The following is a 57671-nucleotide window of genomic DNA, read 5'->3' on the forward strand; positions in this document are numbered from 1 at the left end:
CATCACCCAGTTACGGACGACACTTGCGGTCGTGCCTAAAGACAAGGCAATCGATTCATAACTCTCAGTTCCTTCTAAATAGCGATGAACCGCTGACAATTTATCGTCTATAGTAAATTTAGCCATAGAAAAACTGCACCTCCAATTGTTATGTGTCTAACAATTGGGGTGCAGTTCATCGGCAGGTGTTTTTTAGTGGGAACGTTATTCGCCATTCATGCAAGCAGTCAAGCGAGCGGAATATAAATTTTCATTCGCATCGCATGCGGATAAATGGAACGCATCACATCCGTCACTTCAAAATCCGGACCATCTGCCCGCTCGTAATTGGCGGCAGGCAGCCACACTCCATAAATGTATCGCCGCGTATTTTGCACGAGCTCCACCGAGCCAATCACGGTAAACACCGCATACGTGCCTGCGGGAAGCTCCATATTGATTAGACCATACCTGAGTGGCTCGACGAACGTTTCTACTTCCTCGCCAACCAGAAAGGAAAAGCGGCCATCATCCTGAAAATCATACGAGATTCCGTACGAGATCGCGGGTGCTTTTTTGTTAGGTATGTGCGAATAGCGTTCGTTTGTGCCGAAATCGTGATAAAACCGGGGAATTTCGGAAAAATACCGCTCATCTGCTAGTGTGGTGTGGTACGGAAAACCGGTAATCAGCATTTTGTCCATACGATGGATCATGGGTTTGTTCATCGTCAATTCGCCTGTCAAACGGTTTTGGAAGGACAGGAAATCCATTTTGCCGGTCAGCTTCAGCGGGGGCGATTCCTTCCGGTACTTTGCTGGCGTCGTGCCGAACCAGCTCTCAAAAGAGCGTGTGAATGCTTCCTGCGAGCCGTATTGAGCACCGAGTGCGATTTCGAGGATACTCGCGTCGGTTTCCTTCAGCTGCAGTGCTGCTTCCGTCAAACGTCTTTGCCGAATATAGGCTTGTACCGAGAAACCGGTGATCGCCTGAAACAAGCGCTGGAAATGAAAAGGAGAGAAGCAAGCCGCTGCTGCGATATCGACAATCCCGCACTCGTCTTGCAGATGGTTTTCGATAAAGTCTATAGCGTTTTGGATGCGTTGATAATAATCCATGGAACAAGCGCCTCCGCAGTCGTTTTTTTCATCATTGTAGCGCAACTTCCTGCTGTTTTTTTGATATTGTGTGCTGATTTTTGTACCGAACGGTAATAAAATTGCACTTTGCTAGGGTCAAACCGTGCATCCGAACATGCTTTTCCGCTTAAAACATGATAAGCTTATAGGTGGCTTTCAAAATGATAGCCAGCAAGCTTATGTAAGAGAGAAAGGAAGCGGGTTTTCTATGAAAAGACCTGAAGAGACGCGCGTCTTTGTCGGGATGTCTGGCGGCGTCGATTCTTCTGTTTCGGCCTTGCTGCTCAAAGAGCAGGGCTATGATGTGATCGGCATCTTTATGAAAAACTGGGATGATACCGATGAGTTTGGTCATTGCACGGCGGAAGAGGATTTCCAAGACGTTCGCCGCGTATGCGACCAAATCGGTATCCCTTACTATACTGTCAACTTTGAAAAAGAGTATATGGATAAGGTATTCCAATACTTTTTGGAAGAGTACAAGGCAGGGCGCACGCCAAATCCGGACGTCATGTGCAACCGTGAGATCAAATTCGGCGAGCTGCTCAACAAAGTGATGAATCTGGGCGCAGATTATATCGCGACCGGCCATTATGCACGTGTCGAGCAAATCGACGGGGAGTACAAGCTTCTGCGCGGCGTGGATCAAAACAAAGACCAGACGTACTTCCTCAATGTGCTGGGGCAAGAGCAGCTGGCCAAAACCATGTTCCCTATCGGACACTTGCCCAAGCAGCAGGTTCGCGAAATTGCGGAGCGGGCTGGGCTTGCGACCGCGAAAAAGAAAGACAGCACCGGAATTTGCTTCATCGGCGAGAAAAATTTCCGCGAATTTTTGAGCAACTATTTGCCTGCAAAGCCGGGTGATATCGTCACCGTGGACGGTGAGGTCATTGGCCGTCATGACGGGTTGATGTACTATACGCTTGGCCAACGCCAAGGGCTTGGGATCGGCGGTGGCTTTGGCGACAACAATCAACCGTGGTTCGTGGTCGACAAAGACTTGCCAACCAACCAGCTGATTGTAGGTCAAGGCTCCGACCATCCGCGCCTTTTCTCAACCAGCTTGATTGCCACCAATATGTCATGGGTGAGCGATCATCCGAAAGAACAAGTTTTCACCTGTACAGCGAAGTTCCGTTATCGCCAGCCTGATCAGGAGGTTACCGTACATCTGCGCGAAGATGCAACATGTGAAGTGATATTTGCCAAACCGCAAAAAGCAGTAACGCCGGGACAGGCTGTCGTCTTCTATCGTGGCGAAGAATGTCTCGGCGGAGGTACGATCGATCAAGTGAAGGGATTGGGATAGTGTGAATGCAACGACCAAATCAAAGATTTTCGTAATCGGTCTGGTAACCTTCGCCGTATTGGTCGGGTACACCGGCTTCATGGCAGTCCGAAACATCGAAGGCGTGCACAAGCAAGAGATCACCCGGGTCATCGGCGAACATGGCGGCGTCGTCAAATTGATTGAAGTCGTAGAAGCGGACACCAGTCCGTTTAAAGAAGCGGGCAAAGGGAATAACGTCTACAAAATCACATATACAAAAAATGGAGGAACCAAGACGGCTTGGTACTGTGCAATCAATCATTCCTCCATCAAGCAAGAACCGGAGGCATGGCAAATCGATGAGTAGCCTGCATGGGGAAGAGAGGGCATACAAATGACTGAGTTTGCAGGTCTAACCGTATTGGGACAATTGATCCACCGTTTCGAGCCGAAAGTGGAAGGTGCTGTATTGACGATTTTGGCGCATGAGAATCGCGAAGAAATCACCAACGCCTTGAAAAAAGGGTTGAATGCGGATGTAAACGTACAATACAGTTCGGGTGAATACACCAATCATCTGGCTGTGCTGAAGGTAGGTAGCCAAAAATATACGTTTGCGCGCGATTACCGTGAAACCTATATCAGCGAGATCGGCTACAGCACGTGCCGGATCACGCCTGGTTCACACGGCGTACTCGTGTATCATACAGACTACCCCGGCGTCATTTCTGATGTATCCCGGATTTTGGCGGCAAGCCAAATCAATATCTCCAAATTGAATGTGTCACGCGAACAAAAAGGGAAAATGGCCCTGCTCATTTCGCTGACGGATGAAGAAATTCCGGCGCCTGTTCTGGCGGAGGTAGAGCGATTGCCGCAAGTCACCCGCGTTGTGTCGTTGCAATAAACATCAAGAGAGGACCGGCGATTGCTGGTCTTTTTTATTGCGCCATGTGTTATCAAAAGGTATGATGATTCCAGAATCTGCAAACGCTTGTTTCACCTTCGATCGTAGTAAGAAAGCGAGGAATTCACGATGAACATGCGCAGCGCATGGTGTGTGATGCTGGTAGCCGCATGGCTGCTGACGGCTTGCACGAACCATGATACAGAGCAACCCAGCACGCCCGCGAGCGGGGCGACACCAGGAATTCCTGCCACATCGACCACGGCTAAGGAAACGAGCGTTCCGGCAAAAGGCATCATCCGTGCGGAACCGGAGCAGCTTTTTACTGGTGAAGAGAAAAAGTACCAGCCTTTCGTCGGATCAATGTCAGGTGGCGTGAAATTCACCTATTCAGGGAACAAAAATACGATTGGCGTGGATGTCGAGCTGTGGGAGAACGGGAAAAAGCAACAAACGCTCGTCTCTACTGAATCACCTTTGGATCGTCCGAGTGAAAAATCGAAAGGCATGTATAACGGGGAGTTCATTGCCGCCGTATCCGGGATTAAGACGGAAGGAGACCAGCAACGCTACGATATCAAATTCACTTTGACAGATGAACAAGGCACAGTGACAAATGAATTTTCAGCAGAAAAGCACCCTTCATTCCAGCTATCAAGCCTGATGGCGCTGCAAGGCCCTGCACAGGCTGGCGAGGACACAGGTCTAGCCGTATGGGGGTTCCAGGCAACGGATGAACATAGCTTAAGCTCGACGGGCTCGATTTTGGAGGATGTTAGAAAAGCAAAATACGCGATCGTCTTTCGGATCGTAGTCAAAGATTGATGAGGGATGGAGAAGAGTTGTGATCAAGGAACTCACCTATGACCAGCTGGAGGAAAAACGCGCTTTCCAGCAGGCAACTTTCACTCTTTTCGTGTATACACCTCTTTGCGGTACGTGTAAAGCAACGGAACGGATGCTTCATGTCGTCTTGCAAATGCTGCCCGGCGCTGCGTTGTTCAAATGCAACATCAATGTGATGCCGCAGCTGGCGTCGCAGTGGCAAATTCAGAGTGTTCCTTGCCTGATGGTATTTCGGCAAGGAGAGTTAATCAAGCAGGAGTATGCAATGAAATCCGTGATTGACTTGATGGCGCTCTTGTCGTGATAGACACCCATCCTCCCCTCGCATCATATACAGGTAGATAGAAGGTGTCGAGGAGGAGGAACATGCAAATCCATGTGGTAGCACAGGGGGAAACCGTCAACAGCATTGCCCAAACATTCGAAATCGATCCGAACCGGATCATCGATGCCAATGAAATTCCAGAGCCGTATCAGTTGGTTGTGGGTGAAGCATTGGTGATTCCGATCGTTGGCGAGTATTACACCGTGAAGGCAGGGGACAGCCTGTATAAGATTTCGCGGCAGTTTGGGATCCCGATGGCAAGAATTGCGGAGGCGAACGGCATGTCGCTCTACCGGCCGCTCAAAGTTGGGCAGCGCCTGCACATTCCGCCAGGGAGAAGACGCAACGCGGATATTTATGCCTATGCAGATACCCATTACGGTAGGGTCAGCAAACTGGTAGAGGAAGAGGCGCGAAAGGCAGCGCCGCAGCTCACCTTTCTCGGTCCGTCTGGGTACGCGATCCAACGCGACGGTACGCTGAAGCCACCGGGATTGGATGAGTTTTTTGCGATTGCAAGGAACAATCATGTCGCGATGTCAATGGTGGTCATCAATCTGGAGCATGACCAATTCAGCACGGAACTGGCACACGTAGTTTTGCATGATGATGCGCTGCAAGACCGCCTGCTTACGCAAATTTTAAAAACGGCGGAAGAACAAAACTTCCGTGATGTTCATTTTGATATCGAGCGTGTTGCACCGGACGATAGGGAAGCGTATAACCGTTTTCTGAGGAAAGCGGCCGATCGGATTCACAATGCAGGCTTGCTTTTTTCCACCGCATTGGCGCCGAAGACGAGTGCTGCACAGGCGGGGGAATGGTATACTGCACACGATTACAAAGTGCATGGGGAAGTCGCTGATTTCGTCATCATCATGACCTATGAGTGGGGCTATAGCGGAGGGCCGCCGCTTCCGGTATCGCCGATCAATTCGGTACGCCGTGTGTTGGAGTATGCCAAGACAGAGATTCCGGCAGAAAAAATCATGATGGGACAAAACTTGTACGGCTATGACTGGACGCTGCCTTTCGTGCGCGGGACAAAAGCGAAAGCGATCAGCCCGCAGGGAGCGATCGCCTTGGCTCGAAAACAGCAGGTAGCCATTTCGTACGATACCAAGGCCCAGGCCCCCAATTTCAACTATACCGATGCTGACGGCAAGGAACATAAGGTCTGGTTCGAGGATGCACGGTCCATTCAGGCCAAGTTTCAATTGGTCAAAGAGCTTGGCATCCGCGGCGTCAGCTATTGGCGGCTCGGCTTTCCGTTTCCGCAAAACTGGCTCTTGATCGAATCTAACTTCCGTGTGACAAAACGAGTGTGAAGAAAAAAGCTTGTTTACGATCGAAATTGACACATTTGGTCTCCGATTCAGTAGGAGACTTTTTTCTTTTTCCTGTACAATAGAGTGAAACTGTATGCAAGAAGTAGAAAGGGGTTTGACGTATGGGAGAATGCCGACTCAACCACAGTCTGCAAGACGTTTCGAGTAAGCTGGAGGAGCAGAAAGCGTATTTGCCTTCCGACATCGTTCTACAGCTACAGGCGTGTTTGCAGCAACCTCTTGAGCAAGAGATTTTGAATCAGCTGTTCCATCTGCTGAAAAAGTACGATTTGGCAGAGGATGCAGTCAGGCTGGAACGCGACGCACAATTCAAGACACTATTACAAGGGCTTACGTCCTGAAAATCCATCATAGAGCCCATGGTAATGCGAGATGCTAGGCTCCCCCTGCTTCCAGCATAAAAGCACTTCAGCTCCATCTATGAGAGCAGGAAAGTCGATCAAACCGATGTCAATATCTTTCACTTGAATGCCTTTGGCATGGATGGCGTCCAAGTGCAACTGGATTTCTAACTGCATGAATTCCATCGAGCACTCCAGCTTAAAGATTGTCTCATCAAGCTGGCTGGTTTTTGCTTGTGGTTGCTGCTTGATGACTTGCAGTTCTTTATAGGCACGAAGAAAATCCGATCGTTTCATTTGCATGAAGCTGAGCTCTCCTTGCATAAAGGGAAGGAGCGAATTTGCCTCGTCCAAGGTAAAATAACGTTTTGCCATTTGTTGCACCTCCTGTCTTGGATTATACTCGAAATAGCGAGTGTTTTACCATGCTTGAACGTGCCTGACGTAAAGGAGACGCTATGACGAAAAAACGATATTATGAAGATGCATATTTGCAAACATTCCAAGCGGGAATCATTAGTCGCGGCAAGGAAGCCGACGGGACAAGCTATGTTGTGCTTGACCAGACGGCGTTCTACCCAACGGGTGGTGGTCAGCCTTCCGATCTGGGCTACATTGCGGACGTCGCGGTTGTCGATGTCGAAGAAGTGGATGGCGAGATACGCCATCGATTGGCAGCGCCTTTGGCAGATGAAATTGTGGAAGTTACCGGGACGATTGATTGGGAACGCCGCTTTGACCATATGCAGCAGCATACAGGCCAACACATTTTGTCTGCGGCATTCGATGAACTGATCGAGGCGCCGACGGTTGCGTTTCACCTTGGGCGCGAAACGGTTACGATCGATATCGCGACAAGCGACCTGTCAGCCGAAAAAGCGCAGGTTGTCGAGCGGCTGGCCAATCAAATCGTGCTGGAGAATCGCGATATTACGGCCCGTTTTGTCGATGAAGCGGAGCTGGCTGCGATGCCGCTGCGCAAACCGCCGACAGTGACGGAAAACATCCGGATCGTCGCGATCGATCGATTTGATTACAACCCATGCGGAGGCACCCACCCCGCACGCACAGGGGAAGTAGGCATGATCAAAATTCTCGGTTGGGAGAAGGCGAAAGGGAACACCCGTGTCGAATTCGTCTGTGGCCTGCGCGCGCTGGCTTCATTCGGTCAAAAGCAAACGGTGATCAAGGAACTGACTCGCCTGTTGGCAGCCCAGGAATTTGAGCTGCCTGCGCAAATTACGCGGCTGCTTGCAGAGCGCAAGGAGCTTGAATACCAGATTGGAGAATTCAAATCCCTGCAGCTGGAACAGGAAGCGCGCGAGCTGTTGAATACCGCGGTGCCGGTGCGCAGCTACTTGGTCGTAAAGCAAGTATTCGCGAACCGTACGATCCAGGAGCTGCAAAAGCTTGCACAGTTGATTTGCACGCAAAACCCGGCGGCAATCGCCCTGTTGGCGGGAACGGGAGCCAAAACGCAGCTGGTATTCTCGCGCGGAACGGACGTGAAGCTGGCGATGAACGCATTATTGAAAGAGACGCTGGTTCTGATCGACGGCAAAGGCGGAGGGTCTCTCACCACTGCCCAAGGGGGCGGAGAAAGCCAAAAGCCTGCGGATGAATTGCTGGTCCATGCAAGTGGATTGATTGAAACAAGTGAGGAGTGAGGGCAGATGATGATGCCGAACATAGGACAATTGGTTGCAGCCCATCATAAGACGGGTGCATACATAGCGGAAGTCGTCGAGATTGCGGGAAGCAAGGCGCTGCTCAAAACGCTTGGCGTCACCAAGCACCCAACACAAGGAGACTTACATAACCCCAACCAGGCCGATGTCGTGTTGTTTCATCAACGGCGGGCGCTTGCCTATTTGGAAAAAGTGTGGGTACCGCTCCAAGCGATCGAGGTGTATGAAGGGAGCATTCCCGACTATCAAGCGACACTGCGCGAAGCGCTCGAAAAAGAGATTGCCCATTGGACCCAAGCACTGCCATCTCGTTTTGCAGAACGCTGTCTGATTGAACTGGAGAACTTGAAAACGGATTATTTCCCGAAGGGATGACTATAGCACGATGGCCATGTATGACAAAAATAAACCATATGTAATCGTCGAGGAACCAGGACTGAAAATGTATTGTGCTTGCGGCTTGACAGAGGAAGCACCGTACTGCGACGGTTCCCATAACGGAAAGGAGACGGGAAAACGCCCGTATCTGGTCAAAATCGAAGAGACCAAAACCGTACGCGTATGCGGTTGCGGCCGTTCCGGGCGCTTGCCCTGGTGTGACGGTGCACATAACAAAGGATGTGAAGAAGAGTGAGCAACCCCAAAAAGGAACAGAACAACCGGAACAATCTCCTGGTCATCTGGGCGTTTCTGGGTACCATTTTGGTCTGTGCGATCGCCATGGTCTTGTTCATGATTTCCTATAAGCCATAGCTGTCCTGCCATTGACGCTCCTCATGGCATACGCTAACAGGGCCCCTTACTTGATTGTAAGGGGCTTTTTGGTGCAGGTGAAAGTGATTCGGTCGTGTATACAGCAAGCTGCTTTTTCCTGTCTTTCATCGTGTAAGGCAACGAGCTATCCAACGTGAAAAACATGGACACGGCCGCCGTCGTCGCACATGCACTACGATTGGATATCCCTACAGATTGGGATGCGAGAATTCCAGAGGGACTGCTTCAAGAAAAAGAGTAATGTGAGGCTGGAAGGCTCCCCAGAAGCAATAAAAGCTATTCTTTATCGGGGATAGCTTTTTTCTTTTCCATATGCAAATAAGACAAACCTGCTTCTTGAGCTTATAGGAAGCGTTTTCTTGCCTTTTTTCTCAAATGTAAGAATGTTTGACAAGGTTAAACGAATGCGACGGGAGCGGCTCAAAAACAAGCAATGCCGCTTTCCTATGGTGCATCTGAACAAAGTACATGCAAGCCAAGGCCCGTATTACGATTCGCTTATGAATTCTCGATTTTGAGAAGCGTTTCTCAAATAAAATGGGAAAAAGCACTTCATAACCGCGAATATCGTGTCTTTTTACCGCGAAATGACCCCAAAACCATTAAAAAGAACGTTGGCACGGAGTTTGCTTGTATAAAAGTGCAGAAACAAAAACTGGTTTTAAGGAAAGGTGAAAAGATGGAAAGAAAATCAAGAGAAGAATCAATCAACCTGGCGAGCGAAATCCTGGGATACATTGAAAGCGAAAAGCTAACTCTTGACGAAAAGAAAAAAATCGTCGCAGACTCGGTGGACAATTTCAGCAACTATGTGACGAAAGCCATTTTAGCACACAGAAAATCGGTATCCAATGATTTCTCCGTTGTTGAATGGGAAGATGAAGCAGCTGTTTTCCGCGACACAATGGGAGACGAATATATTGACTGTCTTGGCGGCTACGGCGTTTATTTGCTCGGTCACCGCCATCCGAAAGTTGTTTCCGCCGTACAGGCCCAATTGAACCGCTACGCGCTGCACAGCCAAGAGATGGTTGACCCGCTGCGCGGCTATCTGTCCAAGCTGCTTGCCTACATTACACCAGGCGATCTCCAGCATTCTTATCTCGTGAATTGCGGGACGGAAGCAAATGAGATGGCGCTCAAACTGGCGCGTCTGGCAACAGGCAAAAAATGCTTCATCTCTACCGAAAAAGGCTTCCACGGAAAAACGATGTTCTCGCTCTCTGCTTCCGGTAAATCGACGTTCCGTGAGCCGTACCACCCGCTCGTACCAGGCTTCCAGCACGTACCGTACGGAGATGCAGACGCCGTCGAGCAAGCGATTCGCATGCTGATTGCGACTGGGGAAACGGTTGCGGGTGTGATCGTTGAGCCCATTCAAGGCGAGGGCGGCATTAATATCCCGCCGGATAACTACTTACCGCGTCTGCGTGAAATTTGCGATAAGTACGAATGCTTGATGATCGTTGATGAAGTGCAAACCGGTATGGGGCGTACAGGGACCATGTTTGGCGTGGACCATTGGGGTGTCGTTCCAGATATCATGACGCTTGGCAAAGCGCTTGGCGGCGGCGTTATGCCGATCGCAGCGATGGTCGCGAAGAAAAAATGGTGGAAAAAGATGGAGGAGAATCCGTTCCTGCTCGGGTCGTCTACTTTCGGCGGCAATCCACTCTGCTGCGCAGGGGCAATCGCCGGGATCAGCGCGATTTTGGAAGAAAACATTCCCCAAATCGCCAAGGAGAAAGGCGATTACTTCATGAAGCATCTGCATGAAATGCAGAAGCGTTACCCGGATGTACTGGTGGATGTGCGCGGGAAGGGTCTTCTGATCGGTATGGAGTTTGCTACGAATGAGCTGGGCTTCACGTTGGCGAAACAGCTGTTTACCAAAAAGATTTTAGTGGGCGGCACCATCAACAACGCGACGGTCATCCGTCTCGAACCGCCAGCGGTGATGACGTATGAGCAGATCGATTACGTGTTGACCTGCATCGAAGAGGGCATCGCACAGCTCTCGAAAGAACGCGCAGTCAGCCATTCTTCCTAAATAAGAAAAGCAGAGGGGATTCATCGCCCTCTGCTTTTTTCATTGCACTTGCATCAAGAGCCAAAATAGGTTCGCCATGCATATGTTGCGGGTATACGAGAGAGCATGAACTCCGTAGACAGTACAAAAACGTTGACAGTAACACCAGGCAGGGTATAATGAAAATGTTGAAAAAGGGAATCATTCTCATTACAGAAATCACAACGCCGATTGGCTTGCCGTATATTGCAGAGTAAAAGAGCACATTGGACGGCGATGGAAAGGATGAACGAGAATGGATGTGCTGGAAGCGATAAAAACCCGACGCAGTATCGGGAAGGTAAAGCAGGACGCAGTTGAAAAGGAAAAGATTGAACAGATTTTGGAGGCGGGAACGTGGGCGCCTAACCATCGTCATACAGAGCCGTGGAAGTTTTTTGTCATGACAGGGGAGGGGCGCAAGCATTTAGCCGAGGCATACGCCGATATCGCGCGGGAAGAGCTCAGAGACCCGGACAGCGAGGAAGCCAAGCAATCGCTGCGTAAACAGTATGAGAAGGCGTTTCGCGCGCCATTGGTCATTGCAGTGGCCGTAACGCCAAACCAAGATCCACAGATCGTTCCGATTGAAGAGATTGGCGCGGTGAATGCGGCGATTCAAAACATGCTGCTGGCTATTCACGCCTTTGGCCTTGGCGCTGTGTGGCGTACGGGCCATCCCACATATCATCCGCGCATGAAGCAGGCGTTTGGTTTACAGGAGAAGGATGAAGTGCTGGGTCTGCTCTATATTGGGTATCCGGATATGCCCGTGCCAAAATCGTCGCGTGCCTCGATTGCTGACAAGACCGTTTGGCTGGATAACTAACCGCCATTAGCAAACCTGGCTACGCCATGCTTTTTGGCGGAGACGCGGTCTGCATGAAAAAAACACCTGAACGCATAGTCAGCGTTGCAGGTGTTTTTTGATGGTCTCGCTACATAGCTTGCTTATTGGGAGCTCTTCACTTCGGACCATACGCGGTCGTATTCTTTTACAGCATCTCCGATGTCTTTGATGCTTTCCACGCGCTTCATTTCTTCAGCAGGTGGGTAGATCGCGATGTTATCCAGTGTCGCTTTATCGATCAGCTTGCGCGCCTCTCTGTTCGGGTTGATGTACGGGAACGATTTGGCGATTTCCGCGCTGATTTCTGGATCAAGCAAGAAATTGATGAACGCTTCTGCGGTCTTTTTGTGCTTTGCACCTTTTGGAATGACAAAGTTGTCAAATGTGATGATCAAGCCTTCTTCCGGCAAGATCGTTTTAATTTGCGGCTTGTCGCGTTGCGCAAGCGCAATTTCAGGGCCCCACGCCAAAGCGGCGGACGCTTCGCCATTGATCAGGAGCGTTTTCGGGCTGTCGCTGTCAAAAGCCTTGATGTTTGGCATCAGCTCTATCATTTTTTTCTTGGCTTCATCCAGATGGGCAGGGTCGGTATCGTTGGCAGAATAACCCAAAGTTTTCAAAACCATGCCCAAAACAAAACGCTGGTCATCGAGCACAACCAATTTGCCTTTCAGTTCAGGCTTCCACAGGTCTTTGTAGCTTTTTATCTCGGTTCCGATCGTATCGGGGTTCACTCCGAGCGACATCGTGTTACCCATATACGGGATCGAGTATTTGTTTCCTGGATCGTAATCCTTGTTGGTATAATCTTCGAGGAGGTTTTTAAAATTCGGCACGTTATTCAAGTCGATTTGCTCAATCATGTCTTGCTTGACCATCGGTTGAACGATATAGTCACTGGCCATCGTCAAGTCATACATGCCGCCGCCAACCGATACTTTGGCGAGCATTTCCTCATTGGAGGAGAAGGTGGTGTAGTTGACTTTTACGCCATACTTGTCCTCGAATTTTTTGATGACTTCTTCTGGCAAATACTCGGACCAGTTAAAGACATTCAATTCTTTGTCCAGACCCGATGCGGTCTGTTCACCAGCGCCCCCCTGCGAGGATGAACCGCAACCAGCTACAGTCAAACTGAGCGTTGCGATGCTTGTAAGTGCCAATGACTTCCATTTTGCTTTCATAACGAAAAACCCCTCCAATGTTTCTATCTCAGCCTTTCTTCATTCGAATGCGCTCTGCCATGATCGCGATGCATAGGGTAACCAGCAGCATGAGGGTAGAGAGCGCGTTGATTTCCGGTGTAACACCGAATTTAACCATTGAGAAAATCTTGAGCGGCAGTGTTGCACTGCCAGGGCCTGCCACGAAAAAGCTGATGATCACGTCATCGATTGACAGGGTGAACGCGAGCAAAGCAGAAGCGATCACGCCTGGTGCGATGACTGGCAGTGTGACCTTGATGAATGTTTGCCATGGCGTTGCCCCCAAGTCCATCGCTGCTTCCTCAATGCTCTTGTCGAAGCCGTCCAGCCTTGCTTTTACAACGACGACGACGAATGGGATCGAGAAGGTGATATGGGCAGCAACCAACGTCCAAAAACCGAGTGGAACTTTGAGCTGGGCAAACAATGCCAGCATGGAAATCCCCATGACGATCTCTGGAATGACAATCGGTAGATACAACATTGCATCCAACGCTGTTTTTCCGCGGAAATGGTAGCGGTACATCCCGACAGCAGCCAGTGTTCCGATCATCGTTGCAAACACCGTGGACACCAGTGCAACCAGCAAGCTGGTATACGTGGCATCGAGCACATCGCTATTGTGCATCAGTTTGACGTACCAGTCAAATGTGAACCCTGTCCAAACAGCGTTCAATTTTGACTTGTTGAACGAATAGATGAATAGAATGGCGATGGGCAAGTAGAGAAACAGATAAATGAGCGATGCATAGACAACGGTAGAAACTTTGCTAAATGTAGAGCGCATGGCTTATCTCAACTCCTTGCCACTTTTGTCGTTGGAAAGGCGCATGTAGACCAAAATCATCAGGAGCGTCAGCACCATCAAAATAATAGAGGATGCAGCACCAAATGGCCAGTCCCGTGCGGTAAGGAATTGATTTTTGATCAAGTTACCAATCAACACGGCTTTGCTACCGCCCATCAGGTCTGGAATGAAGAACAGGCCGAGCGATGGTATGAAAACAAGGATCGCACCAGCGACAATCCCAGGCATCGTAAGCGGCAACGTAATTTTGAGGAACGTGGTTGCCGGTTTGGCGCCCAAATCGGCAGCGGCTTCCAAATATCCTTTATCCAGCTTTTCAATCGATGCATACAGCGGCAAAATCATAAATGGAAGCATGGTATATACAAGTCCAATCACGACAGAAGTCTCATTGTAAAGCATGGAGATTGGTGCGTCAATCAAACCGAGTTTGAGCAAAAACGTATTGATGACACCCTCTGTTCGAAGCAGCACGATCCATGCATATGTCCGGATCAGCGAGTTTGTCCAAAAGGGAACGATAACCAGCATCAATAACAGATTGCGCCAACGTTCCGGCGCGCGTGCCACAATATAGGCAAACGGATAACCAAGAACAAGGCAGCAGACCGTCGTGAAGAAGGCGCTAACGCAGGAGACCCAAAGAATCTTGAGATAGAGCGGGTCGAAAAAGCGGACATAGTTATCAGCAGTAAACGGCGTCTGAATTCCACCAAACGAGCTGCGGCTCATGAAGCTGACGACGAGAATGAGCAGCAGGGGAATAGCGAACAGGACCGTCATCCAGATTGCTACTGGCGAAATCGTCCAGACTACCCCATAGTCTTTGTGCCGTTTCATCGCTTCAACACCACCGCTTGTGCAGGATTCCAGCTGATGTTGACTTCATCACCTTCCACGAGCGAAAGGAGCTGGTCCGTTTTTTCTTGAGCGATGAATTCCTTGCCGTCAGGAAGGGCCATGATCGTTTTGGTGAAACCGCCAGAGTAGATGCGTTCCTGCATCCGGGCCGAAATATTAATATGGCCGTCAACCTTTTCCTTGCTAAGCGCAACGCGCTCAGGGCGAATCGCTAAATTGATCTCGTTGCCAACCGCAAAGTCCGGCTTGTCGGTATGGGCAAACAGCTGCAGCCCGTCGCATTCAAGCGTCAATTGCCCTTGGCTAAGATTGAGTACTTTACCCGCCAGCAGGTTGGTTTCGCCGATGAACTCGGCAACAAATGTGGTCATCGGATGATCGTAAATCTCGCTCGGTGTCCCGACTTGATCCAAATTCCCTTTGTTCATGACTGCGATGCGATCCGACATGGTAAGCGCTTCTTCTTGGTCATGCGTGACGAAAATGAAGGTAACGCCAAGCTGTTTTTGCAAATGCTTCAATTCCACTTGCATCTGCTTCCGCAGCTTTTGGTCGAGCGCGCCGAGCGGCTCGTCGAGGAGCAGCACTTTTGGGTTGTTCACGAGGGCGCGGGCGATAGCGATCCGCTGCTTTTGGCCACCGCTCAATTGATCAGGCCGACGATTCGCAAACGACTCCAGCTGCACTAGCTTGAGCGCCTGCATGACGCGCGATTGGATATCGGCTTTGGATGTTTTTTTCACGCGCAAGCCGAAAGCCACATTTTCAAAGCAATTGAGATGAGGAAAAAGTGCATAGTTTTGGAAAACGGTGTTTACGTTGCGTTCGTATGCTGGCAAATTTTCGACATGCGTGCCATCCAGAATGATTTCTCCGGATGTCGGGTGCTCGAAACCGGCGATCATCCGCAAGGTAGTAGTTTTCCCGCAACCGCTGGGACCAAGTAAGGTGATGAATTCCCCCGACTGAATATCGAGATTGAGATTTGATACGACGGTGTTTTGATCAAATCTCTTCACGATATTGCGTAATTCGACCATGTGCTGAGACAACGAGACCCCTCCCTAAAGTAAAGACTGAATATTTGAAATAAGCAAGAATAGTGCCACAACTCTGTTAGACTTGTTCGAGTTGTGGCATTGCTTTACTGCTGATGCATTCGTGCAAAGGTGGCTCTCGCTCATTCCAACAAAAGAGAAATTACTTCTCGCTTTCGAGAAGTTTAAACCCTTCCAGCTTACGGTAAAGGGTAGCTAGTCCGATGTCGAGTTTTTCCGCGATAAGCCGTTTTGCCTCCAACGAATGACCGTATTTTTGCAGCAGTTCCGTTAGAATCCGCTGTTCATAAATTTTTAGACGGTCTTTTAAAGATATGTCATCATCAACGCCCATGTCAATTTCTTTTGATTGAACAGCGCGGCGTATTCTTGCGGGCACGCTTTCAATGCCGACATAGGGGGTCGTTTCCATGTTAATTGCATACTCAACTGCATTTTCCAGCTCCCGTACATTACCGGGCCATGGATACTGCATAAATAGCTGCTTCACTTCATCGCTGAAGTCGAGCAGGGGAGTGTCGATCATTTGCCGGTATTTCACCAAAAAATGATCGAGCAGGATCGGGATGTCTTCTACACGCTCCCGCAGCGGCGGCATTTGCAAGGGGATGACGTTCAAACGGAAATATAAATCCTCGCGAAACTCTTTGTTTTGCACCATTTCTTCCAAGCTCTTGTTGGTGGCTGAAATGACCCGGATATTAACCTGGGTCACTTGATTGGAACCGACTCGTTCCACTTGCTTGCTTTGTAAAACGTGTAGTAGCTTCACTTGCAAGTGAAGCGGCAAATCGCCGATCTCATCGAGAAAGATGGTTCCGCCGTCCGCGAGCTCGAATTTACCTGCTTTCCCTTCACGCTTGGCTCCCGTGAAGGCGCCGCCTGCATAGCCGAACAGCTCGCTTTCTAGCAATGCTTCCGGAATCGCGCCGCAGTTGACGATGATGAAAGGGCCCTTGTAACGCGTGCTGGAAAAGTGGATTGCCGCAGCCATCATCCCTTTTCCCGTCCCGCTTTCACCGGTGATTAAGATGTTGGAGTTACCTCGTGCCACTTTTTGCGCTTGCTTGAGTGCAACGGAGATGGCCCGGCTTTTGCCTTGAATCTCCGAAAAATTCAAATCCTTCGGCTCAGTGGTCAGCTCATAGGCGAGGCGCCGCATTTCAGCCATCCTGCGGAAGGAAGCAACCACTCCGATGACCTGTTCATTAAGATGAATCGGTCTTGCGGTAACGATGAAGTGCATTTCGTGGTTGTCGAGCACGTAGCGTTCTTCCTGTCCAACATAGCCTTTCCCAGTTGTGAGAACCGATAGCATCGGGGAATTGTCCCAAATGGAAGAGAGCGGCTGCCCGATCAGTTCGTCTTTCGCCCGTTTGATCAATTGCTGGGCGGTAAGATTGCATGTCGTGATCTTACCGTGCTCGTCAATTGCGATGATTCCCTCATGAATCGATTCGATCAGCACTTCCTGCTGGTGCATGGTTTTCAGCCACTTATTCACCGCTTCTTGTTCGGCAATCGTGGTGCTAAGCAGCTCCGACATACGCTGCAGGAAGGTAAGCAGCGCGATTTTGTTGGAGATAAGCGTGCGGTGCTGAGAGTCATTGAAGGCGATCAAGCCGATGACGCCGATAACTTTGCCGTCATGGTGGATCGGGGTACACAGCTCAGCAAGCTCCTCCGCCACTCCCGCGAGCACGGAAGGGTCATAGGAGGGATCGTTTTGCACATCCTCGACGACGAATGGCTGATTCGTTTGCAGGACGCGGCCGTATAAAAAACCGGCTTCAATCTGTCCTCCTTCTTCCTTGGAATTGATTTTTTCGTGATACTTGCCTGTGCCCGCAATAATCGTCATGGAATCGTCGACGATCTCTGTTTCGATTTGCAGGGCGGCGGAGATCGCTTCTGCTACTTGCTGTGCGGTTTGCTGAATCTCCTTGAGAAAACTCATCCATTCACCTCCGAAAATAAAGCTAATCTACTTAACTGTACCATATCCGTTTCAATCCTTGGAACAAATATCCTGAAAATTATAGAAATGAAAGAGGAGGGAGGGGGCATTTTGCAGGACGGCGGGTTTTGCGGTGGGGAGTTTTGAAAGAAAGTTCCGCGCAAGCGGTGACGATGCCCAATGGGGTCGGGGAGAACGGCGCGAGCGCAAAAATGGAAACCGCGCCCCAAAGCCACACGCTGCGCGGCGGGAGTATCTCAGCGGAGTAGATGTGGCGCGAAAGGCGTTTCCATTTTTGCGCTCGCGCCTGGTAGGCATCGTCAAAGCTTGGGCTCCACTTTCTTTCAAAACTCCTGTCACGGCCATCCTGCATAATGATGGGGAGGGAAGATAAAAAGAAAAAGAAAGAGAGTAAGAAAGAAAAAAAAGCCAGTTCCTTGTTGGGAACTGACTTTTTCTTTTATAGAAGAAACGTAGTTTCTTCTTCTTAGCCGTTGAGAACTGGCAATTCTTTTACGTAACGATTTCTTGGATGCTCGCGGCATTCGGTGGAGCAGGAGCGTTGGTGTTCGGTTTCACATTCTTCGCAGCAGATCATTTGATCGTTGCATTCTGGGTTTGCACAGTTGACGTAGCGGTCTTCCTGTTTGCCGCAGAAGCGGCATTTGCCTACGATGATGTCTTCTTCCGTATGGTTGATCGGTACGGAGATGCGCTCGTCGAATACGTAGCATTTACCGTCGTACAGGCGTCCTTGTACTTCAGGGTCTTTGCCGTACGTCACGATCCCGCCGTGCAACTGCCCCACATCCTTGAAGCCTTCGCGAATCAAGAAGCCGGAGAGCTTCTCGCAGCGGATGCCGCCTGTGCAGTACGTCAGAATCTTTTTGTCCTTGTGCTGGCTCAAGTTTTCACGAATCCAGTCAGGGAATTCACGGAACGATTCTACCTCAGGTCGGATCGCGTTGCGGAAGTGGCCGATGTCATACTCGTAGTAATTGCGGCCGTCCAGCACGATGACGTCTTCCTCTTGCAAAGCGTCGTGGAATTCCTTCGGCGATAAGTATTTTCCGGTCAGCTGATTTGGATCGATGTCGTCTTCCAGTCGGAAGGTCACCAATTCTTTTTTCGCGCGAACAAACATTTTTTTGAACGCGTGTTGATCCACTTCATCGATTTTGAAGAAGGTATCGTGAAAGCGAGGGTCTTTTTTCATGTATTCCATATACGCATCAGTCTGTTCGACTGTACCGGAAACTGTACCGTTAATGCCTTCCTCCGCGATGAGAATGCGCCCTTTCAGCTCCAGCTCCTTGCAGAAGGCCAAATGCTCAGCAGCATATTCCTCATACTGATCGATGTGTACGTATTTGTAATATAGTAGCACACGATATGGTTTTTGTTCAGTCATGCTTAAGCCACACCATCCTGTATGATAATTGATTCTTACCCATACCTAATAGAATACCACTATTGCAAACAAAATGCATAACCTTGTTTTGGTCATGAATAAGACTTTTTTCATCTTTGCGAGATTGGGAGGCAGGAGTGGCACTATATTGATGGATTCTATCGAAATGTGATACTGTTAGCAAGGTTGATTGATGCGGCTGACAAAGGCCTGGTGGCACAAGTGGACACATATGTGTCGCAAACAAAGAGAAGCCGGGCGACCTGTAGGAGGGAAACGAAAGATGGATATTCAACACGTTCCAGTGAAAGTAAAAAAATTGCGCGAGGACGCTGTCATTCCGGCATACGCCAAAGCGATGGACGCTGGATTTGATCTGGTTGCGGTAGAGGACATCCTGGTTGGACCGGGAGAAACGGCAAAAGTACAAACCGGACTTGCATTTGCCATCCCGGCCGGTTTTGAGCTGCAAATCCGCCCACGCTCCGGCATCAGCGCAAAGACGAAGCTCCGTCTTCCCAATGCACCGGGGACGATCGATGCCGGCTATCGGGGAGAGGTGTGCGTCCTGATCGAAAACACGCGTCTGGCTAGCGGTGAGAAAGGTAACGAATGTTTCTCGGTCGGAGAGGCAAAAATCAGCACAGCTGAAGCGGTGGATGTTAATGCCTATTTCATTAAAAAGGGCGATCGTGTTGCACAAGGCGTGCTGGGACGGGTTCCGCAAGCAATTTTTGAAGAAGTGGATGAGTTGGACGAGACAGAGCGCGGTGCAGGCGGTTTTGGAAGCAGCGGCGTGCGCGTATTGAAATAAAACGAGCTACTCGAAAAGGCGGTTTTTGCTTTGAAAGCAAAAATCGTCTTTTTTTTAACAATCGGGTCTGCACCATTTAGCTGTCTGCGTTTTTTCTTTGACAGAGAATTGGTAGAAATCATAGAATAGGTAGATGAAGGAAAATTTCTCCGTTACACAGCCCATTTATAAGGAGATAACGTATGCTTTACTTTTCGCTCCTGTCAGTCATCGCTGGATTGACACTCTATCATTTCTATTATCGAGGAAAAACGGAGAAACAACTTGAAGGTTTGAGAAACGAACCATCGGCGACGGCCGAGATGAAAATGGTTATGAAAATCATTGAGGAAAGTCCCTGCATGATCAGCGTAAAAGATTGGGACGGCTACTATACGCTCGCGAACAAGCGTTATGCAGCCGAATACAATCAGACGCCGGAAGCGATGATCGGACGCAATGTGCGAGATTTCAGGCGCCATGATTTCAATGACCAGCTTCAGCTGGAAGAAGACCGGGAAATCATGTCAAGCCAACAAAAAGTCGAGTATGAGGTTGCTTACACGGACAAGAGCGACCAGCAGCGCTGGGTCCGTGTGATCAAAATTCCATTTCTAGAAAACGCCAGCCGCCACGTCCTGAGTATGGCTGTCGACATTACGGAATGTAAGCAGATCGAGGCGATGGTTGATTATCAATCCAGAAACGACTCCCTGACCGGCTTGCCAAACCGGTTGTTTTTCTTCGACCGTGCAGCGGCGGCAATTGACGAATCTAAAAGTGTCCAAAGCACGTTTGCCGTACTCGTTCTCGATCTGGACCGCTTTAAAATCATCAATGACATGCTAGGCCATGGAATCGGCGATCAGCTCTTGCAGTCGGTAGCGGTACGATTGAGCAACCTGTTCGTGAATGCGGGGACGGTGGCGCGTGTCTCGGGTGATACGTTCGCTGTGTTGGTTCCGCACTGCACCGAGCTGGAAGCTGCCGAATGGGCTGAGCGGGTCATCGCATTGTTTGCTGGGCCGTTCCCGTTGGCAAAGCACGAGCTATACATAACCCCAAGCATCGGAATCAGCATGTATCCACAAGATGGCGCGGATGCGGAAACGCTGATCAAGCATGCGGATACCGGCATGTATTTGGCGAAAGAACTCGGAAAGAACACATTCCAGTTTTACCGTGCAGACAAGTCGGCTGCAGCGACCCGCCAATTCATGTTGGAAGGCTACTTACGTAAGGCTTTGGCCAAAAATGAATTTGAACTGTATTATCAGCCGAAGATGAACATCAAGACCGGTGAGCTGATTGGGATGGAGGCGCTCTTACGATGGAATCATCCAGAATTGGGGATGGTTTCGCCGGCTGATTTCATCCCGCTAGCAGAAGAGACCGGATTAATTGTGCCGATCGGGGAATGGGTCATTCAGACGGCATGCCTGCAAAACAAAAAGTGGCAGGACGAGGGCTTTTTGCCGCTCAAAGTATCTGTCAATCTGTCGGCCCGCCAGTTCCAGCACAACCTGGTGGATAAGGTGAGTCTCGCTCTGACGTTTTCTGGCCTTGCTCCGCATTGGCTGGAGCTCGAAATAACGGAAAGCATCCTCATGCAAAACGAGGAGACGATCATTTCCATTTTGGATGACTTGAAACAAATGGGCGTGCTGATTTCCATCGACGATTTTGGCACGGGTTACTGTTCGCTCAGTTATCTAAAGCATTTCCCGCTCGACACGTTGAAAATTGCCCAACCGTTCGTCCGCGACTTGTCGAAAGGCACCGTAGATTCGGCGATCGCCACAGCTTTGATTACACTTGGACACAGTCTCGGTCTGAACGTGATCGCCGAGGGAGTGGAGACCACAGGTCAACTGCGGATTTTGCAAGATCAGCAATGTGATGAAATACAGGGGTACATCCTGAGCAAACCGCTTTCCTCCCACGATTTTGCACGGTGGTTGAATACAGAAGCATCGAAAGGCCCTGAACTGGTTACGTAGAATGTGAGGAAATAGGCTTAATGGAACAGCAATTGACACCATTTGTTACCGATGCTGTGTTGGCATCGACCATCTTTGAACAAACCATAGAGAGTATCATGATAACGGATAAATTTGGGGTCATCAGGCGGGTTAATCCCGCCTTTTCGGCTACTACGGGGTACGCGCCGGCTGAAGTGATCGGACAGACGCCGCGCGTTTTGAACTCGGGCATTCACGATCGCTTGTTTTTTAGCGAGTTTTGGAACTGCATTGGTGAAACCGGCTTTTGGAGCGGAGAGATCTGGAACCGCAAAAAAGATGGGGAGATATATTTGGAAAATTTGCGGATCGCGCCCCTTCGAGAGAAAGGAACGATCTGTGGCTATATCGCAATTTTTTCGGATATAACGGCACACCGTCAGTATGAGCAAAAAATTCAGCACCAGCTCGGACACGACTCGTTGACCGGGCTGGTCAATCGGATGAGGTTTTTGCAGAAAATCGAAGAGGCGATCGCCGATGCGCAGGAACGAGAATGCATGGTCGCTGTCGTCTGCATGGATTTGCACAATTTCAAGAGCGTCAATGAAAGCTTAGGCACGGCGATCGGCGACCTGGTCCTGCAAAATGTGGCAAGCCAGCTACTGAGTATGGCTGGCCCCCAAAATACGGTGGCACGCATCGGAGGAGATGAGTTCGCGATCTTGATGCCGCTTGTCAAAACAGAGGAAGGCGTTCATCAGCTTGTCCAATGCCTGATCGAACAATTGAAACGGACCATCGTCGTGGAAGGCCACGAACTGTTCGTCACGACGAGCGTGGGCGTCAGTCTGTACCCGCAAAGCGGAATGGACCCTGACGAGCTAATTAAGCACGCCGATTCAGCGATGTACCGTGCGATGGAGCTCGGTGGCGGCAGCTATGAGTTTTATACCGAGGAAATGAGCAAAGCAGCGGCAGAGCATGTGCATCTGGGTAGTAGCTTGTCCAAGTCGTTGGAGCGCGAAGAGTTGATCGTCTGTTACCAGCCGCAGCTGGAATTGCCGAGTGGTCGGATCATCGGGATGGAGGCACTGCTTCGCTGGCGCCATCCGGAGCTCGGATTGATCTCGCCCGCAAGCTTCATCCCGCTCGCGGAAGAAACAGGTCTGATCGTTTCAATCGGCGAATGGGTGCTCAGAACCGCATGCCAGCAAACAAAGGAATGGCAGGATCGTGGATTTGCAGACTTGCGAGTGGCCGTCAACCTGTCAGCTCGCCAGTTCCAGCAAGAGGATTTGGTGCTGATGGTTGATCGCGTGTTGGGCAAGACGGGGTTGCCGCCGCAAAGCCTGGAGCTCGAAATCACGGAGAGCATCGCGATGAACGATGAGAACCGCGTCATCACCACGATGCACCAGCTAAAACGGCTTGGCGTCAGGTTGGCGATCGATGATTTCGGCACCGGCTACTCTTCGCTCAGCTATCTCAGCCGCTTCCCGTTGAACAATCTTAAGATCGATCAATCGTTCATCCAAAACGTCGTGAACCAAGATGATGACGCGGCCATCACCAAAGCGATCGTGTCACTGGCAAAAGCGTTGGGGCTGCAGGTTACTGCGGAAGGTGTGGAAACAAAGGAGCAGCTTGCGTTTCTTGAGCAGCTGCAATGCAACAAGATTCAGGGCTACTATGTCAGCAAGCCGCTGTTCGCGGAAGAGTTCGAGCAGTTTTTGCAAAAACGCGAATCGGCGCAATAACCAAACAGCAACACATGCGGGATGATCCAATCCCGCCTTTTTCTGTTCGTTTCAAATATAACTCGAAGTGGCAAATGTTGACGAATCTGCTACATGCCAGCAAAAAAACGCGAATTTTTTGGGGTTTTACGGAAAAAGCAGTATAATCTAGGGAAACTCATCGTTGCGTTAAATCAACTGATTATGTAAAGGTATTGCTGTGTCATCTGCAAGATTGATTTCAAGTCGAATTTTGTAGGGGGATGGGGGATGACGATGAAAGAAGCATTGATTGTGATCGACTATACCTATGATTTCGTGGCGGACGACGGTAAGCTCACCTGTGGCAAACCAGGCCAGGAGATTGAGCAGCGGATTATCGAGCTGACCCAATCGTTCATTGCCGCTGGCAAGTTTGTCGTGATGGCGGTGGATGGTCATCATGAAAACGATCCGTATCACCCTGAATCCAAGCTGTTTCCGCCGCACAATTTGTTTGGCACAAAGGGGAGAGAGCTGTATGGCGGCCTCGCCGATGTGTATCGGAAATCGGCAGACGCGATTTACTGGATGGATAAGACGCGATACAGCGCGTTTGCCGGCACCGATCTCGAGCTGCGCTTGCGGGCGCGCCAGATCGATACGCTGCATCTGGTCGGTGTTTGCACGGATATTTGCGTGCTTCATACGGCTGTCGATGCGTACAACAAAGGATTTTCCATCGTGGTTCACAAAGATGCGGTCCAGAGCTTCAATCCGGCTGGTCATGAATGGGCGTTGGGACACTTTGCTGGAAGCCTGGGAGCTGCCGTGGTGGAAAAAGAAATCGAGGGATAACACATGGCGACTGACCAACTTAGCTTGCTAACCGATAAATATCAAATCAACATGATGTACGCTCATTGGAAAAACGGTACGCACAACAAGAAACGGGTGTTTGAGGCGTATTTCCGCCGCTTGCCATTCGGCAATGGTTTCGCTGTGTTTGCCGGGCTGGAGCGGATCGTGCGCTACATTAACCAGCTGTCGTTTTCTGAGGAAGAAATCGCATATCTTGCCACACAGGAAGAGCAGTATGATTCAGGTTTTTTGGATGAGTTGCGGAAGCTGAGCTTTACCGGAACGCTTCGTGCTGTGCCGGAAGGAACGCTGGTGTTTCCGAACGAACCTTTGATCCAGGTGGAGGCGCGTGTGTTCGAAGCACAGCTCATTGAAACAGCGCTACTCACGTTCATGAATTATCAGACGCTGATCGCGACGAAGGCAGCCCGCATCCGCAAGATCGCACCCAACGACATATTGCTCGAATTCGGCACACGCCGCGCTCAAGAAGCGGATGCAGCGATTTGGGGAGCGCGCGCTGCGTATTTGGCGGGCTTCGATGCCACGTCCAACATGAAGGCGGGCATGATGTTTGGCATACCGACAAAAGGCACGCATGCGCATTCATGGGTGCAGGACCATGCAAGCGAAGAGGAGGCGTTCCGCCGCTTTGCCGAGGCGCTGCCGAACCAGGTGACACTGCTGGTCGATACTTATGATACGCTGAAAAGCGGGATTCCAAATGCGATCAAGGTCGGCTTGGAGCTGCAGAAAAAAGGGATTACGGTCAAAGGCATCCGCATCGACAGCGGAGATTTGGCGTATTTGTCCATCCATGCGAGACAAATGCTGGATGACGCTGGGTTGAAGCATGTGCAGATCGTTGCATCGAACGATTTGGACGAAAATTTGATCTTGAATCTGAAGGCCCAAGGGGCGCGGATCGATTCATGGGGGATCGGTACGAAATTGATCACCGCAGCGGATGATCCTTCACTGGGCGGCGTCTACAAAGTGGTTGCCAAAGAGGAAGATGGCATATACATCCCGACCATCAAAATATCGGGCAATCCGGAAAAGATTTCGACACCGGGGAAAAAGAAACTGTGGCGCATTATCAGCAAGCGAACTGCAAAAGCAGAAGGAGATTACTTGGCGCTTGCAGAAGAAATTGTACATGGCAAAACCTATTTAAAATTGTTCGATCCGGTACATACCTACATGCACAAAATCGTGTCCGATTACGAAGCGCACGAAGTACTGCACACCATTTTTGAGGACGGGCGCCAAGTCTATCAATTGCCTGGTCTCGATGCGATTCGCGCCTATCATCGTTCCCAGCTAGGACTCTTTTGGGACGAGTACCTCCGCAAGCTGAATCCAGAAAAATACTACGTGAACTTGAGCCAGCAAGTCTGGGATATCAAGATGAAGTTGATCCAGGAGCATCTTACGACAAAGCGCCAAGACGAGGGGAGAAACGATACCGTATGACTACCTTACGAGAGCAAATCATCGAGGAATTGTGTGTGAAACCAACGATCGACCCGCTTCAGGAAATCGCGGATCGCGTTCGTTTTTTAAAAGATTACTTGCTGGCTACCCATGCCAAAGGGTATGTACTAGGCATTTCCGGCGGTCAAGACTCTTCCTTGGCAGGCAGACTGGCTCAGCTCGCAGTTGAGGAATTGCGTGCGGAGACGGGCAAACTTTATGAATTCATTGCGGTCCGCCTGCCATATGGAACGCAGCAGGATGAAGAAGATGCGCAACGCGCTTTGGCTTTCATCCGTGCGGACAAGGCGGTTGCCGTCAATATCAAGCCTGCTGTAGATGCAGCGGAAGAAGAATGGCAACGCGTATTCGGCAAGCCGATTTCCGACTTTGCCAAGGGCAACCGAAAAGCACGCGAGCGCATGAAAGTGCAATACGACATTGGGGCCGATCAAGGACTGCTTGTCATCGGCACCGATCATGCGGCAGAAGCGGTCACCGGCTTCTTTACCAAATTCGGTGATGGCGGCTGCGATTTGACACCGCTGACCGGCTTGACAAAGCGCCAAGGAAAACAGCTGTTGCAAGCGCTCGGCGCGGAAGAAGCGCTTTACTTGAAAGTGCCGACGGCTGACCTCGAGGACAACAAGCCGCTTCTGCCTGATGAAGCGGCGCTGGGCGTCTCGTATGAAGAGATCGACGATTTTCTGGAAGGAAAAGACGTTAGCCCGGAGGTGCAGAGCAAGCTGGAAGCGAAATTCATGATGACCCGTCATAAACGCCATTTGCCTGTCACGCCTTACGACACATGGTGGAAGACGGTTTAATCAAATAGAGGAGGGGTTTACCATGTTCCAAACCATTCAAGCATTCGAACACGAGTGGGGCCACGAAGCGGCCGGTACACAAAAAATTCTCGATGTGCTGACAGATGCGTCCTTACAGCAAGAAGTAACCCCTGGGGACCGTACGCTCGGCAGACTTGCCTGGCATATCGTGACCACACTGCATGAGATGATGAGCCGGACCGGACTTGAGTTCGATGCGCCTCACCATGATGCCGCATTGCCGACGTCCGCCAAGGAGATTGCCGATGCATACCGTTCTGCAAGCGCGGCTTTGCTTGATGCGGTTAAAAGCCAATGGACCGATGCAACACTCGTAGAAGAGTGTGAAATGTACGGCATGAAGTGGCCAAATGGCGTCACGCTCTCCATCCTCATTTCGCATCAGATTCACCATCGCGGACAAATGACGATTTTGATGCGGCAGGCAGGTTTGCCAGTACCTGGTGTTTACGGGCCTAGCAAAGAAGAATGGGCTCAAATGGGTATGGAACCGCCAGCCATCTAGGCGAGAAGCAAAGAACCGTCTAAGTTGCACATGCAGCTGGGACGGTTCTTTTTGTTTGCAAAAGGAGCGTATCAAGCGCTTAAACCTACTCTCAAGCGATAACGGCAGGCTCCGGCTCGGGCGGAAGCAGCTGCTTATAGAGTAGTTTGTAGTGGTGGGCCGTTTTGTCCCAACTGAAGGCGAGGCGCACGGTTATCGATGCTCGGTCAACCAATTCATCGCGAAACGCAGGGGATGAAATCAGCAGATCAATGGCATGGGCGAACCGACGAGGGGAATCCGCCTCGTTGATCAAGATGCCATTTTCACTGTGAATGATTTCCGGAATGCCACCTCGATTGGAGGCGATAACCGGTAGCTCGCACGCCATTGCCTCCACATTCACGAGGCCAAACGCTTCCTGGAACTGGGTTGGACAGACGAGGCAATCGCCTAGCCAGTATGCACGGTGCACGAACTTGGGAGACATATTGCGAATGAATGTCAGACGTACCCCTTTTTCTTCTGCTTCTTTTTCTAGTTCCTTTCGATAGCTAGGCGTGCATTCACCGACGATAACCAGCCTTGTATTCTCATGCATCCGTTGGACAATCTCGGCGGCAGCAATCAGGATGTGAATGCCTTTCATCGGAATCACGCGACCGACATACAAAATATTGTACGTGTTCTCCACTTGGTGGCGTGCACGTTCTTTATGCTTGCGCAACGGCTGCGGCGGCCGGAACTGATCCAGATCGACCCCCAAATAAATGCAGGTAAGCTTGTTACGGTGTTGAGGGAATCGCTGCTGATAATAGTGAGTAATAAACTGCGAATTGCAGACGACGGCGCTGGCTAGCTGCAAAATTTCCTCTTGCTGCGACTCTTCCAACCGGTCCATAAAGGTAAGTGAATGCAAGCTTAAGATGAGCGGCGTTTCGGGAAGTGTCTTGCGCAATTCAGGAATATAGTTCGGTCGGTTGTCAATTTGAATACAGTCAAATTTGTTTTTTTTCACATAACGGATCACATTGCTCAAGTAGTTTCCTTGTGCGGGAATACGTACGATCGTCAACTTGCCCTCGCGAGAACGCTTCGGAAGTTTGGGAGAGGAGCGACAGAGCACGGTGACCTGGTACTTTTTCGCTAATCGTTTGGCAATTTGGTAGATAGAAATTTCCACAGATCCTCCTGTTTCCGCAGAGACAGGTTTGGCACCGGGTGCAATAAACAATAGCTTCATCGGGAACTCACCTCACGTAACCTGCGATTTTTAAACGCGGTAACGATTGCTACCATTCAGAGTTTGTTATGCGTGGCGGTTTTTTCTGCTCGAACAGCTCCGCCATGTTTTCTCCCTTTCCATACCATATGAGCATCGTGTCCACAAGGTATAGACAAGTGTAATAGTAGATTGCGGATAGGGAAATGAAGACGGGTATTTGACCGGGTCAATTTGTCCGTTTCGTTTTTCGCAAGAATTGCATTCTCTATTACTAGCTGGATCGTTGCGATATAGATGACGAAAAAGAGGTGAGGCACAGTGAATGCACAACAAAAAATGGTCGTGCGCCTGGCCCGACACTTCCATTTGAAGGTAGCAACAAGTGAGCAAGTGAAGGCTGGTGTGTACCGAGTCACGGCGCAAAATGGAAAGACATACTGCATCAAGCGTTTGAATTATGAAGCCGACGAGGTTACTTGGATCGATCGGCTGCTTCGTAAGCTGAAACGAAAAGGCTACGATAACATTTGCTGGCGTGATCCGAAAGAGGCGCACCAGAAGCTGATTCAAACGAGCAGCACAGGAGCAGACGAGTATTATGTAATAACCCCTTGGATCGACGGGCGAACTCCCGATCCCAGGGACCATGAAGATATGAGGAAATGTGCGCGCGAACTGGCTGCTTTTCATCAGGCCGCCCGCGGCATTTCGTTGACGGCTTGCGAGGCCCGAGAATGGCTGGGGAAATGGCCCGAGCAATTTTTGCTGTACCGCCAAATGATCACGAAATACGTGAAGAAAGCGGAGAGAGGTAGCCTTTCCGAAAGATTGACCAATTTTCTCCAGGAGCACGGAAAAAACATCATGCATGATGCGGATGTGGCGATCGAGATGCTTGCCAAAAGCCGCTACGCCGATCTGTGCGAGCAAGCGAAAGAAGTCAAAACATACTGCCATGCCGATTGTGGCCCCAAAAATATGGTCATTTCCAAAAAGGGTACGATCCTGATCGATTTCGAAACGATTCGGATGGATCTGCGGATCTATGATATTTACCGATTGATTCGTTTGGCAAACAAGAGCAATGATTGGGATTTTTCCATCGCACAAACGATACTGGAAGGCTATGAGAGCGTTGACAGAATTGCGAAGGAAGAATATGCCCTTTTGGCAGCCTGGTTGTTGTTTCCGCATAAAACGTATCGGATCTTGCGAAAATACAACACCCGTACGGATGAAGGGAAGCGAGAGCTGGAGCACGCGCTTCAGAAGGAACAGCGGGCAAGAGCAAACATGATAGGCTTTTTGCAAAATTTGCATGCGTATATGAAGCGGGGTGGATGAGGTGGAGATATGGGTAATGTCCAATGAATTCGAAACCTCACGCATCATCGGCGGACTCGGCATCGTCGCTTCCGAGTTAACCAATTGCTTTGTTCAGTACGGAGCAAGGGTGACGCTGATCACGCATCATTCGGAATCGGAACTCCAGGTCAAGGATTGCGGACCGCTGCAAATCATTCATTTGCCAGATCGGGAGCCATTTTACTCTGCGGCGAAGAAGAAAAACCAATACGAACCGACAGTGGTATGGCTGCGGCGAAATCAGTGGCCACTGCCAGATGTCATTCACATACACAGCGTCTGCTTCGCCAATTTGGCCCATTATTATCGGAAAGTGCACGGGATTCCGATCGTCTATACCTGTCATTCGCTTGTAAAGCAAGAGGCGAGAACGGCTGGACGTGGCATTGTGTCCGATCGGCAAGAGCGGTTGTGCACTCTGGCAGATCGGATCGTGGTTCCGAGCAATTGGCTAAAAAACGTCTTGCAAACGAATTATCCGGAGTGTAAGCGCAAAATCGATGTCATCGAAAACGGCATCAGACGAACAGCGCCCCATGATAAGAAGCAACGTACAAGCTTACTTTTTGTCGGGAGGCTCACCAGGCAAAAAGGCATCGAAGAGCTCCTAGCAGCAGTGGCCATGTTGGCAAAGCGCGCGCCATATGTCAAATTGACGATCATCGGCCGCGCAAGCACCGCTGCCTATCAGGCGCGTCTTATTACTCTAGTGAAAAAATGGAAGCTGGAACCATATGTGAAATGGCTTGGCTTCTTGCCGCCTCAACAGGTCGCAAAACAATATGCCAAGCACGGAGTGGTAATCGTGCCAAGCAAGCAGGAATCGTTCGGATTGGTCGCCCTTGAGGCTTTGGCCAATGGGATCGCGCTCGCCTCGACGCGCTCAGGCGGTCTGTCCCAATTCGTCTCGAGCAAAGTAGCCGAGGTTATTCCCGCAGTGACGAGCAGGGCGATTGCGGGCAGCGTAATCAATATTTGGCGCGACGGCTCGCGTACAGAAGAGCGGATACGCGCAGGCTTTAAGCGAACGGAGATGTACGATTGGCGAAAAATTGCGGCACGGTATATGGCGTTATTTGAGCGGTTGCCGAAACACCCGATCGAGTCAACCACAGCCGTTCAGCTGGAGGATGGCCGACATGATTGAGCGCTGGCGGTTGCAGGAAGAGATGGTGCAAAAACGGCAAGGGGTCGTTTGGAAAGTTGGATCGAATGTAGGACGAAGCGGTTATTTCAAATTCGCTACAAAAGAGCAGGCGTATTATTCGGGGCCGCTGATCGCCAATGAATGGATCGCGGCGAAGCTCGCTACAAGGCTCGGGCTGCCATCAGCCGAGCTGCAGCTTGCGACCGTAGTGGGACCCGATGGCATCGCCCACACTGGAGTGGTTTCGGTTAGCGTTCAGGCGAATGAAGTCGTGTTGTGGCGGCAATTGCCGGAAGAAATTCGGCTGCACGCCAAGCGGCATATCAAACATGTGGATTTGCTGCGGATGGTAGTGGTTTTTGATGCATGGATTACGAATATCGATCGCGCTGCAGGAAAAAACATGATTTTGTACCGGAACAGTCCTGATGAAGCGTATGACTGGTATCTCATCGATCACGGACTTACCTTGCACGGTTCTCCGCATAAATGGGAGCGGCACAAGTGGGATGAACCGTATTGGCAAAAGCTATGGCAATTTTATCATGTGTCAGAAGGTATGGCACGCCTCACTCGGCGGTCCTCCTATTTAGAGCCGATGATCGCGAAAATCGAGGCGCTTGGCGATGAAGAGTTGGCCCATCTGGTCAATGATGTTCCGCACATTGTATGCAGCGAAGCGGAGCGAGCGTTCATCCTCCGCCTGCTCACCGAACGAAAAGGCCAAATCCGTTCCATCATGCGCAAGTGGCTGGCGTACAAGGGCGAAAAAGAATACAAGCGAAAGTAAAAACAGGGGGAAGAGAAGAGCGAGATGCTCTTGCTATTCTCCCTGTTGCTTTGATTTGGTTTCTTCTTTGGATAGTGTGTTGGAAGCCCGGGTTTGTGAGGGATTTTCTTTCTTTCCCATTTCATTTTTGACTCCGTTTTGTTTGGACATGCCTGCTGCCTCCTGTGTATGGAAATCATGACTATATCGTTAGATTCCCCCGCTTTACTGGTTTTATGCGGTTTTTATTAAGAAAAGGGTAGTCTAATCCTCACAAACTATTCATACTCTTTTTACACAAATTGCAAAGCCAATTAACATCTGTTCCCTAGACTAGAAGAAGTCAAACAAATGAAAAAAACCACAAAAAACAAGAGGAGTGAACGGAAATGGCAACAAGCAGCACATGGAACAAATGGCTTGGCGGCGCGTTGGCGGGAACGATGGTTGTCGCCTTGGCTGCCTGCTCGACGACCACGACAAACGGTTCAGGGACCAGCCAAGGGGGGAACAGTGCCGCACCCGCCGAGGAAAAGCCATTGACAAAAGAAGAAGTCGAAGCAAAAGCAAAGCAAGAAGGCGAGGTCATCAGTGTCGGCATGCCGGATTCATGGGCGAACTGGAAGGACACGTGGAATGACATCGGCACAAAATATGGTTTGAAGCACACGGACACCGACATGTCGAGTGCGGAGGAGATTGCTAAATTCGACGCCGAGAAAAATAACCCGACTGCAGACATCGGCGACGTAGGAATCGCCTTTGGCCCGGTTGCCGTTGAGAAAGGCGTCACACAGCCATATAAAACTTCCTATTTTGATGAGATTCCTGACTGGGCCAAAGACAAGGACGGCAACTGGATCGTCGGGTACCAAGGCACGATCTCGATCATCTCGAATAAAGAACTGGTCAAAAATCCGCCGAAATCATGGGCTGATCTGAAAAACGGCACCTACAAGGTTGCGATCGGCGACGTGCAAAAGGCTGCGCAGGCGCAGATGGTTGTCTTGGCGGCCGCGATGGCATTCGGCGGCGACGAGAAAAACATTCAGCCAGGCATCGATTTCTTTGCCGATCTGGCAAAGCAAGGACGTCTCTCCAGTGCGGAAGTAAAGACAGCCAACTTTGAGAAAGGTGAAGTTGAAGTAGGTCTCTTGTGGGATTTCAACTCGCTCGGCTATCGCGACCAAATCGATCCGAAGCGTTTTGAAGTAGCGATTCCGCAAGAAGGCAGCGTCGTAAGCGGCTATGCGACCATCATCAACAAATACGCACCTCATCCGAACGCAGCGAAGCTTACGCGTGAATACATTTTGAGCGATGCGGGTCAAATCAACTTGGCGAAAGGCTTTGCCCGTCCGATCCGCGACAGTGTGAAGCTGCCTGACGATGTATCGAGCAAACTGATTCCAAAAGAACAGTACACGAATGCGAAGCCAATCAAGAATTACAAAGATTGGGAAGAAACAGCGAAAAAACTGCCGCAGCTGTGGCAAGAACAAGTGCTGGTAAATGTCAAATAAGCAAGCGGCAAGGAGGCTTACATGATGCAGAAAGTGATACTGGTCGTAATCGACGGACTGCAGTACGAAACGGCGCTGACGCAGATGGGCTTTCTCAACCATTTGGTCGAAAAAGGAAAGGCCGCGCATCTGAAGGTCATCTCGGAATTGCCCAGCATGTCTAGACCGCTGTACGAAGTACTGCTCACAGGTACGCCAAGCTCGGTCAATGGCATCACCTCCAATCAAGCGGTACGGCTCTCCAAGGAGCAAAGCTTGTTTCACCTCACGCGCGAGGCTGGTCTCCGCAATGGCGCAGCCGCCTATTATTGGGTAAGCGAATTGTACAACAGAGCGCCGTTTCATTTTGTCGAGGACCGTCAGCAATACGATGAAAGCAAACCGATCCAATGCGGCAGCTTTTACTTCGAAGACGCGTACCCCGACTCGCATCTCATCCTCGATGCCGAAATTATTCGCCGCAAACAAGACCCGCACTTTCTTTATATTCATCCAATGGGATTGGACCATGCTGGACACGTATATGGCTCCAATTCCAAGCAATACCGCGGCAGGGCGATCGAGATGGATGTTATTTTGGCGAATCTGCTGCCCGAATGGATGGACGCCGGCTATCAAATCATGATTACCGCTGATCATGGAATGAATGAGGATGGCCAGCATGGCGGCACAGGAGACGCAGAGCGTCACGTTCCGTTCTATGCGATCGGCTCGGCGTTTCAGCCGGGGTCCTATTCAGAATCGATGCCGCAGCTGGCTGTAGCTCCGCTCGTGTGCAAGCTTTTGGGCATCAATCCATCAGAGGCAATGATTACACATTCCTATCCGTTTTTGGTCGGATAATGAACGGATGCATTAGCGGATTCCCCCTGCAACAGCGGGGGGGACATCTGCTACAAAGGGGAGACTTACGATGCGTTGGAAGACTCGCAATCAAATGTTGTATTTGTTTTTGCTTCCTTTTCTTTTCGTTACGGTCGCTTTCATGCTGCTGCCGCTTATCGCGATGGTAATCAGCAGCTTCACCGCAGACGGCGGTGGGGCGTGGACCCTTTCTCAATACGCGACGGCATTAACCAACAAATTTTATTTAGTCGCTTTGAAAAACAGCATCTTCATCTCGTTTTTCTCCAGTATCGCCGGGATTCTCATAGCACTCTTTGCCGCTTATTCCATCACCCGATTTTCCGCAAAAAGTCGCGAGTTCATCCTGATGCTATCCAACATGACATCCAACTTTGCCGGGGTGCCGCTTGCGTTTGCCTATATGATTTTGCTCGGAAGTAACGGGCTGTTTACACTTCTGTTTAAGCAGTGGGGCTGGGATGTGTTCGCCTCATTTGATTTGTACAGCTGGACGGGACTTGCCTTTGTCTACTTCTACTTTCAGCTACCACTCGCGATTCTCATGCTGTACCCGACCTATTTCGGGATCCATCAGCAGTGGCGGGAATCTGCCACATTGCTTGGGGCGTCCACTTTTCAGTTTTGGCGTTCTATCGGCATTCCCGTCGTGCTTCCAGGGATCGCCGGAACATTCAGCATTTTGTTTGCCAACGCGATGGGCGCTTATGCGACTGCCTATGCATTAGTAGGCAGCAATTATAATCTGTTGGCGATCCGGATCGGGACGATGGTTTCCGGCGATATTTACGTGAAGCCGGAGCTCGCAGGAGCGCTCGCCGTCATTTTGGCGATCATTATGGTGGTCGCGATTTGGTTTAATGAGACGATGATGCGGCGGGTGAGGAGGGATTTGCAATGAAAGAGCGCAAGTGGTTCCATACCTCGACGATCACCGTCGTGCTGGTCTATCTCTTTCTGCCGCTCTTGGCGACGTTTCTGTATTCAATCGCCACTGACTGGTATCGGACGGTACTTCCGGAAGGCTATACCTTTCAATGGTATGCGGATCTGTATGCCGATCCACGCTTCATGGATGCGATCGGACGGACGTTGTTTGTCTGCGGCGTAACTATCGTGGCCAGCCTCGTGACGATGGTTCCATCGATCTTCATTGTTACGGTTTACCTGCCTCGATGGGAGCGATGGTTTCAGGCTTTGGTGACCATGCCATATGCCATTCCACCCGTCGTGCTCGCCGTCGGCTTGATCAAAATTTACTCAAGCGGTCCATTCGAGCTGTCCGGCACGGTGTGGATCGTCATCGGCGCCTATTTTATTAGCATTCTGCCTTATATGTACCAGGGCATTCGCAACAGCATGCGGACGGTGGACGCCGTGCGACTGGTCGATGCGGCAGAGCTTTTGGGAGCTAGCAAAATGCAAGCGTTTTGGCGTGTCATTTTCCCTAATATATTGCCGGGGATCATGGTTTCGACCTTATTGTCGTTCTCGATCTTGTTCGGCGAGTTCGTTTTGGCGAATCTGTTAATCGGCGGCCATTACGAGATGATCCAAATCTACCTAAAACGCAGGATGGATGAAAACGGCCATTTGTCCAGTGCGATTGTCGTATCGTACTTTGTGTTGATATTCCTATTATCCTGGGTGATTTTGCGGCTCGGTCGCATGCAGAAGGAGGGCAGAAAATGAGTTACGTTCGGATTGATAATGTGACAAAGCACTTTCAGGATGCACAGGTGCTCAAAAATGTTTCGCTCACGATTGAGAAAGGGGAGCTGGTCACGCTGCTCGGGCCGAGCGGCTGCGGGAAAAGCACGCTCTTGCGCTGCATCGCCGGTCTGCATGAGATCGATGCCGGTGGACGGATGTACATCGGGGATACGGATATCACCCAGCTAGCTCCGAAAGAGCGCAGCGTCGGGATGGTGTTTCAATCCTACGCGCTGTTTCCCAATATGAATGTATATGAAAACATAAGCTTCGGCTTGAAAATGAAGGGGATGAGCCCTGCCGATTATCGGGGAAAAGTCGAAAAGATGATCCAGCTGGTCGATTTGACGGGCAGAGAAAAGTCGTACCCGCACCAGCTGTCAGGCGGACAGCAGCAACGGGTGGCTCTCGCTCGCTCCCTGGTGGTCGAGCCTAAGGTGCTCCTGCTCGATGAGCCGTTGTCAGCCCTGGATGCAAAAATCCGGAAAAGCTTGCAAATCGAGCTGAAAAAAATCCAACAGGAACTGTCCATTACCACGATTTTCGTCACCCATGACCAAGAGGAAGCGCTAACGGTTTCGGATCGGGTGTTTATCATGAACAAAGGCGAATTGGTGCAATACGGTTCACCAGCCGACATTTACGCTGCGCCAACGAGTGAATTCGTCGCCCGCTTCATCGGCAGCTATAACGTGTTTACGGCTCGGGAGCTAGGCGCCCTAACAGGTGTGAACTACCCGACGGAGCGCAGCTATGCGATTCGACCTGAGGTTATCTCCCTCTCCCCTGGTGATCAGTTTGGCAACTTAGATGCGACAGCCGGGTGGGAAGTGCCAGGAACCGTCCGCAGCGTCACATTGAAAGGGAATGTAATCCGCTATCAAGTAGATGTGCACGAAGTACAGCTTTCTGTCGATGTGCTGAATTCGGGCGCACTGGAGTGGTGCCAGGTCAACACTCCTGTTACCTTGACGATCCCCAGACGAGAGTGCATCCCGCTGAGACAAGGAGGGTAGTCCATTGTCGCTCTTATCCGAGGAACGAAAAAGCATCATAGTAGATGAATTGAATCGCAATAACAAAGTAAAGGTCGTCGCATTAGCGGAACGTCTGCAAGTATCGAGCGAGACGATCCGACGCGATATGGATGTGTTAGAGAAACTCGGGCTTCTCACACGGGTCTATGGCGGTGCCGTAAAACGCGGCTATCAGGCGGGCGAGCCTCCCTATGAGAACCGGCAGGACCTCAACCGTGAAGCCAAGCAGCGAATCGGGCAAAAAGCAGCTTCACTTTTGCAAGACGGCGATACGATTCTCATGGATACGGGCACGACTGTGCTTGAGTTGGCACGCTCGATCCGCGACCGCAAACGGCTGACGATCTTGACGAATTCCGTTCCGGTTGCATCCCTCCTGATCAACGCGATACACAATCATGTGTTCAGCGGCAAAGTCATCATGCTAGGCGGCGAGCTCAATCCGGAGCAGCAGTCGAGCGGCGGCGCGCTGTGCGAAAGCTTCTTGTCCGCTTTCCATGTGGACCGCGCCTTCATTTCCGTCGGCGGAGTTTCGCTCGTGACCGGCATCAGCGATTATGATTTGAGCGAATCGATGGTCACACGCAAAATGATCAGTGTGGCTAAAGAAGTTATCGTGCTCGCGGATTCCAGCAAAATCGGCATACAGGCTTTTTGCCAAATCGCACCGTTGGAAGCTGTCGACCTCCTGATCTCCGATCTGCCAAACCCGTCCTCGTGGGCAGCGGAATTGGAGCAAAAAGGGATTGCATGGTTAGAGGCATCAGAAGTAGAATAGGAAGACAACGTAAGACGTGGCGCCGCCAAAAGCTTGGCGGGCTGCGTTTTTCACATACAAGAATGAGGAGGCCACACGCATGGCAAAAAGCAAAGCACAAAAGCAGCGCGACAAGCTGGTTCGGGAAGGCAGACGGAATCCAGCGGACAATCGAAGCCTCTTCGCATTGGTTGATATGCGATCGCGACGGACGAAAACAAAAGCAGAACAATGGAATCAAGTGAAACACAAAGGACGATCTTTCCAGGAGAGTGGAGATGATCGTCCTTGTTTTTTGTCCGTGGCATGCTGCATGGGATTTTGATGAATGGAGATCATATTGGAGAATGCTTGCAAAGGAGGAAACACCATGGAAAACGAACAGAAGCCACACGTCGTGGCAGTGCGGAAAAATGGAGATGGGGACATCATTCAGCTGCGCCTGTCCAATGGCAATGAAGTGGATTATCTCGTCGCACAGCGATTGGCAGCGCAGGGTGAGATCGAAAACGTCCAACTTTTCAAAGGGCGGGATGGAGATCAGCATTTGCGCAGCATCCCTGATGGGGATAAATCGAATAATTTGGACAACCTGCCGCTTTTTTAAGGGAAAAGGCAAGCAAAAAGCTCGATTCTTGGAATCGGGCTTTTTTGTATTGGTATGGGAGTTAATTGGGGACGCAACGGAAAAAAACCACTAGCAGGGAATGCAGACCCAGGATAAGTCGATGATCTATGCCTTTGTTTCTAAAAGCAACTAGTAAATACGAACCATTTTTAGTTGTTTTTGGATTCTTAACGTTGGATTTACATGTGTTTAACGTTGTTTGTCTACTATTTAGGGGTAACAAACAATGAAAACAACATCAAACAAGGCGAGGAGAGAGATTCGTAATGAAAAAAAAGCTTGTAGGTATCACTGCTTCTGCCATCCTGTTGGGGGGAGTCTTGCCAAGCGTTGACTTCGCTCATGCTAAAGACGAAGTTTCTGCGAAAAAGGCAACGATGACATTTGACGTAATCAGTGATATTCAAGGGGACCTTGAAGATTTTGGTCATGTTTTGCAAGACATCAGCAAGGGCAATCCAAAATCGGAAGCACTGATTGTCAATGGTGATATTACCCCACGCGGCTACGATTCTGAATATCAAGCCGTACAGGATGTACTCGATCAGAATCCTCATCCCAAAAACGTGTGGTACAGCATCGGAAATCATGAGTTTTATGTGCCAAAGTGGAAAGATCCCCAAACGCTTGCTCAAAATACGTGGCCAAATGGTACAACGGAAGAAGAGTTGTTTGAAAATTTCTACCAATTCAGCGGGGAAGAGAGCGTTTATCATAAAAAAGAAATCAAAGGATATCCGTTTCTCTTCCTTGGCACAGAGAAATACATGAAATACCACGATTCGAAAATGTGGGATGAAGTCTTCATGAGCGATGAACAGCTGGAGTGGTTAAAAGAAAACCTGGAGCACTACAAGCAAAAGGATAAGGACAAGCCGATCTTTGTATTCTCCCATCATGTTCTCCCAGACAGTATCTCAGGTTCCAGGCAAGATCCTTATCTAAACGATTATTTGAATGTGGAGAAGCTCCTTGATATTCTGAAAGATTATCCGCAGGTCGTTTTCTTTACGAGCCATACGCATTGGGATCTGAACCTGCCAGACTGGGCAGGCAAAAAGAAAGTGGAAGGTGGAGACAAGCACGGATTTACCGTCGTAAACACAGGTGCCATACAAACGGGCTGGATGTCTGCAGGGCCAAATGGCGGCGAAATCGTCGCGCCGGATGGGGCAGCTTTCAAGCAAGGTCTTCGTTTGGAGGTAAATGGTGACGATGTCGTCATTCAGGCCTATGACTATCAACATGACAAAGTAATCAAGAAGCTCAGTATCCATAATGGCAAAATTGAACAACTGGCGCCGGATGTAACGGCAGATGACAAGAAAAACGTGATTGTCGGTGCGACTTCCTATATGGAGTATGCCGTCGGCCAACAAAAGAACTGGCAGGATTACGATCCGGCAAATCCGCCGACATTTCCAGGAAACCAGGTCGTGTATGTCCGCCATAAAGGGGAAATGAATCTGGAAGACGGTAAGTCTAAGCTGCTCAAATTCAAGAAGTAATTAAGGTTACAAGACTCACATGCTTCCACGGCTCTTTCATGCAGGCAACGACTCATGCATGGTACAATAGAAAGATAAAGTAAAGAGTGATAGGTGGAAGCTGACATGATTGTAAATGAAAAAATCAAAGCAGCAGAAGTGCTGTTGACTGGTGTGAATGGCGAGGATTTGGGGATCGTCTCCACGAAAGAAGCGTTGAAAATGGCTAAAGAATTGAAGGTCGACCTCGTCTGTCTATCGCTCAGTTCAAGCCCGCCGCCGTGCAAGCTAGTTGACCAGACTTCTCATAAAAAACAGCTGAACCAAGAGAAGCAAAAGGAGCGAAAGACGGAAAAAGGCATGAAAACAAAAGAGATTCGTCTGAGCGCTTATATCGAAGAGCACGATTACGACACGAAAAAGCGTCAGGCGGAGCGTATTTTGACGTCAGGGGATGCGGTTGAGCTGGTGGTGCGTCTCGAGAAGAAGGAGAGCCAAGCGGCAAAAGAGCTGATCGAGCAGCTTGTCCGTGACCTCAAGCATTGTGGCATGCAGGATAAAGGCATACAGGTGAGCGGCAAGCAGGTGGTCGCTATCGTCAAGCCGTTGTAAAAAAACGGAGAATCCTACGATCAAGGATTCTCCGTTTTTTTCGCGGACATATGCGTATCTTCGTGTGGTACCCCAACTAGTCTTGACCCCTTTTGTTTTACCACAATTGCACGCAAGTAACGTCTTTCAACTGGCTCCGTTTTATTCCAGCCCCTGTCATGCATCAGGTAATGCTTGTTCTCGTACGGATTGGCTTGCCGGAAGAAAGCAGATCAGCGTCACAATGAGAGCAGACGTTATAAATAACACTGATCCCAAAATGGAGCTCGATATCGCATGAGCGAAATGCATCTGAGAATGTTCATCCGTACGATTCGCTGCATCAAATACGGATATGAGAATAGCCAGTCCCAACGAGGAACCGCTTTGATGCGCGACATTGATGAGACCCGAAGCTGCACCGGTATCGTGAGGATCTACACCAGAGAGCCCCAATGCAGTGAGCGGTTGGAAAACCATTCCGGCGCCAATGCCCATGATCATCAAGAGGATGAACATTTCCGGAAAGAACTGGGCTTGCACGGCAACGATCCAGCTTATCCAGAGGGTACCTATGATGGCTAGTAGCAAACCGGCCATCAGGACGTTCCTATTTCCAAAACGATGCACCATCCCTGGAATCAAATACATAATCCCGAACTGGGCACCTGTAAATGGCAGGAAGGCTGAACCTGCCTCCAGTGAGCTGAAACCGAGCACGTTTTGCAAATACTGAGGGATAAAGAAGAAGAGTGAAAAATTCCCACACACCATGAGGAACCTTCCAAGATAAGCCCCGGACCGTTGGCGGTTCGCAAACAATCGGAGCGGGATGATCGGCTCCGTTGCCCGGGCTTCAATAAGAACGAATGCCGCTAACAAAATAATCCCGGCAGCAAGCGAAATCCATGTTTCAGGTTTCCCCCAACCGCTCTCGGCAGCCTGAACAAAGCCGTATACCAACGCGGTCATCCCGATGACGGAGACAATCGCACCCCAAAAATCAAAACGTCCGGTCCTCGTACCTGTTTTCTGTATATACCTCTGTACCAAATACATCAAAGCAATCCCAATGGGTACATTGATGAACATCCCGACACGCCAAGACATAAAATCGGTGAAAAATCCGCCAAGAAGGAGACCGATACTGCCGCCCCCAGCTGAAACCGCGCTGTACATCGCAATTGCTTTGGAACGTTCCTTAGCCTCGACAAAGCTCGCAGACAGTAATGCTAGTGCAGCAGGCGTTGCTAAAGCAGCTGCAAAGCCTTGGAATGCACGGGAAACCAGCAAAAATTCGGCAGTCGGCGCCAAACCAGCCAGCATGGAGGCAAGCGAAAATAATCCAATGCCTACACCAAGCATTCTTCTGCGTCCCAGAAGGTCACCTGCCCGGGCACCAAGCAACAGGAAACCGCCGAACGGCAAAATGTAGCTATTTTGGACCCAGGTCAAGCTGGTCGCCGTCATATGCAGCGAACGGCCGATTTCAGGGAGTGCCGTTACCATAATGGAGGCATCAAGCACAACAATCAGTTGACAAGCGATGATAATGGTTAAAATTATCCATTTTGACTGATGCATAATCATGTTCCTTTCCTTTTCCGTAATTTCGTGTTCCTGAAAAATATTATGAACGGAATCGGGGGAAGGAAGTAGACCGTTACTGCATGAAACTTGCCTAAAACTGCAAAGTGTTGTAGTTTGAAAAAGGAATGGGGGATGGAATTCATGCCGGAACAAAGAGTGGATAACCAAGCGAACATTGGAAAGAGTGTTTCTATTCATAAAAAAGCATTGGATCCGCTCATTGCAATGGCGGATCGGATTACCCTGTCGGAGGGACGGACGCCAACGATAGTTCCATTTCTTACGATCGTCAGGAGCAGTCGTGAAACGCCGAAAAATCAGGGAGTGTTGACGCCTTCCTTTTGCCTGATCCTTCAAGGGGCTAAGAAGCTTTACCTTGGTCAAGATATCTTTCATTACTCGGCGGGCGATTATTTGGCGTCACTCATCGATTTGCCGGTTGCCGCCCAAGTCATCGACGCTACGGAAGAATCGCCGTATATTGGTTTACGAGTCGATTTTACGACTCAAGAAATAGCTTCTGTGGTCATGGAGGCGGAAATCAGCACGGAGCCAAAGGAGAAAAATCGGGTGGCAGGTGCCTTCATCGGAAAATCAGATGCCGCTCTGCTGGACATATTTTTCCGGTTGCTGAAGCTTGTTGATAAGCCGAAAGAAGTTCGATTTCTGTCAGAGTTGATCAAAAGGGAAATGATTTTTACCTTGCTATCAGGAGATTTTGGGCACTTATTTTTGCAAAAGGCGCTCTTTGACCAAAGAGCGGACGGAGTCGGAAAGGCCATTCAATGGATCAAAGAAAACTACGCACGCTCTTTCACCATTGAGGAACTCGCCCAATCCTGTAACATGAGTATCTCTGGGCTGCATCATAAATTCAAAGCCGTCACGACAATGGGGCCTTTGCAGTACCAGAAGCAGCTTCGCCTTCTTGAAGCGAGGCGACTCATGCTTGGTGGTCCCATGGGGGCAACGGCAGCTGGCTTGACAGTTGGCTATGAAAGTCCGTCACAGTTCAATCGGGAGTATCGGAGGCTATTTGGGCTACCTCCTCTCCAGGATATGAAATCGTTGCGTAGCACTTCATATGCCGGGCGATTTGAGGAAAGTTAAGTGGTGTCGGCCAGTTTCTTTATTCCTTGATGGATACAAATTTGAAATGTGAATTTGGTTGTGCTACAATGCGAATAATTAATCTAGGGGAGATGATGAGAATAATGTAATATTTCTTGCCTATCTACGAACGATAAAACAAAATTTGTTTTATTCTTTGTTAAGCAAGAAAGTTACTTATTCTTTTCACTCAAATAAAATAACAAAATCTAATCCATTAATTGGGTTCGATTTTCGTATTTGTTTGTTTGAGCTACAAGAAAGGTAACTTTCTTGTAGCTCATTATTTTTGCTTATTGATAGTAGGAGGTTGAAATAAATGTTTGAAATTGTAAATGTTCAAGTGAACCGTTCATTGTCCGTTGGTACGGTTCACGATCAAACGAAACGGATGCCGGAGCATTATCCATCTATCGATAGATGTACGTAGCGGCTGGAGCTGCAAGTATCGTTAGGTTTTAATATAGTTGGTTAATGTAGATGCCAAACACCCAATATTGGTGTGTAAGGCATTTTCTCCGGCTCAAGAGGAGAAAAAACATGAAATCGACTTCGAAATACGAAAAGATTCAACACATATTGAAAGAATTGAAACAACCCGCATATCGGTTCCAACAAATTGCGGATGCAATCTTCAGGCAAAGAATAGGTGAATATGACAGAATGACCGTACTGCCTAAGGGGATAAGAAACGAATTAATGAAAAACCTTGGCGAACACGTTTTGAACGTAACCCCTGTCATGCAAAAGACATCCAGACAAGTGAATAAGGTGCTTTTTTCCATTGAGGGCGGTGAACACATAGAAGCAGTTCAACTAAGCTATGAGCGCGGCTGGAAATCATACTGCATTTCCAGCCAGTGCGGATGCGGATATGGTTGTCGCTTCTGCGCTACAGGTACAATCGGACTGAAACGAAATCTAACCGCTGATGAAATTACCGATCAACTGTTATACTTTCATTTAAATGGTCAAGCCTTGGATAGTGTTTCGTTTATGGGCATGGGAGAGGCGCTAGCCAATCCTAATATCTTTGAAACGCTTATGATTCTAACAGATCCACGAACCTTTGGCCTGGGGCATCGACGAATAACAGTTTCCACCATCGGAATTTTGCCGGGTATCGAACGTCTGGCAAAAGAATTTCCACAGGTTAACCTGACCTTTTCACTGCATTCTCCGTTCGACGAGCAGCGGAGCGAGCTAATGCCCATAAACAATCGTTTTCCGCTTTCTGATGTGTTGAACAAGTTGGATCAGCATATTCGTGATACAGGTAGAAAAGTATATATTGCGTATATATTACTTCGAGGAGAAAACGATTCAAATGAGCATGCGGAAGCCATTGCTGCTTTGTTAAAGCACAGAGGTCCTAGGGAACATTTATATCACGTCAATTTGATCCCCTACAATACAACCGACGTAACGCCTGAAAGCTTTCATCAATCAGACAAAGATCGGGTACAAAGATTTGTCAGTATCTTAAAGTCAAAGGGAATCAATGTCACTGTGCGCACTCAATTCGGAACGGACATTGATGCAGCATGCGGTCAGCTATACGGACACAACTAGAGGAGAATGCATTTTGTCTCAGGAGAATATTGCAATTACCCATGTTCAATTCCATGCAAAGACAGATATTTGGTGATATTTGCATGGAATAACATCATCACCAATCATGCTGGCTTTGCTACTTGAGGTATTTCATTTATTCAAGGAGTGAGTCTACATGAGATATATCAACGCTAATGAAATTCTCCCAATAGAATTGGTTGAAAAATTGCAAGATTATGTGCGAGGCGAATACATCTACATTCCCGCAATAAAAGATCAACATAAAAATTGGGGAGAACAATCCGGTTTACGTGAAGAGATAGATAAGCGAAATAGTGAAATAATACAAGCATATACTTCTGGTAAGTCGATTCAAGAGCTTGCTGAATCCTACCACCTTTCTGTTTATGCGATTAGAAAAATAATTTATAACAAAAAAATCGCTGAACTGTAATCAGAAGATGATCCCTGTACGCACACGGGATCATCTTTTTTCATGTCCCCTGATGTAGAAAGGACTTATCTGAAAGGTTATACCAATCATTACAGAACCGTTTTGTATATAGTTTATGTTATTTCTATCAGTTAGCTTTATATCTATAGGTTCTTCTGAAATGTAGTGTACGCGTAATGAAAGGCATCAAATGATGTAACAAATAGTGAATCAACTTGACCATTTTGAGGAGATATGAAAAACATGAGAACAGATTTTATTTTCGACAGTTTGAAGAATCGTCACAATCAATTGGTAGAGCTAACTGCGCAATGTCCAGAGGACAAGCGTAGTCTCGTGCCGGAAGGCTTCAAGAACAACATTCATTGGCATATTGGTCATGTGCTTACTGTGACAGATTTCCACGTATTCGGCCTTTCGGAATTCGAATTGAATAAGAAGCTTCCTGCAACCTACCAGGACTTTTTCGCCTATGGAACGAAGCCGGGTGCCATGCTGAAGGCATTGAAATAATCTTACGGTTCTGATCCATGTCAGCAGTTCAACGGATACTTTGGACTGCTGTTTTTGATCATCCGTTTTTATACGGGTACACGATATGCTGCATTCAGGGCAGGGTCTAATAGGGGCTTTTACGGGAGGACAATCATGAAAACATATACAAAACCAAATACAAGACCAAATACAAGACCAAATACAAGACCAAATACAAGACAATGGCGGTTCACCATTCGGAATAAATTGCTGGTCATCTCGCTAGCGATCCTGATCATACCGGCATTGTTGGTAGGAAGCATGAGCATCTGGGTATCAGCCCGTGAAAGCGACGTGCAGATGGAGACCAATCTCCGAAATACGGTTCAGATGGCTTCACAGCTTATCGTTTCGTTCGAGGATGCCGTCAAGAACGGCGCATTACGCAAGGAAGAGGCTCAGGAGAAGATGAAGCAGCTGATTCTTGGGCAAAAGCTGCCGGACGGTACGCGGACAATCAATACAAAAATCGATATTGGCGAACACGGGTATTTTTTTGTTCTAAACGACCAGGGTGATCTGGTTGCCCACCCGACACAGGAAGGGGAGAAATTTTGGGACAAGCACACAAGTGACGGCTTTTATCATATTCGGGACATGCTCCAGAAGGGGCAGCAGCAAGGCGGCGGAGTTACGATATACAGGTGGCCGCTGCCAAACTCGGAAGCAGATGCTATGAAAATTGCCTATTCGCTAAGGGATCCAAACTGGGGATGGACGATTGTAGCCGGCTCCTATATCAAGGATTATAATGCGGGACAGCAACGTATTGTGAAGTACACTGTGTATACACTGCTGGGCTGTATTGCAGTCGGCGGGACTATCGTTATCCTGCTTGCGATGCGTCTTACTAGGCCGCTTGTCCAGTTGACACAGCAAGCCAAACAGGTTGCAGCGGGCGACTTGTCACAAAGACCTCTTGCCATACATAGCTTGGATGAAATTGGCGACCTGTACGCCTCCTTCCAGACCATGCACAACCGATTAAGAGAGCTGACGCAAGGGCTGCTGTCCCACGCTGATGCCCTGTCATCGGCCTCCCGCGGCTTGTCCGTCACCTTCGGGGAAACGACAGCGGCCACAGACCGAATATCCGTTTCCGCACAAGAAGTGGCCATGAGCAATAAAACGCAAAAAAGAAGCCTACAGGAGAGCACCTATGTTATGGAGGAGCTATCAGCCAGTGCACAGCGCATCGCATCCACCTCATCGACAGCCTTTGAGGCGTCACAGGCTACCTTAAGCCATGCTGAACATGGAAACGGTCTGATCACACAGTCAGCGGAGAAAATGCTTGCCGTATCCGCGACGGTGGGCGACCTCTCGCTGATCGTCAATCAGCTGAACGAGCGGTCGCATCAGATTGGCGAGATCATTGATGCGATGACGACCATTTCGTCCCAAACGAATCTGCTAGCGCTGAATGCAGCGATCGAGTCTGCACGAGCTGGCGAGGAGGGCAAAGGATTTGCAGTTGTTGCGGATGAGATCAGAAAATTGGCTGAGCGCTCCAGGACATCGGCAATGGAAGTCACTGAGCTGATTCAGGCAATTCTCGCCGATATAAATAAAGCGGCCACTGCTATGGATCAAGGGGAGCAAGCGGTGCAGGCTGGTGTTAATTCCATCCGGCACTCGGGGGAGGCGTTCCAAAGAATTCTGGTCGCAACACGCAGCGCCGTTTATCACGTACAGGAGACCTCTGCTGCGGCTGAACAAATATCCGCTAGCTCACAGGAGTTCAATGCTTCCTTGCAGGAGATCGATCACATGGCGGTTCGGTCCAACGATCTGGCACAGATGATTTCCACCGCCACGGTCGGACAGCTCGCAGCCATGGAAGAAATCTCCGCATCGGCGGACTCAATGAGCCGGATTTCCGAAGAAATGCTTCTGCTCGTGAAGCAGTTCAAGCTTTAGATCCGGCAACTGTGAGGAAGCCAAAAGATGATCTCTTGTGCCTCTTTGCTCCATCACGACAAAAAAATGCCGACACTCATTGTGTCGGCTGCTGAAAGGGGCCGTTAGGGCCCCGTTTTTATTTGTTTAGCTAATTCTACATAATATCAAACGGTCACGAAGTGGCTAAGCGATATGATCAAGTCCTTACAAGCGGTGATGAAACGAAATAAGGTGCACGCGTAGCCAGTTTCGGATGGCGCGCGTATTTTCGCTTCGAAACTGATTCACTTTTGTCATCAATCGCATTAACAAACTGAACAAAAGTGCTGCGAAATCGAATCAACCGAACCACTTTCGAACCAAATGGGGTCACGGAATAGGAAAAACAACCGGTTTCAAGTGATATTTTTTCGAATATTCACGCATAAAAGCGCTTTTTTATCGGCACGCAAATTGCTAGATAGTCTTACGAACAGCTAATACTTACAGACAGTATTCCATTGAAAAGGAGGAGAAAGGGGAGAACTAGCCGATTCGTGATGGTTACAAACAAAGGAGGTTTGCTATGAAGCTCATTCACATTCTTGGAGTTCTGCCGTTTATTGGCATGTTAGGCTTGCTGCCGCTGATCAATCAGGTTACACCATTCATGTTAGGGATGCCGTTCATTCTATTCTGGTTTGTGCTGTGGGTCGTTCTAACATCCGTGATCTTGGCGATTATTTTTCGCATTGATCCAGCGAATCAGGAGGGTGATCAGTCATGAATATTGCGCTGCTTGTGATCTTTGGATTTTTGCTCTTGTCGATTTATTTAGGGATTCGAGCAAAAAAGGGGAAGAAAATGGATTTGGAGCAATGGACGGTTGGCGGTAGGGGTTTTGGCGCCTTGTTCGTCTTCCTTCTCATGGCAGGGGAGATTTATACAACTTTCACGTTCCTCGGTGGGAGCGCGTGGGCCTACGGGAAAGGAGGACCCGCTTACTATATCCTTGCTTACATTTCGCTGTCATGTGTTATCGGGTATTGGTTGCTTCCTGCCATTTGGCGATATGCAAACAAACACAAGCTGATGTCGCTATCCGATTTTTATGAAAAGAAATACGACAGTCCATTTTTGGGAGTGCTCGTCGCGATTGTTGGCATCATTTCGATTATTCCTTACCTTGTCCTTCAACTGAAAGGATTAGGGATCATCGTTTCACAAGCTTCGTATGGTTCCATTTCACCGACCCTCGCCATCTGGATCGGAGCCATAGCCGTTACCGTTTATGTGATGGTGTCCGGGTTACACGGCTCAGCATGGACGGCTGTTATCAAGGATATCATGATTTTTGGCATCGTTGTCTTTTTAGGATTCTACATTCCCTTTCATTACTACGGTGGAATTTCGTCGATGTTTTCCAGCATCGAGGAGGCAGCACCCGGATTTTTGGCAATTCCGGAAAAAGGGCTTAGCATCTCGTGGTTTATCTCAAGTGTACTGCTGACCGTTCTCGGCTTCTATATGTGGCCGCATGGGTTTGGTGGCATTTTTGCCGCGAAAAGTGAACGGGCGCTCCGTAAAAATACCATAATCAGTCCATTGTATACGCTCATGCTCCTGTTCGTGTTCTTTGTCGGGTTTGCGGCTATAGGCCAAGTGCCCGGTTTGAAAGGGCCTGATGCGGATCTGGCTTTATTGAAAATTTCCATTCAAACGTTTGATCCATGGTTTGTTGGGTTGATCGGAGCTGTAGGGCTCTTGACCGCATTGGTACCCGGCTCCATGCTGCTGTTATCAGGCGCAACGCTTCTGGCAAAGAACGTCTATAAAACATTTGTTCCGCAAGCCTCAGATGTACAAGTCATGAAATTGGCGCGATATTTGGTCCCTGTTATTACGCTGGTTTCCGTCTTCTTTACGCTAAATGGCGGCAATACCATCGTAACGCTGCTCTTGATGGCATACAGTTTTGTGACGCAATTGTTTCCAGCTTTGATTTTTAGCTTCACCAAGAATCGCTTCGTCACAAAGCAGGGGGGAGCGGCTGGAATCATTGTCGGTGTGGGCATCGTTTCGTATACCACGATTACGAAAATGACGATCATCTCGCTGGTTCCATTTTTTCCACAATGGGTGCTTGATTTGAATGTGGGGATCATCGCGCTTGTCGCCAACGTGCTCGTCACCATCGTTGTCAGCATGCTGACCAAAGGGCTCGGGCATCAACTGCCATCAAATGAATATGCAAAAAGCAAGGTAGTGTAAAAAATTCAATGAGGTGATCAAATGGTTGCAGATCTGGTTTTTGTGAATGGGCAAGTGATTACAGTTGATGAAAAAAATCGTTTCGCCGAAGCGGTAGCAGTAAAAGAAAGTCGTATCGTTGCGGTGGGCTCAAATCAAGAGATTGAAAGCTGGATTGGGGAACAGACCCAAAAAATCGACTTGCATGGGAAAAGCTTGTTGCCAGGATTTATTGATTCCCATTTGCATCTTACCGCGTATGGAACCGTCAAGCTCGGCCTGGATTGCAAAGCGCCCCATATCAAATCGCTGCAGCATCTGTTTGCCGAACTGAAAGCGCTTGCGGGGCAAACCCCGAAAGGAGAATGGCTGCGTGCGTCAGGGTTCAACGAGACGAAAATAGAAGAACAGCGATATCCCTCCCGCTGGGAATTGGATGCGATCTCGACCGAGCATCCGATTCAGATCACCCGTACATGCTCTCATATTTCAGTCGTAAACAGCAAGGCGCTGGAATTGGGCAGTATCACCGAGGAAACGCCTAACCCGGATGGAGGAAGAATCGATCGCGATGAGGAGGGCATTCCGACTGGGTTGCTCATTGAAACCGCTCACTCAAGCTTGATGCAAATAGCGGTTTATACGGAGGACGAGATTCGGAGAGCGATGGCGATGGCATCCGCTGATTTTATTGCGGCAGGAATCACGAGTATCCATGATGCGGGTGGATTCGGCCCAGAGAATTTGCGCATGCTCCAACAAGCTGTAAAAGCGGATGATATCAAGGTGAGAGTGTACGCTATGATCGGCTCCTTGAATCGCTCTGAGGACTTCGTTAAGAAGATGGTTGAGGCAGGCGTCATTACAGGATTGGGGGATGAACGCTTTCGAATCGGGCCGGCGAAGATCTTTACCGATGGCAGCAGCAGCGGTCCCACGATCGCGACGAGAGAACCTTACACAAGCGATCCTGAAAATTACGGAATCTTGTATTTCACGCAAGAAAAAATAAACGAGATTCTCGGAGAGGCTCACAGAAAAGGGTTCCAGATTACCGCGCATGCGCAAGGGGATCGTGCGATTGAAATGGTTTTAAACTGCATTGAGGAGTCGTTGGAAAAATATCCACGTAACGATCATCGCCATCGGATTGAACATGCGGGTATTACCACGCCAGATTTGCTAGATCGGATGAAAAAGCTCGGGGTTGTGCCTGTTCCGAATCCGCCGTTCTTTTACGAATTTGGCGATGGCTACGTCAAAAACTACGGCGAGAGGGTGAATCACATGTATCCCGCGCGTGATTTTATCGACAACGGAATCATTGCGGCGGGAAGCTCTGATTGTCCTGTTACCCACTACAATCCGCTGCTCGGCATCCATGTTGCCGTGAATCGAAAAAGCGGGTCAGGTCAAGCGGTCGGAGCCAATCAGCAGATTACCGTCCTAGAAGCAATCAAGCTGTATACCTGGAACGGAGCTTATGCAAGCTTCGAAGAAAACATCAAGGGCAGTATCGAGGTTGGGAAGCTGGCGGATTTCGTCGTGTTAAGCGAACCGATTCTCGATGTTGCAGAAGATCGCATTAAAGAGATTCAGGTGGATATGACGCTCATTGGCGGCAAAATGGAATATGTAAGAGATGCAGTATCCAGTTGCTAGAAAAGACAAACAGGTCACGCAAGGAGCGTTCCACTTGCTTGTGACCTGTTTTTTCGTCATGATCTTGATACGTCCATATTGTATTTGGCCATCCTTCTAATCAGTGACGATTGGGTAATACCAAGTGCTTTTGCTGTTTTTCGCGTCGTTTTGTGTTCCTGATACGATTGAAGAATAATCTCTCTTTCAATGTCATGCAGAGTTGTTTTTAAGCATGCGGTTTGCGAGACGGAGAAGCTGTGAACTTCCTTGTCTGTTTGTTCAAGGTAGCGTTTGGGAAGATCGGGGAGCGTGATTTCGTCTTTCTTGGCCATGATCACGAGCTGCTCCAGCACATTTTCCAGCTCGCGAATGTTCCCGGGCCAACGATATTGCTGTAGGGCATGAATCGCTTCATTGGAAAGCTTTCGATTCCGATTATATTTGCTATTGAATTTTTGTAAATAAAAACAGAGCAGCGGAAAAATATCGTCCTGACGCTCACGCAGAGGCGGGATATGGATCGGCAGCACATTCAGCCGATAAAACAAATCAGCACGAAACCTCCCTTGCTCCACGAGCATTTCCAGATCTTGATTGGTTGCAGCGATGATGCGGACATTCGCTTTTACGGTCTCGGAAGAGCCAATGGGCAAATAGGTTTTATTCTGCAGAAGCTGCAAAAGCTTTGACTGAAGGGGGAGGGGCAATTCGCTGACTTCATCTAAAAATAGCGTCCCTTTCTCCGCCATTTTCACCAAGCCCAACTTCCCGCTGTTATTTGCGCCCGTAAACGCTCCTTTTTGGTAACCGAATAATTCGGATTCCAGAAGCGCCTCAGGAATGGCTGCGCAATTAATATGGATGAATGGATGCTCCTGACGTTCGCTCAGCTGATGAATGTGCTCTGCAACAACATTTTTGCCCACTCCTGTTTCTCCAGCAATCAGGACGGTCGTCTCCACATCTGCTACTTTCTCAATGAACTCCGTCAACGTGTCAAACGCTTTGCTTTTTCCGATAAAGGCATGCTCTTCCTTACCGTTATAGCTTTGCTTTACATTTGATCTCCGTAATTCCCGAATGTAGCGCTCCAATAGAAGCCGTATTTCATCGACTTCTGCTGGCGAGCCCTCCAGAAGGACTTTGTTAAAATCCGGTCCGTACGCGATCACATACTGCGGTTCATTCTTCTGATTATAGAGAATATGGGCTGAAACCATATATTTTTTCCCGTTTTGCATGCGCTGGACCAATGTGCTCTTTTTCTTCTGTTCAAGCGCTGTCCGAATGACGGAAGGGGAGAACATCCCATTTTGTTCTTGCTGGGACACGTTTATACCAATCAGATCTTCCCGTTTTATTCCTATCATTTTTTCAACGGTTTTATTGATCCATAGCGTATTTCCTTGAAAATCGGCGATATGCACGCCACTATCAATCGTATCCAGGATTTGCAGAAAGTAGTCGGATTCCAACTCGAAACGGTGTGTATCCAAAAGAAAACCTCCTCGATACAGAAGTGGAAAGAGTCGTATTATTTCGAATCTATTACCAGTATAACATAGTGAAAATGATTGGACCTCGCTAGAAAGTTGCGAGTGACAGAGACAGTATGCTGATCGCTTTAATTGTTAACATAATAAATATTATGGAAACAAAGCGGGTGCAAATTTACGAAATGCTGCCTGCAAAATCAGCACTTGCGGCTTTAACACCCGATTCTCTATTCTGTTTACACAACATGACATAACAAAAATTATGTAAACAAAAACCATTTTTCTTTGACAAGACTGACTCTTATCTGTAACAATGGAGATATTTGATTCAAAGAGGCATGGAGTTGATACATTGAATCTGTTGACTGTAGAACAACTTTCGAAAAGCTATGGGGAAAAGGTGTTGTTTGACGACATTTCCTTTCATATAGCAGAATCGCAGCGAATCGGGCTCATTGGAATCAACGGTACAGGGAAATCATCGCTTTTGCAGATCATCGCCGGACTGGAATCGGCTGATTCTGGCAAAATCGTTCATGCCAACCGTTTTCAAAGTGTCTACCTGCCGCAAAATCCTGAATTCGACCAGCAGAGGACCGTGTTGGAGCAGGTCTTTTACGGCGATTCGCCATTGATGCAAGTCCTGCGCGACTATGAGCTGGCATTATCCGTGCTCGAATCAGCACCGGATGACGAACGCAAGCAGCAGCAGCTGTTCGCAGTCCAGCAGCGGATGGATGCGCTCAATGCATGGGACGCCGGAACAAATGCCAAAACCGTTCTGACCAAGCTTGGCATCACCAACTTCCAGCAGCCGATCACACAGTTGTCCGGTGGGCAGAAAAAGCGGGTTGCGATGGCGCGAGCATTGATCCAACCGGCTGACTTGTTGATTCTCGACGAGCCGACCAACCATATTGACAACGAAACGGTTGAATGGTTGGAAGAGTATTTGGCTCGATACAAGGGCGCGCTTTTGATGGTGACGCATGACCGCTATTTCCTCGACCGCGTCACGAACCACACGTTCGAGTTGGACCGTGGTAAGCTGTACAGCTACGAGGGCAACTACGCCTCTTTTCTGGAAAAGAAAGCAGAGCGTGAAGAGCGCGAGCAGGCGATGGAAGACAAGCGGCAAAATTTGCTGAGGCGTGAGCTCGCCTGGTTGCGGCGTGGTGCGAAAGCTCGCACGACCAAGCAAAAAGCACGGGTGCAGCGGGCAGAGTCACTACGCGACCAGAAAGTCGATGGACCCGCGGAAAATTTGGATATGGCGCTGGGTGCAAGCCGACTGGGCAAAAAAGTGTTGGAACTCGAACATGTCTCCAAACAGTTTGGGGACCGCACCCTGATCCACGACTTGAACTATATCGTGCTGCCGGACGATCGTTTGGGCATCATCGGCCCGAATGGCAGCGGTAAATCGACGCTGCTTAACATGATGGCAGGGCGTATCGAACCGGATTCAGGTGAAATCGTCACAGGGAGCACGGTGAAGCTCGCCTACTATACGCAAGAAAATGTGGAGATGAACGAAAAGCTTCGCGTCATCGACTATATTAAGGAAGTGGCAGAGGTCATCCGCACTGCTGACGGCGAAATGATTACGGCGTCGCAAATGCTGGAACGCTTCCTCTTTCCGCCACATCTGCAATATACGTGGATCAGCCGGCTGTCCGGTGGAGAACGCCGCAGGCTCTATCTATTGCGGACACTGATGGGTGAACCGAACGTACTGTTCCTCGATGAGCCGACGAACGATCTGGACATTCAGACGCTCTCGATTCTGGAAGATTACTTGGAGCAGTTCCCGGGTGCCGTCATCACCGTCTCCCATGACCGCTACTTCCTCGATCGGACGGTGGATCATCTGTTCGCTTTCGAAGGAGAAGGCTCGATCCGCCGCTTCAATGGCAACTACAGCGAGTACCTTGATATGTGCAAAGAAGAGCAAGCGCTTCAGGCGGAGCAGTCGAAAACCCAGGCTACTGCCAAAGCAGCCGAAAGCAAAACCGACAGTGCGGCGTCGCGCACCGCGAATCGGACCCGCAAGCTCTCCTATAAAGAGCAGAAGGAATGGGACGAGATCGAGGACAAAATCGCGGCGATGGAAGAAAGGATCACACAGATCCAAACTGAGATCGCCAAGGCGGGCAGCGATATCGAGAAAGTGCAAAAGCTGTACGCAGAGGAACAGCAGCTGTCACAGCAACTTGAGCAGACGCTGGAGCGCTGGACGGAGCTGTCTGAATTAGTGGAAGAGATTCAACAGCAAAACAAAAAAGCGTAACACGACTTTACAACTGATAGAAAGCAGGTAAACACGAATGATTAGTACACAAGGCGTAACACTGCGGTACGGAAAACGGCCGCTTTTCGAAGACGTAAACATCAAATTCACACCGGGCAACTGCTATGGCCTGATCGGGGCGAACGGTGCCGGCAAATCCACTTTCTTGAAAATCCTGTCCGGCGAGATCGAGCCAAACAGCGGCCATGTCAGCCTAACTCCAGGCGAGCGCATTGCCGTGCTGAAGCAAAACCATTACGAGTTCGATGATGTAGAAGTGTTGAAAACAGTCATCATGGGGCACAACCGTCTCTTCGCGATCATGGAAGAGAAAAACGCGCTATACTCCAAAGCTGATTTCACCGAAGAAGACGGGATCAAAGCATCCGAACTCGAAGGTGAATTCGAAGAATTGAACGGATGGCAAGCGGAATCCGACGCAGCTTCCTTGCTGATCGGTCTCGGCATTTCGGCAGATGTGCATGATAAATACATGAGAGACTTGGACGGCAGCCAAAAAGTCCGCGTTCTCTTGGCGCAAGCGCTGTTCGGGAACCCGCACATTCTGCTTCTGGATGAGCCGACCAACCACTTGGACCTCGATTCAGTCATGTGGTTGGAAAACTTCCTGCTCGACTATGAAAACACTGTGATCGTCGTATCCCATGACCGTCACTTCCTGAACAAAGTCTGCACGCACATCGCAGATATCGACTACGGCAAAATCCAGATGTATGTCGGTAACTACGATTTCTGGTACGAATCCAGCCAGCTGGCATTGCAGTTGATGCGCGATGCGAACAAAAAGAAAGAAGAGAAAATCAAGGAATTGGAAAGCTTTATCGCACGATTCAGCGCGAACGCATCCAAATCCAAGCAAGCGACTTCCCGTAAAAAATTGCTGGATAAAATCACGTTGGATGACATCAGACCATCCAGCCGTAAATATCCATTTATTAACTTCAAGCCAGAGCGCGAAGCAGGCAAAAATCTGCTCGTCATGGAAGGCCTCACCAAAACGGTTGAGGGCGAAAAAGTGCTCGATAATTTCACGATCACGATTAACAAAGGGGACAAAATCGCGTTTGTCGGACCGAACGGATTGCCGAAAACAACGCTGTTCCAAATTCTCATGGGCGAGATCGAAGCGGATAGCGGCAATTTCGAGTGGGGCGTTACCACATCCCGTGCGTACTTCCCAAAAGACAACTCGGAATACTTCACATCCGATCTCAACCTGGTAGAATGGCTGCGTCAATACTCAAAAGATCCGGATGAGACTTTCGTTCGCGGCTTCCTTGGCCGCATGCTGTTCTCCGGTGAAGAAGCACTGAAAAAATGCAACGTTCTCTCTGGGGGCGAAAAAGTGCGCTGCATGCTGTCCCGCATGATGCTGACAGGCGGAAACGTGCTACTTCTCGATGAGCCAACGAACCACTTGGACTTGGAATCGATCACGGCACTCAATAACGGTTTGATCGATTTCGATGGCACGATCTTGTTCGTCTCCCATGACCACCAGTTCGTCCAAACGATCGCAAACCGCATCATCGAAATCACGCCAAAAGGCGTCATCGACAAAATGATGACATTCGACGAATACATTGCCAGCGACGAAATCCGCAAGCTGCAACAGCAAATGTATTCGTAATTACTCGCAAAACAGAAAGGCTGATTGATTAATGTGCATGTATCCAGGAAACGGCTTCTCGCTGATCTGTCCCTTCTAGGGATTGCAATCAGCTGGGGCTATACATTCATCCTAGCAAAAGACCTGCTTGCTGAAATGACGCCACTCTTTTTTACCGGCTCCCGCTTTTTGGTAGCCGCCCTGATCCTCGCCATTTGGCAATGGAAACGGATCAAAGAAATGACGCCGTTTTATTGGAAGGCAGGTATCTTCTCCGGTTTCTTGCTTTGTCTGGCGTACACGGCCCAGATTTATGGGATCGATTTGACGACTCCGGGCAAAGCAGGCATGATTACCGGTACGGCTGTGGTCATGGTCCCATTTCTTTACTTTCTGTGGTCACGTAAACCGATCCAGAAAGGGCCAATTCTCGGCAGTCTTTGCGCATTTCTCGGATTATGCCTGTTTTCGTGGGATGGCAGCTTTGAAGGGATGAACAGCGGCGATTTGCTCGTCCTGTTGTGCGCCCTCTGCTTCGCCACCCATACCGTATATGTCGACCGCACGTACGAAAAGGAAGAACCCGTCAATCCACTGCTTTTTGCCATGGTGCAGCTAGCTGTTGTCGGGGTCGTCGACACGGTTTTGGCCCTGATCCTTGAGCCGGCGCCGAAACAGCTTTCCGCGTACGGCTGGTACGCCTACTTGTTCGAGCTGGTGATCGGAACTTTGATCGCTTACATCGTCCAGCTTCGGGCACAGTCGATCACGACACCGATTCGGGTCAGTCTGCTGTTGTCTCTGGAATCGGTATTCGCTTTCGGCTTTTCGTGGATGCTGTGGGGAGAGCCGGTCACGATGACCATCCTGTTCGGTGGAATCATCCTGTTGGCAGGCATTTACATTACAGAAATTTACAACAAGCCGTATCCAAACGATGACGGCCACGTTAAGAAAAATCCGATTGAAACATAAAGAAGGTCAAGAAAAGCAACGCACATCTGGTAAAGGTGTCGCGTTGCTTTTTTGTTGTACGCAACGAGCACATCGAGAACACATTGAAACCTTGACAAATTTGGAAGTGTTCAATTATTTGTCGCAAATTTCCCGTGATCGGCCAAAAAAGAAGGGAATTTCCGGTATATAATAGAT

Annotated in this window: 56 protein-coding genes; 45 read left to right on the forward strand and 11 right to left on the reverse strand. The window is 49.3% G+C overall.

The features are described 5' to 3' along the window. Positions 1-227 precede the first annotated feature (227 nt). Positions 228-1097 (reverse strand): AraC family transcriptional regulator, encoded by an 870-nt coding sequence (locus EDM56_RS20145; RefSeq protein ID WP_122919717.1) that lies wholly within the window; start codon positions 1095-1097, stop codon positions 228-230. Positions 1098-1326: 229 nt separating this feature from the next. Here EDM56_RS20145 and mnmA point away from each other — a divergent pair, with 229 nt between their 5' ends. The 7 genes from mnmA (at position 1327) to EDM56_RS20180 (ending at position 6159) form a co-directional block, all read left to right on the forward strand. After that, positions 1327-2430: a tRNA 2-thiouridine(34) synthase MnmA gene (gene mnmA, locus EDM56_RS20150; protein ID WP_122919718.1), complete on the forward strand. Its 1104-nt coding sequence runs from the start codon at positions 1327-1329 to the stop codon at positions 2428-2430. 1 nt (position 2431) lies between these two features. Further along, positions 2432-2758, forward strand: coding sequence for a hypothetical protein (locus EDM56_RS20155; protein WP_122919719.1), 327 nt, complete (start codon positions 2432-2434; stop codon positions 2756-2758). A 27-nt stretch (positions 2759-2785) separates the two neighbouring features. Next, a complete protein-coding gene (locus EDM56_RS20160) occupies positions 2786-3298 on the forward strand; it encodes an ACT domain-containing protein (RefSeq protein WP_122919720.1) in 513 nt (170 codons plus the stop codon). A 129-nt stretch (positions 3299-3427) separates the two neighbouring features. Next, the gene (locus tag EDM56_RS20165) at positions 3428-4123 is read left to right on the forward strand and encodes a hypothetical protein (RefSeq protein WP_122919721.1); all 696 of its coding nucleotides are present in this window, start codon (positions 3428-3430) and stop codon (positions 4121-4123) included. 19 nt (positions 4124-4142) lie between these two features. Further along, a complete protein-coding gene (locus tag EDM56_RS20170; protein ID WP_246009463.1) occupies positions 4143-4448 on the forward strand; it encodes a thioredoxin family protein in 306 nt (101 codons plus the stop codon). Between the two features lie 62 nt (positions 4449-4510). Beyond that, positions 4511-5797 (forward strand): glycoside hydrolase family 18 protein, encoded by a 1287-nt coding sequence (locus EDM56_RS20175; RefSeq protein WP_122919722.1) that lies wholly within the window; start codon positions 4511-4513, stop codon positions 5795-5797. Positions 5798-5919: 122 nt separating this feature from the next. Next, the gene (locus EDM56_RS20180) at positions 5920-6159 is read left to right on the forward strand and encodes a group-specific protein (RefSeq protein WP_122919723.1); all 240 of its coding nucleotides are present in this window, start codon (positions 5920-5922) and stop codon (positions 6157-6159) included. Here EDM56_RS20180 and EDM56_RS20185 read toward each other — a convergent pair. Then, positions 6139-6534, reverse strand: coding sequence for a DUF2203 domain-containing protein (locus EDM56_RS20185; RefSeq protein ID WP_122919724.1), 396 nt, complete (start codon positions 6532-6534; stop codon positions 6139-6141). The two genes, EDM56_RS20180 and EDM56_RS20185, sit on opposite strands and share 21 nt — an antisense overlap. 83 nt (positions 6535-6617) lie before the next feature. On the opposite strand from EDM56_RS20185, the gene EDM56_RS20190 reads away from it, so the two are divergent. The 6 genes from EDM56_RS20190 (at position 6618) to EDM56_RS20210 (ending at position 11518) form a co-directional block, all read left to right on the forward strand. Further along, positions 6618-7826: an alanyl-tRNA editing protein gene (locus EDM56_RS20190; RefSeq protein ID WP_122919725.1), complete on the forward strand. Its 1209-nt coding sequence runs from the start codon at positions 6618-6620 to the stop codon at positions 7824-7826. Between the two features lie 6 nt (positions 7827-7832). Continuing rightward, on the forward strand, positions 7833-8222 hold the full coding sequence (gene kapB, locus EDM56_RS20195) for a kinase-associated lipoprotein KapB (protein ID WP_246009464.1): 390 nt from the start codon (positions 7833-7835) through the stop codon (positions 8220-8222). 10 nt (positions 8223-8232) lie between these two features. After that, positions 8233-8481 carry a CDGSH iron-sulfur domain-containing protein gene (locus EDM56_RS20200; RefSeq protein ID WP_122919726.1) on the forward strand — a complete coding sequence of 83 codons (249 nt, stop codon included), beginning with the start codon at positions 8233-8235 and terminating at the stop codon, positions 8479-8481. Then, positions 8478-8600, forward strand: a complete 123-nt coding sequence (locus EDM56_RS32100) for a hypothetical protein (protein ID WP_281274971.1) — start codon at positions 8478-8480, stop codon at positions 8598-8600. The genes EDM56_RS20200 and EDM56_RS32100 overlap by 4 nt, the downstream gene beginning before the upstream one ends. A gap of 700 nt (positions 8601-9300) precedes the next feature. Next, positions 9301-10671, forward strand: coding sequence for a putrescine aminotransferase (locus EDM56_RS20205; protein ID WP_122919727.1), 1371 nt, complete (start codon positions 9301-9303; stop codon positions 10669-10671). A 274-nt stretch (positions 10672-10945) separates the two neighbouring features. Next, entirely contained in the window at positions 10946-11518 is a 573-nt protein-coding gene (locus EDM56_RS20210) for a nitroreductase family protein (RefSeq protein WP_122919728.1), read from the forward strand. A 122-nt stretch (positions 11519-11640) separates the two neighbouring features. Here EDM56_RS20210 and EDM56_RS31225 read toward each other — a convergent pair whose 3' ends face one another. From EDM56_RS31225 to EDM56_RS20230, 5 genes are all read right to left on the reverse strand, one after another. After that, positions 11641-12723, reverse strand: coding sequence for a polyamine ABC transporter substrate-binding protein (locus tag EDM56_RS31225; RefSeq protein WP_148040406.1), 1083 nt, complete (start codon positions 12721-12723; stop codon positions 11641-11643). Positions 12724-12751: 28 nt separating this feature from the next. Next, a complete protein-coding gene (locus EDM56_RS31230; protein ID WP_148040407.1) occupies positions 12752-13531 on the reverse strand; it encodes an ABC transporter permease in 780 nt (259 codons plus the stop codon). Positions 13532-13534: 3 nt separating this feature from the next. Next, on the reverse strand, positions 13535-14392 hold the full coding sequence (gene potB, locus EDM56_RS20220; RefSeq protein ID WP_122919729.1) for a spermidine/putrescine ABC transporter permease PotB: 858 nt from the start codon (positions 14390-14392) through the stop codon (positions 13535-13537). Then, the gene (locus EDM56_RS20225) at positions 14389-15465 is read right to left on the reverse strand and encodes an ABC transporter ATP-binding protein (protein WP_281274972.1); all 1077 of its coding nucleotides are present in this window, start codon (positions 15463-15465) and stop codon (positions 14389-14391) included. Before EDM56_RS20225 ends, potB begins: the two co-directional genes overlap by 4 nt. A gap of 148 nt (positions 15466-15613) precedes the next feature. After that, a complete protein-coding gene (locus EDM56_RS20230) occupies positions 15614-17428 on the reverse strand; it encodes a sigma 54-interacting transcriptional regulator (RefSeq protein WP_122919730.1) in 1815 nt (604 codons plus the stop codon). A gap of 143 nt (positions 17429-17571) precedes the next feature. Here EDM56_RS20230 and EDM56_RS32105 point away from each other — a divergent pair, with 143 nt between their 5' ends. Further along, positions 17572-17697 (forward strand): hypothetical protein, encoded by a 126-nt coding sequence (locus tag EDM56_RS32105; protein WP_281274973.1) that lies wholly within the window; start codon positions 17572-17574, stop codon positions 17695-17697. Between the two features lie 218 nt (positions 17698-17915). On the opposite strand, the gene trhO is transcribed toward EDM56_RS32105, so the two are convergent. Next, on the reverse strand, positions 17916-18839 hold the full coding sequence (gene trhO, locus EDM56_RS20240) for an oxygen-dependent tRNA uridine(34) hydroxylase TrhO (protein ID WP_122919732.1): 924 nt from the start codon (positions 18837-18839) through the stop codon (positions 17916-17918). A 283-nt stretch (positions 18840-19122) separates the two neighbouring features. Between trhO and EDM56_RS20245 the strand changes: the two genes are divergently transcribed. From EDM56_RS20245 to EDM56_RS20275, 7 genes are all read left to right on the forward strand, one after another. Beyond that, positions 19123-19653 (forward strand): dUTP diphosphatase, encoded by a 531-nt coding sequence (locus tag EDM56_RS20245; RefSeq protein WP_122919733.1) that lies wholly within the window; start codon positions 19123-19125, stop codon positions 19651-19653. 182 nt (positions 19654-19835) lie between these two features. Next, positions 19836-21632 (forward strand): putative bifunctional diguanylate cyclase/phosphodiesterase, encoded by a 1797-nt coding sequence (locus tag EDM56_RS20250; protein WP_122919734.1) that lies wholly within the window; start codon positions 19836-19838, stop codon positions 21630-21632. A gap of 20 nt (positions 21633-21652) precedes the next feature. Beyond that, on the forward strand, positions 21653-23353 hold the full coding sequence (locus tag EDM56_RS20255; RefSeq protein ID WP_122919735.1) for a putative bifunctional diguanylate cyclase/phosphodiesterase: 1701 nt from the start codon (positions 21653-21655) through the stop codon (positions 23351-23353). A gap of 249 nt (positions 23354-23602) precedes the next feature. Next, positions 23603-24169 carry a cysteine hydrolase family protein gene (locus EDM56_RS20260; RefSeq protein WP_122919736.1) on the forward strand — a complete coding sequence of 189 codons (567 nt, stop codon included), beginning with the start codon at positions 23603-23605 and terminating at the stop codon, positions 24167-24169. Between the two features lie 3 nt (positions 24170-24172). After that, entirely contained in the window at positions 24173-25648 is a 1476-nt protein-coding gene (locus EDM56_RS20265; RefSeq protein WP_122919737.1) for a nicotinate phosphoribosyltransferase, read from the forward strand. Further along, positions 25645-26475 (forward strand): ammonia-dependent NAD(+) synthetase, encoded by an 831-nt coding sequence (gene nadE / locus EDM56_RS20270; RefSeq protein WP_122919738.1) that lies wholly within the window; start codon positions 25645-25647, stop codon positions 26473-26475. Before EDM56_RS20265 ends, nadE begins: the two co-directional genes overlap by 4 nt. Positions 26476-26497: 22 nt before the next feature. After that, on the forward strand, positions 26498-27001 hold the full coding sequence (locus tag EDM56_RS20275) for a DinB family protein (RefSeq protein WP_122919739.1): 504 nt from the start codon (positions 26498-26500) through the stop codon (positions 26999-27001). A 91-nt stretch (positions 27002-27092) separates the two neighbouring features. Here EDM56_RS20275 and EDM56_RS20280 read toward each other — a convergent pair whose 3' ends face one another. After that, positions 27093-28223: a glycosyltransferase family 4 protein gene (locus EDM56_RS20280; RefSeq protein ID WP_122919740.1), complete on the reverse strand. Its 1131-nt coding sequence runs from the start codon at positions 28221-28223 to the stop codon at positions 27093-27095. A 300-nt stretch (positions 28224-28523) separates the two neighbouring features. Here EDM56_RS20280 and EDM56_RS20285 point away from each other — a divergent pair, with 300 nt between their 5' ends. The 13 genes from EDM56_RS20285 to infC all read left to right on the forward strand — a co-directional run bounded on the left by EDM56_RS20285 (position 28524) and on the right by infC (position 40107). Next, complete coding sequence (locus EDM56_RS20285) at positions 28524-29549, forward strand: CotS family spore coat protein (protein ID WP_122919741.1); 1026 nt, start codon at positions 28524-28526, stop codon at positions 29547-29549. Between the two features lie 16 nt (positions 29550-29565). Continuing rightward, entirely contained in the window at positions 29566-30717 is a 1152-nt protein-coding gene (locus tag EDM56_RS20290) for a glycosyltransferase family 4 protein (RefSeq protein WP_122919742.1), read from the forward strand. Next, positions 30710-31507 (forward strand): HipA family kinase, encoded by a 798-nt coding sequence (locus tag EDM56_RS20295; protein ID WP_122919743.1) that lies wholly within the window; start codon positions 30710-30712, stop codon positions 31505-31507. The genes EDM56_RS20290 and EDM56_RS20295 overlap by 8 nt, the downstream gene beginning before the upstream one ends. A gap of 368 nt (positions 31508-31875) precedes the next feature. Then, entirely contained in the window at positions 31876-33009 is a 1134-nt protein-coding gene (locus EDM56_RS20300) for an ABC transporter substrate-binding protein (RefSeq protein WP_122919744.1), read from the forward strand. Between the two features lie 21 nt (positions 33010-33030). After that, complete coding sequence (locus EDM56_RS20305; protein ID WP_183192534.1) at positions 33031-33852, forward strand: alkaline phosphatase family protein; 822 nt, start codon at positions 33031-33033, stop codon at positions 33850-33852. A gap of 70 nt (positions 33853-33922) precedes the next feature. Next, a complete protein-coding gene (locus EDM56_RS20310) occupies positions 33923-34774 on the forward strand; it encodes an ABC transporter permease (protein ID WP_122919746.1) in 852 nt (283 codons plus the stop codon). Continuing rightward, on the forward strand, positions 34771-35565 hold the full coding sequence (locus EDM56_RS20315) for an ABC transporter permease (protein WP_122919747.1): 795 nt from the start codon (positions 34771-34773) through the stop codon (positions 35563-35565). Before EDM56_RS20310 ends, EDM56_RS20315 begins: the two co-directional genes overlap by 4 nt. Continuing rightward, positions 35562-36602: an ABC transporter ATP-binding protein gene (locus EDM56_RS20320; RefSeq protein ID WP_122919748.1), complete on the forward strand. Its 1041-nt coding sequence runs from the start codon at positions 35562-35564 to the stop codon at positions 36600-36602. Before EDM56_RS20315 ends, EDM56_RS20320 begins: the two co-directional genes overlap by 4 nt. Before the next feature lie 4 nt (positions 36603-36606). After that, positions 36607-37401, forward strand: coding sequence for a DeoR/GlpR family DNA-binding transcription regulator (locus EDM56_RS20325; RefSeq protein ID WP_122919749.1), 795 nt, complete (start codon positions 36607-36609; stop codon positions 37399-37401). 79 nt (positions 37402-37480) lie between these two features. After that, a complete protein-coding gene (locus EDM56_RS20330) occupies positions 37481-37705 on the forward strand; it encodes a hypothetical protein (RefSeq protein ID WP_122919750.1) in 225 nt (74 codons plus the stop codon). A gap of 45 nt (positions 37706-37750) precedes the next feature. Beyond that, on the forward strand, positions 37751-37987 hold the full coding sequence (locus EDM56_RS20335; RefSeq protein ID WP_122919751.1) for a DUF3892 domain-containing protein: 237 nt from the start codon (positions 37751-37753) through the stop codon (positions 37985-37987). 287 nt (positions 37988-38274) lie between these two features. After that, positions 38275-39516, forward strand: a complete 1242-nt coding sequence (locus EDM56_RS20340) for a DUF4073 domain-containing protein (protein WP_122919752.1) — start codon at positions 38275-38277, stop codon at positions 39514-39516. A gap of 105 nt (positions 39517-39621) precedes the next feature. After that, positions 39622-40107 carry a translation initiation factor IF-3 gene (infC, locus tag EDM56_RS20345; protein WP_122919753.1) on the forward strand — a complete coding sequence of 162 codons (486 nt, stop codon included), beginning with the start codon at positions 39622-39624 and terminating at the stop codon, positions 40105-40107. Positions 40108-40263: 156 nt separating this feature from the next. Here infC and EDM56_RS20350 read toward each other — a convergent pair whose 3' ends face one another. Beyond that, positions 40264-41676: an MFS transporter gene (locus tag EDM56_RS20350; protein WP_246009465.1), complete on the reverse strand. Its 1413-nt coding sequence runs from the start codon at positions 41674-41676 to the stop codon at positions 40264-40266. Positions 41677-41763: 87 nt separating this feature from the next. On the opposite strand from EDM56_RS20350, the gene EDM56_RS20355 reads away from it, so the two are divergent. From EDM56_RS20355 to EDM56_RS20390, 8 genes are all read left to right on the forward strand, one after another. Continuing rightward, complete coding sequence (locus EDM56_RS20355; RefSeq protein ID WP_246009466.1) at positions 41764-42786, forward strand: AraC family transcriptional regulator; 1023 nt, start codon at positions 41764-41766, stop codon at positions 42784-42786. 540 nt (positions 42787-43326) lie between these two features. Further along, on the forward strand, positions 43327-44358 hold the full coding sequence (locus EDM56_RS20360) for a Cfr family 23S rRNA (adenine(2503)-C(8))-methyltransferase (protein ID WP_122919755.1): 1032 nt from the start codon (positions 43327-43329) through the stop codon (positions 44356-44358). 157 nt (positions 44359-44515) lie between these two features. Further along, positions 44516-44794 (forward strand): CD3324 family protein, encoded by a 279-nt coding sequence (locus EDM56_RS20365; protein ID WP_122919756.1) that lies wholly within the window; start codon positions 44516-44518, stop codon positions 44792-44794. A 243-nt stretch (positions 44795-45037) separates the two neighbouring features. After that, on the forward strand, positions 45038-45307 hold the full coding sequence (locus EDM56_RS20370) for a DinB family protein (protein WP_183192535.1): 270 nt from the start codon (positions 45038-45040) through the stop codon (positions 45305-45307). Between the two features lie 135 nt (positions 45308-45442). Then, positions 45443-47248: a methyl-accepting chemotaxis protein gene (locus EDM56_RS20375; protein ID WP_122919758.1), complete on the forward strand. Its 1806-nt coding sequence runs from the start codon at positions 45443-45445 to the stop codon at positions 47246-47248. Between the two features lie 547 nt (positions 47249-47795). Continuing rightward, positions 47796-47996: a DUF3311 domain-containing protein gene (locus EDM56_RS20380; protein ID WP_122919759.1), complete on the forward strand. Its 201-nt coding sequence runs from the start codon at positions 47796-47798 to the stop codon at positions 47994-47996. After that, the gene (locus tag EDM56_RS20385; protein ID WP_122919760.1) at positions 47993-49480 is read left to right on the forward strand and encodes a sodium:solute symporter family protein; all 1488 of its coding nucleotides are present in this window, start codon (positions 47993-47995) and stop codon (positions 49478-49480) included. The genes EDM56_RS20380 and EDM56_RS20385 overlap by 4 nt, the downstream gene beginning before the upstream one ends. Positions 49481-49501: 21 nt before the next feature. Continuing rightward, positions 49502-51121, forward strand: a complete 1620-nt coding sequence (locus EDM56_RS20390) for an amidohydrolase (RefSeq protein ID WP_122919761.1) — start codon at positions 49502-49504, stop codon at positions 51119-51121. 56 nt (positions 51122-51177) lie between these two features. Here EDM56_RS20390 and EDM56_RS20395 read toward each other — a convergent pair whose 3' ends face one another. Then, positions 51178-52599 carry a sigma-54 interaction domain-containing protein gene (locus EDM56_RS20395; RefSeq protein WP_122919762.1) on the reverse strand — a complete coding sequence of 474 codons (1422 nt, stop codon included), beginning with the start codon at positions 52597-52599 and terminating at the stop codon, positions 51178-51180. Between the two features lie 352 nt (positions 52600-52951). Between EDM56_RS20395 and EDM56_RS20400 the strand changes: the two genes are divergently transcribed. The 3 genes from EDM56_RS20400 to EDM56_RS20410 are packed head-to-tail and all read left to right on the forward strand — an operon-like array spanning position 52952 to position 57494. After that, positions 52952-54889, forward strand: a complete 1938-nt coding sequence (locus tag EDM56_RS20400; RefSeq protein ID WP_122919763.1) for an ABC-F family ATP-binding cassette domain-containing protein — start codon at positions 52952-52954, stop codon at positions 54887-54889. Between the two features lie 37 nt (positions 54890-54926). Then, complete coding sequence (locus EDM56_RS20405; RefSeq protein WP_122919764.1) at positions 54927-56540, forward strand: ABC-F family ATP-binding cassette domain-containing protein; 1614 nt, start codon at positions 54927-54929, stop codon at positions 56538-56540. Positions 56541-56573: 33 nt separating this feature from the next. After that, positions 56574-57494 carry a DMT family transporter gene (locus EDM56_RS20410; RefSeq protein WP_183192536.1) on the forward strand — a complete coding sequence of 307 codons (921 nt, stop codon included), beginning with the start codon at positions 56574-56576 and terminating at the stop codon, positions 57492-57494. The last annotated feature ends 177 nt before the right edge of the window (positions 57495-57671 follow it).

It is taken from the genome of Brevibacillus fluminis (genome assembly GCF_003710825.1).
Lineage (GTDB): Bacteria > Bacillota > Bacilli > Brevibacillales > Brevibacillaceae > Brevibacillus_D > Brevibacillus_D fluminis.

Bases quoted from the DNA above. Each gene is read 5' to 3' on its own strand.
- EDM56_RS20145 (WP_122919717.1), bottom strand. From the start codon at position 1,097: ATGGATTATTATCAACGCATCCAAAACGCTATAGACTTTATCGAAAAC.
- mnmA (WP_122919718.1), top strand. From the start codon at position 1,327: ATGAAAAGACCTGAAGAGACGCGCGTCTTTGTCGGGATGTCTGGCGGC.
- EDM56_RS20160 (WP_122919720.1), top strand. From the start codon at position 2,786: ATGACTGAGTTTGCAGGTCTAACCGTATTGGGACAATTGATCCACCGT.
- EDM56_RS20165 (WP_122919721.1), top strand. From the start codon at position 3,428: ATGAACATGCGCAGCGCATGGTGTGTGATGCTGGTAGCCGCATGGCTG.
- EDM56_RS20175 (WP_122919722.1), top strand. From the start codon at position 4,511: ATGCAAATCCATGTGGTAGCACAGGGGGAAACCGTCAACAGCATTGCC.
- EDM56_RS20180 (WP_122919723.1), top strand. From the start codon at position 5,920: ATGGGAGAATGCCGACTCAACCACAGTCTGCAAGACGTTTCGAGTAAG.
- EDM56_RS20185 (WP_122919724.1), bottom strand. From the start codon at position 6,534: ATGGCAAAACGTTATTTTACCTTGGACGAGGCAAATTCGCTCCTTCCC.
- EDM56_RS20190 (WP_122919725.1), top strand. From the start codon at position 6,618: ATGACGAAAAAACGATATTATGAAGATGCATATTTGCAAACATTCCAA.
- kapB (WP_246009464.1), top strand. From the start codon at position 7,833: ATGATGATGCCGAACATAGGACAATTGGTTGCAGCCCATCATAAGACG.
- EDM56_RS20200 (WP_122919726.1), top strand. From the start codon at position 8,233: ATGGCCATGTATGACAAAAATAAACCATATGTAATCGTCGAGGAACCA.
- EDM56_RS20205 (WP_122919727.1), top strand. From the start codon at position 9,301: ATGGAAAGAAAATCAAGAGAAGAATCAATCAACCTGGCGAGCGAAATC.
- EDM56_RS20210 (WP_122919728.1), top strand. From the start codon at position 10,946: ATGGATGTGCTGGAAGCGATAAAAACCCGACGCAGTATCGGGAAGGTA.
- EDM56_RS31225 (WP_148040406.1), bottom strand. From the start codon at position 12,723: ATGAAAGCAAAATGGAAGTCATTGGCACTTACAAGCATCGCAACGCTC.
- EDM56_RS31230 (WP_148040407.1), bottom strand. From the start codon at position 13,531: ATGCGCTCTACATTTAGCAAAGTTTCTACCGTTGTCTATGCATCGCTC.
- potB (WP_122919729.1), bottom strand. From the start codon at position 14,392: ATGAAACGGCACAAAGACTATGGGGTAGTCTGGACGATTTCGCCAGTA.
- EDM56_RS20230 (WP_122919730.1), bottom strand. From the start codon at position 17,428: ATGAGTTTTCTCAAGGAGATTCAGCAAACCGCACAGCAAGTAGCAGAA.
- trhO (WP_122919732.1), bottom strand. From the start codon at position 18,839: ATGACTGAACAAAAACCATATCGTGTGCTACTATATTACAAATACGTA.
- EDM56_RS20245 (WP_122919733.1), top strand. From the start codon at position 19,123: ATGGATATTCAACACGTTCCAGTGAAAGTAAAAAAATTGCGCGAGGAC.
- EDM56_RS20250 (WP_122919734.1), top strand. From the start codon at position 19,836: ATGCTTTACTTTTCGCTCCTGTCAGTCATCGCTGGATTGACACTCTAT.
- EDM56_RS20255 (WP_122919735.1), top strand. From the start codon at position 21,653: ATGGAACAGCAATTGACACCATTTGTTACCGATGCTGTGTTGGCATCG.
- EDM56_RS20260 (WP_122919736.1), top strand. From the start codon at position 23,603: ATGACGATGAAAGAAGCATTGATTGTGATCGACTATACCTATGATTTC.
- EDM56_RS20265 (WP_122919737.1), top strand. From the start codon at position 24,173: ATGGCGACTGACCAACTTAGCTTGCTAACCGATAAATATCAAATCAAC.
- nadE (WP_122919738.1), top strand. From the start codon at position 25,645: ATGACTACCTTACGAGAGCAAATCATCGAGGAATTGTGTGTGAAACCA.
- EDM56_RS20275 (WP_122919739.1), top strand. From the start codon at position 26,498: ATGTTCCAAACCATTCAAGCATTCGAACACGAGTGGGGCCACGAAGCG.
- EDM56_RS20280 (WP_122919740.1), bottom strand. From the start codon at position 28,223: ATGAAGCTATTGTTTATTGCACCCGGTGCCAAACCTGTCTCTGCGGAA.
- EDM56_RS20290 (WP_122919742.1), top strand. From the start codon at position 29,566: ATGTCCAATGAATTCGAAACCTCACGCATCATCGGCGGACTCGGCATC.
- EDM56_RS20295 (WP_122919743.1), top strand. From the start codon at position 30,710: ATGATTGAGCGCTGGCGGTTGCAGGAAGAGATGGTGCAAAAACGGCAA.
- EDM56_RS20300 (WP_122919744.1), top strand. From the start codon at position 31,876: ATGGCAACAAGCAGCACATGGAACAAATGGCTTGGCGGCGCGTTGGCG.
- EDM56_RS20305 (WP_183192534.1), top strand. From the start codon at position 33,031: ATGATGCAGAAAGTGATACTGGTCGTAATCGACGGACTGCAGTACGAA.
- EDM56_RS20310 (WP_122919746.1), top strand. From the start codon at position 33,923: ATGCGTTGGAAGACTCGCAATCAAATGTTGTATTTGTTTTTGCTTCCT.
- EDM56_RS20315 (WP_122919747.1), top strand. From the start codon at position 34,771: ATGAAAGAGCGCAAGTGGTTCCATACCTCGACGATCACCGTCGTGCTG.
- EDM56_RS20320 (WP_122919748.1), top strand. From the start codon at position 35,562: ATGAGTTACGTTCGGATTGATAATGTGACAAAGCACTTTCAGGATGCA.
- EDM56_RS20330 (WP_122919750.1), top strand. From the start codon at position 37,481: ATGGCAAAAAGCAAAGCACAAAAGCAGCGCGACAAGCTGGTTCGGGAA.
- EDM56_RS20335 (WP_122919751.1), top strand. From the start codon at position 37,751: ATGGAAAACGAACAGAAGCCACACGTCGTGGCAGTGCGGAAAAATGGA.
- EDM56_RS20340 (WP_122919752.1), top strand. From the start codon at position 38,275: ATGAAAAAAAAGCTTGTAGGTATCACTGCTTCTGCCATCCTGTTGGGG.
- infC (WP_122919753.1), top strand. From the start codon at position 39,622: ATGATTGTAAATGAAAAAATCAAAGCAGCAGAAGTGCTGTTGACTGGT.
- EDM56_RS20350 (WP_246009465.1), bottom strand. From the start codon at position 41,676: ATGATTATGCATCAGTCAAAATGGATAATTTTAACCATTATCATCGCT.
- EDM56_RS20360 (WP_122919755.1), top strand. From the start codon at position 43,327: ATGAAATCGACTTCGAAATACGAAAAGATTCAACACATATTGAAAGAA.
- EDM56_RS20365 (WP_122919756.1), top strand. From the start codon at position 44,516: ATGAGATATATCAACGCTAATGAAATTCTCCCAATAGAATTGGTTGAA.
- EDM56_RS20370 (WP_183192535.1), top strand. From the start codon at position 45,038: ATGAGAACAGATTTTATTTTCGACAGTTTGAAGAATCGTCACAATCAA.
- EDM56_RS20375 (WP_122919758.1), top strand. From the start codon at position 45,443: ATGAAAACATATACAAAACCAAATACAAGACCAAATACAAGACCAAAT.
- EDM56_RS20380 (WP_122919759.1), top strand. From the start codon at position 47,796: ATGAAGCTCATTCACATTCTTGGAGTTCTGCCGTTTATTGGCATGTTA.
- EDM56_RS20385 (WP_122919760.1), top strand. From the start codon at position 47,993: ATGAATATTGCGCTGCTTGTGATCTTTGGATTTTTGCTCTTGTCGATT.
- EDM56_RS20390 (WP_122919761.1), top strand. From the start codon at position 49,502: ATGGTTGCAGATCTGGTTTTTGTGAATGGGCAAGTGATTACAGTTGAT.
- EDM56_RS20405 (WP_122919764.1), top strand. From the start codon at position 54,927: ATGATTAGTACACAAGGCGTAACACTGCGGTACGGAAAACGGCCGCTT.